Origin of the sequence: Andreprevotia sp. IGB-42 (assembly GCF_009848685.1) — a bacterium.
In the GTDB taxonomy this organism is placed as follows: domain Bacteria; phylum Pseudomonadota; class Gammaproteobacteria; order Burkholderiales; family Chitinibacteraceae; genus Andreprevotia.
This window is the reverse complement of sequence record NZ_WXTX01000011.1, coordinates 114,925-165,414: the sequence shown is the minus strand read 5'-3', so window position 1 is coordinate 165,414 and position 50,490 is coordinate 114,925. Positions and strand designations below refer to the sequence as shown.

Below are 50,490 nucleotides of genomic sequence, written 5' to 3'. Positions count from 1 at the left end.
GTTGCATCAGCATTAGCTGACGCTCGTAGAACCGGGGGGGCAACCCCCCGGTTTTTTGTTGCCTGCCATTCCAGTAAACCTCCTTCATCACGTGTGCACAGCGATGCACCAGCTCATTTTCTGGAGCCATTCATGAAAAACATCATTGCCTGCGCATTGCTTGCCACAGCCATGAACAGCCATGCCGCAACAGAGCTGGCAACCGAACCCGCTCACGCGGTAAAAATCGCCACCTATTCGCTTGAACCGGCAGCCAACCCCAAACTGGTCAACGGCATGTTCAAGTTGATCACTCCGCTGACCAATAGCAGCGCAGTCTGGCTTGATCCAAAACGCGCAGAAAGCGAACGGCAACACCTGAAATCGGGTGGATTCATGGCGGAACTGCCGGTGCTGCTGAGCACCCAGCGCGAAGGCCATTTCGTCAGTACTGCCGTGCGCATCATTTGTACCGAGCAGTCCGTGGCGTGGCTACGCGATGCAGAAGTAGTAAGCAGTAGCGAAGATGGTCTCAAACACGTGGTGGACATCAGCGCAACGCAATATCTGGGCAAGCCCCATGATGAAAATGAAATGGGCTTCAGTGAGCAGATTCCGTTTGCAGCCGGCAGCAGGCCCGACTACCTGCACAAACTGATTTGTGAGAAATAACCGGTTTAGCGGCGAGGAATCCAGCGTCTCGCTGCCACGATTAACCGGCGGAGGATGAGCAAGGTGACCACCCCACCTGGTTGTTGACCACTGCAAGTGATGCGCATGGGTAGCTGCCGGCTACAGGCGAGCGCGGCAGCGTATCGCGCCGGTGGTACAATCCGGGGGTCTTTTTGTGGAATATCGAACCGTGCCTGAGGTGCAAACACCCCGTCTGGGCGAAATACTGATCAGCCGTGGCGTGATCGATGCAACAGCCCTCGATAAAGCGTTGGCCCACCAGCGCGACAGCGCGGGGGACCGGCTGGGAGCCATCCTGATCCGGCTCGGTTTGATTTCCGAGTTCACCTTGCTGGAGGCGTTGAGCGCCCAGCTAGGCTTCCCGGTCTTTGAGAGCATGGCGCACCCGGAAGCGCCCCTCGCCATTCAGGGCTATCATCTGGCCCATCGCATCACGCGTGCATTGGCGCTGCGCTTTGCCTTCCTGATCCTGCCCCGCGAAGCCCAGATCCCACTCGTCATCAGTCGCGACCCGCTTGACTCCGGCTTGCAGGAATACCTGTTCGGCCATCTGCTGGATGGGCAGCATTGTGATTGGGCGTTAATTGCGCAGCGTGATTTTGAACGCATGCTGGGCGAAGTCTATCGTGAAGAGGCGCGCGAACGGCAGAGTGGTGATCAGGATTTGCGTCGGCTGGCAGAAGATGCGCCGGTGGTTGAGCTGGTCAATGGCGTATTGGCTCGCGCTACCGACAAGGCGGCATCCGATATCCATATCGAGCCGCTGGAATACGGCTTTGTGGTGCGTTACCGGGTGGACGGCGTGCTGCAGGCGACAGAACACTACCCGCGAGATCGTTTCGATGCCGTGGTCAGCCGCATCAAACTGGTTTCCGGCCTGGATATTGCAGAGCGCCGCCTGCCGCAGGATGGCCGTTTTTCCAGCCGCTCTGCCGGCGTGGAAACCGATATCCGTGTGTCGGTGATCCCCTCGGTACGTGGTGAATCACTGGTGATGCGTTTGCTGCCCGTATCGCAGAACAAGCGCTTCTCGCTCGATATCCTCGGCTTCGAGCCCGACCACCTGGCGATGTTCCAGCAATGGATGACCATGCCGGACGGCATCATCCTGGTGACCGGCCCGACCGGCTCGGGCAAGAGCACGACCCTGTATGCTGCGCTTTCGGCGTGTGATCGCGAGCACGAGCGCATCCTGACCGTGGAAGACCCGGTCGAATACAAGATTGATGGGGTCACCCAGTTCCAGGCCAATGCCGATATCGGCTTCAGCTTCCCCGCCGCATTGCGCTCGATTCTGCGGCATGACCCCGACACCATCATGATCGGCGAAATCCGTGATGTGGAAACCGCACGCATCGCCGTGCAATCCTCGCTCACCGGTCACCGTGTGCTGTCCACCCTGCACACCAACGACAGTGCGACGGCCTTTCTGCGGCTGACCGACCTGGGTGTCGAGCAATTCCTGGTAGGCGCCACCGTGCGCGGCGTGGTGGCGCAACGGCTGGTGCGCAAACTGTGCATCCATTGCAGCCAGCCGTATGACGTGAGCGAATTGCTACCCGAATATGCAACGCGCGCGCTGGAGCGGCTAAAGGTACCACGCAGCGAGTGGCATTTCCGCCGTCCGGTCGGTTGCACCGCATGTTCGGACAGCGGCTATCGCGGGCGCAGTGCGATTTATGAACTGCTGCCTGCTACCGAACGCATCCGCGCAGTGTTGAGCCAGCCATCGCCATCGCACTTTGACCTGCTGCGGGCGCTCGATGGCCAGTTCCGCTATCTGTATGAAGATGGCTTGCTCAAGGCCGCACGCGGCATGACCAGCCTGGAAGAAGTATTTGCCGTGGCGGGCTCTGCGCTGTCGCAGCGCGAGGCGGACTGATGCCCGACTATTCGTTCCGGGCGGCGACTGCGGATGGCCGGGTAGAAACCGGACAGTTGAGTGCGGACTCAACCGACGAAGCCATGCGCTTGCTGGAAGACCGCTTGTTGCTGGTGTTCGAGCTCAAGGAAAGCGGGACACAAACCAACAGCCGGCGCAGCCGTGGCAAGGTCGGGCATGCCGACCTGGTGATGCTGATCCGTGAGCTGGCAACGCTGGCCAATGCCGGTATCAGCCTTGCAGAGGCGCTGGAAACGCTCAAGGATGCCAGCCGCGACACGCCGCTTTCAGTGCCGCTGGGGCGCATGCTGACTGCCATTCATGCCGGTGAAGGCTTCTCTGCCGCACTGGCTAAAACCGAGCTCAAGCTCCCCGAGTATGTGTTCGCGATGGTGCGCGCTGGCGAGGCCACCAGCAACCTGGGGCTGGCGCTCAGCCGCGCGGCTGACCAGATGGAGTTCGATGCCAAAATGCGCTCGCAAACGCGCGAGGCACTGGTCTACCCCATCATCCTGATCAGCACCGGTTCGATCGCCATCCTGTTCATTTTTTCTTTCGTGGTACCGCGATTTGCCGGCCTGCTCAAAGGTAGAATCCAGAATCTGCCATGGATCTCCGAAGTGGTGCTGCGTACCGGCATGTTTTTCAATGCGCACTTCGTTGAAACGCTGGTATTGCTGGGCGCACTGGTATTTGGCGGCATCATCGCCGCACGCAATCCGGTGTTGCGCATCCGCGTGATCGAAGCCGCCGCGCGCATGCCCATCCTGGGCGAGTGGATCAACAGCGGCGAAACGGCCCGCTGGACCAATGGCCTTGCCATGCTGCTGCAAAGCCGTGTAGCCATCTTGGGTGCGCTGGAGCTGGCTGCCGGTTCGGTACGCTTGCGCCAGACGGCGGCAAAGCTGGAAGACGTGCGCACGCAGGTGAATCGCGGCCGCAAGCTGTCACAAGCAATCGAACACCAGCGGCTACTGGAACCTACGTCCCTGTCGATGATCCGAGTAGGTGAGCAATCCGGCGAGCTGGGGCCCATGCTGCAGCACGTTGCACACTACTGGAGTGACAAGAACCAGTCTCTGCAGCGCCGTGTCGTGTCGTTGATCGAACCCGCAAGTATCCTGATACTGGGTATCGTGATTGGTTTTGTCATGGTTGGCGTGGTGCTGGCGATGACGAGTTTGACTGAGGTGAAGTTTTGATTAAATCCCATAGCACCCGGGTGCTGAATGCCCGGCAATCCCGCACCAGCGGTTTTACCCTGCTTGAAATGCTGGTGGTTCTGGTGATCATCGGCATGCTGGTCAGCCTGGTCGGCCCGCGCCTTTTTTCCAAGGTCGATACCGCCAAGGTGCAAACGGCCATCACCCAGGTGAAGCAGTTGCGTGGTGCGGTGGAAACCATGCGTCTCGATATCGGTACCTACCCGAGCAAGGAACAAGGACTGGCCATGCTGGCCAGCCCGCCGGGAGAGGAAAAGCTGGCCAAGCGCTGGCATGGCCCTTACCTGGAAGATGCGCTGCCGGATGACCCATGGGGCAACCCGTACCAGTACGTAGTTCCCGGCCCCGATGGCCGCCCGTTCGGTATTTTCTCCTACGGGGCAGATGGCAAGCCGGGTGGTGAAGGCAACGATGCCGACGTGGGCATGCTGCCCAAGGACAAGTCGGCAGCGCCTGCTGCTGGCGGCGATACGCTGGACAAATAGGCAGCGTGAACGTGCGCATTGCGGCGGGCTTCACGCTGCTTGAACTTCTGGTGGTGCTGGCGTTGCTGGGCCTGCTGATGGGCCTGGTGGCGCCCAACTTCGTCGGCCAGCTGGAACGCTCCGGCCGGCGCTTTGCACTGGATCAGTTCCAGGCGCAACTGAGCCAGCTGCCACGATGGGCCCGCCTCAGTGGCGAAGTCATGGTGCTGGAAAAGCTGGATGCGCCAAAGCTCAACCAGGGCGAAGAAATCCTGTCGCTGCCGGCTGGCTGGCATGCCGCCTTCACCCCGCCATTGCGGATCTCTCCCAGCCAGATTTGCAGCAGCTCCAGCATCGCAGTGACGGATGATCACGCGCAGCTGGCCGCCAGTTACAAGATCACCGCGCCGGCCTGCACGCCGGTTGACGAAGACCAATGAAACACGTGACCGTCCGGGGCTTCGTGATGCTTGAAGTACTGGTCGCGCTGGTGCTGGTCACTTCCGTCGGCGTTGCCATCGTGCTGTGGGCAGAAAGCGGCCTGCATTCGGTGATGCGCCTGCGTACCGAATACGCGCGCATGGCGGCAGTGCGCCTGGTGCAAGATCGCATGCGCATCTTGCCGGACGGCGCCGATAACAAGGGTGAATTGAAGGTGGACACCCTGCGGGTGGTCTGGGAGCGCAAACTGCTTGCCGCCGCACCGCAGAGCGGTTATCCGCGCGGCTACGGTGCACATGACGCGCGGCTGTATGAATACCGCTACGAGGTTTACGAGCAGGGAGCGGAGCGTGCGTGGTTCGACGACAGCGCCGTGCTGGCACGCGCCTTCAAGGCACGCAGCTTCAAGGCACCTTTCTGATGCCTGCATCCAGCAAAGCGGCGCAGCACGGCTTTACGCTGATCGAAGTCATGGTCGCGCTGGTAATGACCGCGCTGGTGATGACGCTGCTGATGGGCGCCAGCTTCTACGTGTTGCAGATCCGCGAGAAATTGAGTGCAGAAGTGAATGACGGCGAAAGGGGCACGCGCCAGCGCTTGTGGTTCAGGCAGACCATTGCCGGCTTGCAGGCGGTCAAGACCGAATCCCCGGACCATTTTGATGGCGATGAAACGGGATTTCGTGCACTGGTGCTGCGCCCGCTGAGTGCCGAGTTGACCAGTGCCCCGGAGCTGATCGAGCTGCGGCTGAAAAAACGCGACGAAGGCGGTACGGCGCTGATCTATACCGCCGGGGAAACCAGTGTCGAGCTGGCCAGCTGGCCGGAAGGCAAAGCCCGCTTCGGCTACTTCAATACCGAGGGCAAGGTGTTATCCATCTGGAACAGCCGCACCCAGGCCAGCGAGCACGTGCCTAGTGCAGTGGAAATCAGCGTGCAGAACGAGAATGACACCGTTGCCATGGATTACTGGCTGGCCAGCGTCACGGTTGACCCATGGATTGATGACAAGAAACCGCCACAGTTCCTGCTGGACGCAATCAAGCAGGACAATGCACTCAATGCCCAGTAACGCCCGCCACCATAACGAGTATGCGCGCAACCGCGGCTACGTGCTGGTGATGACCATTGCTGCGCTGGCGCTGCTGGCGCTCGTGGGTGCCTATGTAGGCCAGCGGATCTCCACGGCGCTCAATCTTGCCGTGGCAGAACAGGACTTCGCCAGACAGGAGCGGCTGGCACGGGATAAAGCAGCCCGGATGATTTACCTGCTCGCCACCACCCGGCGCTCCATCATCGGCCTGGGGGGGGATGAGATCGCCATCCGCATGGACGGCCGCTGGTACGATGCAGGCGACGGCATGGCAATCTCGCTGCAGGATGGCCGCGGCCTGATCAATTTGCGCACCGCGCCACGCGCTTGGCTGGAAGGATTGCTGACCACCTACGGCGTGACCGGCGAGGCCAATGCCGTGCTGCTCGATACGCTGGAAGATTATGCAGATAACGACGACCTGCACCGCATGCAGGGTGCCGAAAAAGACGCCTATCTGAGAAAAAAGATGCTGCCCCCGCGCAACCAGCCGCTGGAATCGATCAGCGAGCTGGCGAGAGTTTACAACTGGGCAGAAACCAAAGCGCTATGGCAATCCCCTGACGCCATTTCCAGCCACGTAGTGATCGGCCAGAACATCACCGGCATCAATCCCGCCACCGCAACGTGGCGTACCCTGGTTGCAACCTTGAGCATGTCGGAGCGGGATGCGCGCAATTTCATCCAGAGCCGCGAATCACTGGATGCAAATGGCATGGAGCTGCTGGCATCTGCGTATCTGAATACCAATGGCGTGGCTTTTCTGCAGGCGCATAAAGCGGTGCTGTTTCCATCCACCAGCGTGGTCATGACCATTGCAGCACAAGGTGGCAAACGCGCATGGCGCAGTACCGTCACCATCACCCCCGAGGCGGCAGACCACGCGTGGCGGGTGAATGACAGCCAAGAACTGATGCTGGCAGAACCTGTGGCTGAGCGTGACTTGCCCAAGCTGCCCAACGTGAGCGGTTTCCAGGTCGATCTGGAAAAGGAAATGACCCAGAACCCGTTTACCAACTGATGTTGGCCTGGCCGCTGCGAGCTGCATGCACCGGCCACGCCATGGATGACATCAGTCGAAGTAATCCGCGCTGGCAAAATGCTGCGCGGCAGCATCCTTGCCGGATACCAGCAGTTCACTCACGTCCGCATCTGGCCAGTTGATGGCCAGTGTGGCGTCGTTCCAGACGATGCCGCGCTCGTATTGTGGCGCCCAGAAATCAGTGGTCTTGTAGAGGAACTCTGCATGATCACTGGTCACCAGGAAACCATGGGCAAAGCCTTCCGGCACCCACAACTGGCGCTTGTTGTCCGCACTCAGCGTCACACCGACCCAGTGGCCGAACGTCGGCGAGCTTTTGCGCAGATCCACCGCCACATCGAATACTTCGCCAGCCACAACGCGCACCAGTTTGCCTTGCGGCTGCTGGATCTGATAATGCAGGCCGCGCAGCACGCCGCATTGCGAGCGCGAATGGTTGTCCTGCACAAACGCCACGTCGCGGCCGACCGCGGCATTGAATTTGGTCTGGTTGAAACTTTCAAGGAAAAACCCGCGATCATCGCCGAACACTTGCGGCTCGATGATTTTGACGTCGGGAATCGCGGTATCGATCACATTCATCAGAAAAGTCTTTCCTGGGTAAGGTTGAGCAGATAGCGGCCATAGCCGTTCTTTTTCAAGGGTTCCGCCAGCTTTTGCAGTGCAGCGCCATCGATCCAGCCATTGCGGTAGGCAATCTCCTCCGGGCAGCTGACCTTGAGGCCCTGGCGGGCTTCGATGGTCTGGATGAACTGGCTGGCTTCCAGCAATGACTCATGCGTACCGGTATCCAGCCATGCGTAGCCGCGTCCCATGGTTTGCACGTCAAGCTTGCCGCGCTGCAGGTAAACCGCATTCAGATCGGTGATCTCCAGCTCGCCGCGTGGTGATGGCTTGATCGATCTGGCGATCTCCACCACATCGCTATCGTAGAAATACAGCCCGGTTACCGCGTAATGCGATTTGGGCTTGGCCGGTTTTTCTTCCAGGCTCAGCGCCCTGCCCTGTGCATCGAATTCGACCACGCCATAGCGCTCCGGATCATTCACGCGATAGGCAAACACGGTTGCACCGTCTTGTGCGGCTGCGGCGTCGCCCAGCAGGCCGGCAAAGTCGTGGCCGTAGAAAATGTTGTCGCCCAGCACCAGCGCGGCATTGTCGCCGGCAAGGAAATCCTCGCCGATCAGGAAGGCCTGCGCCAGGCCATCCGGGCTGGGCTGCACCGCATAGTGCAGCGACAAGCCCCACTGACTGCCATCGCCGAGCAACTGCTCGAAACGCGGCGTATCTTGCGGGGTAGAAATGATGAGAATTTCGCGGATACCCGCCAGCATCAGCGTGCTGAGCGGGTAATAGATCATCGGCTTGTCGTAGATCGGCAGCAACTGCTTGGAAACAGCCAGCGTGGCCGGGTAAAGCCGGGTGCCGGAGCCCCCGGCCAGGATGATGCCTTTACGGTTCTTCATGAATCTCTCAGCAGATCAGTTGCATCACGTGCGCGAGGCCCTGTTGCCATTCCGGCAAGGTCAGGCCGAACGTGCTGCGCAGCTTGTCGGTAGACAGGCCCGAATTGGCTGGCCGCGGTGCAGGTAGCGGGTAGGCACTAGTCGGGATCGGGAGGATGGCGCTCTGGTCCAGCTTGAGGGCTATGCCCCGTGCCAGCGCTTCGCCCACCACGGCCTGCGCGTATTCATGCCATGAGGTGCGACCTGCCGCCACCAGGTGATAGAGCCCGAACGGAAAATCTGCCGGGTTCTTCGCATGCAGGTATTGCGCCAGCACCTGCGCAGTCACATCGGCCAACAGCGCTGCGCTGGTGGGCGCGCCATGCTGGTCGGCCACCACTTTCAGCTCTTCACGTTCACGGGCCAGCCGCAACATGGTCTTGGCAAAGTTGCCGCCGTGCGCGCCGAACACCCAGCTGGTACGGAAGATCAGGTGGCGGCAACCGCTGGCCTGTATGGCCAGTTCGCCAGCCAGCTTGGTCTTGCCATACACCGATTGCGGGTTGGGGCTGTCCGTTTCGGCATACCAGCCGGGCTGGCTGCCATCGAACACGTAATCGGTAGAGTAATGCACCAGCAATGCCTGGTGTTGCGCGGCCCATTGCGCCAATACCTGTGGTGCAGCGGCGTTGATCGCCTCGGCCAGCGCGGGTTCGGATTCGGCTTTGTCCACCGCGGTATGCGCTGCGGGATTGACGATGATATCGGGGCGCACGCGATCCAGCAGTGCACCAATGGCAGTTACATCGGTCAGATCGCACTCATCGCGATCCACGGCAACTACCTGGCCAAGTACGGCGAGGCTGCGCTGCAGTTCAAAACCGACCTGCCCGAGCTTGCCGGTCACCAGTATCGTTTTCATTGCCCGGCCCCATATTGCTTGTCGACCCAGCTGCGGTACGCGCCGCTGGTGATGTTGCTCACCCAGTCCTGATTGGCCAGATACCACGCCACTGTCTTGCGGATGCCGCTCTCGAACGTTTCAGCCGGCTTCCAGCCCAGTTCCCGTTCCAGCTTGCGCGCGTCGATCGCGTAACGGCGATCGTGGCCCGGGCGATCCTGGACGAAGGTGATCTGTGCACTGTATGCGTTGCCATCGCTGCGCGGCTGCAGCTCATCCAGCAGCGTACAGATGGTGTGCACCACGTCCAGGTTGGGCTTTTCGTTCCAGCCGCCCACGTTATAGGTCTCGCCCGGCGTACCGGCCTCGAGTACGCGGCGGATGGCGCTGCAATGATCGGTCACGTACAACCAGTCGCGCACTTGCTGGCCATCGCCGTAGACAGGCAGCGGCTTGCCTGCCAGCGCGTTCAGGATGACCAGCGGAATCAGTTTTTCCGGGAAATGGTACGGCCCGTAGTTGTTCGAGCAATTGGTGGTCAGTACCGGCAACCCGTAGGTATGGTGCCACGCGCGTACCAGATGATCGCTGGCGGCCTTGCTGGCCGAATACGGGCTGTTGGGCTCGTAGGTATTGGTCTCGGTAAACGGCGGATCATCCGCTTCCAGCGTGCCATAGACCTCATCGGTCGACACATGCAGGAAGCGGAATGCGGTCTTCTGTTCCGCAGGCAGAGCAACCCAGTAGGCGCGCACCGATTCAAGCAAGTTGAACGTGCCAACCACATTGGTCTGGATGAAATCGCCGGGACCATGGATGGAGCGATCAACGTGCGACTCCGCGGCAAAGTTGATTACCGCGCGCGGCTGATGCGTGGCGAGCAACTGGCCGACCAGATCACGATCACCGATATCACCTTGCACAAACAGATGGCGCGCATCGCCATCCAGCGATTTGAGCGTATCGCGATTGCCCGCGTAGGTGAGTTTGTCGAGGGTGATGACGGGCTCATCCTGTTGCACCAGCCAATCGAGCACAAAGTTGCCGCCAATGAAACCGGCGCCCCCAGTAACCAAAATCATGCTTCATCCTTTTCAATCAGATAGGCCGGCCGACGATATACCATCCAGCGTGGCGACCGGAAACGTACGATGCTGCGGTAAAGCCAGATATAAAAACAGACAAAGCCAAGTACCGAAAACTGCAATGCAGCGGTATTTGACCAGAACAGGGTAGCGGGAATCACGCCGATGGATGACAGCAACCATAGATAAGGCGATGTCATCGAATTACGCATTTTGCGATGGCGGGGTTCACTGCTGCCCACGGCCCAGCGCATCATGCGCTTGTAAATCAACTGATGCAGGTGGGCAGCATCCGGCAGGCCGGGGTGGTGCCGACGCCACAGGCGGCGGTGGATGGAGAACAGCGTTTCCATCACCGGATAGATCAGCAGCACAGCGGCATACCATGCCGAAATATGTGCATGCCGCTGGATCAGCATGATCACCAGGGCCGCGATGGAAAAACCGAACAGATAGGCGCCGCCATCACCCAGGAAAATCAATCCGCGCGGCCAGTTCCACAACAGGAAGCCCAGCCCTGCGCCGATCAGTGTCATGGCGAGGATCACCACGGTGCGATCTCCCACCTGTACCGCCACGTAGCTGAGCGAACCGAGCATGATCAGCGATACGGCAACAGCCAGACCGTTATAGCCATCTATGAAATTGACCGCGTTGATCAGCCCCACGACCGCAAACAGCGTCAGCGCAAAAGAAAACCAGCCCAGCGATTGCAGCACCTGATCCAGCAGCGGCAGATCAAGGCGGGTGATGGCCACGTGGCAACCGTAGAACAACAGCGCTGCCGAGCCGGCCATGCAAAGCAGCCGGGTTTTGATCAGGCCACGCTTGAGCAAGTCTTCTGCAAACCCGCCGGCGAAGCAGGGCAAAGCCGCCCCCCAGATGATGGCGGCAGATCGCCATTGCCCCGGTTCGGGCTCCAGCCAGACCATCAGTGGCAATACCAGCAACACCGCCCCGAGAATCGCCAGCCCGCCAATACGGGGCACGGTACCAACGTGAAATTTCTGTACGCGATCCGCGTCGTTATCGCCGCTCAGGTGGCCGTGCAGACTGGCGGAACGCAATAACAACAGGCAAAAGACAAAGGAGATCAGAAAGCTGCAGAAGAAATAGGCAATTGCCATCGGTGATCAGCCTTGGCCCAATGCGCTGCATGCCAGTTGCGCAGAAGATTCAGTCTTTGCCCGGAAGCGGTTCGACCCCGGCGCTGCGGGTGGCATCCTGCCACCAGCCCCAACGCGAGAAATAGCGGAACGCCGAGCAAATGTGCCAATACAGCGGTTTGCCCCAACGGTAAGAGCTGCGGGCATGCCCGTGTACGATACGGGCGGCGGGATCAATGGCGACGCGCCAGCCTTTGATCCGCCAGCGCCGGCACAAGTCATAGTCCTCAAGATAGAGGAAGTAGCCTTCGTCAAACCCGTCAACCTGTTGTAATGCTGTACCGCGACACAGCATACAGCAACCTGAAATAATGGGCACGACTGCCGGACAGGCGAAAGAGAACTCGCGTAATTCATAAGCAGCCATGACACGTTGACTGCCACGGGCAAAAACACCGAAACGCCGCCCGAATAGCACCTGGGGGCTGGGCATGCGCTTGGCCAGATATTGACGCTGGCCATTGCTGGCGAATACGTCGGGCATCACGGCCGCAAGCTTGTCATGCTGCTGTAGCAAAGCCAGTAAAACCGGGACTGGCGAGGTATGCCAGCTCACATCCGGATTGACGATCAGATGGTAATGTCCGGCTTCACCGATCGCGGCAAAGATGCGGTTATGCCCTGCGCCAAAACCGACATTTTGCCCGGCCTGCAGGTAGTGCCAGCCGCGCCGCATGACTTCATCACGCAGCATCGCATCGTTGCCATTGTCAAAAATACCAACGGCGCTGAAATGACCTTCTGACTGCAACAGATCGAACAGCGGCAGCAGCTCTGCTACCGGCGTACGGTAGACCACCAGTCCGGCGGTCACGGATACCGCCGGGTTCACTGTTGCCGTGGTCACCGACCCGCTCAAAAGACGAACGCGTCCTTGTCGGCTGCGGAACGCAGGCGCGGCAGATTGAATTCGAACAGTTTGTTCTGCGCATAACTGTTGCCGCTGCGCTTGAGCAGCACCGCCGACATGATGGGCAGCTCGCCCACCACAGCGATCAGCCGGCCGCCTTCGGCCAATTGCTCACGCAGCACCGCCGGCACTTCTGCCAGGCTGCCGGTGACGATGATGGCATCGAAAGGACAGGCGACATTGGCAGCGGAGAGGCCATTGCCCTCTTCGACACGGGCATTCTTCACGCCGGCGCGCAGCAGGTTGGCTTCGGCAACGTGCTTGAGCGCTACATCGATTTCAACGCCGATCACTTCCCTGGCAAGGCCGGCGGCCAGCGCCACCACGTAACCGGTGCCGGCGCCGATCACCAGCACCTTGTCGGTGGGCTTGAGCTCGACATCCTGTACCAGCCGGGCTTCCAGCTTGGGTTCGAGCATGAAGTTGCCGTTGCCCAGCGGCAGCGCCACATCGACGAACGCCAGCTCTTTCTTGTCGGCCGGGACGAAATCCTCGCGCTTGACCAGCATCAGGCGCTCCAGCACCTTGCCGTCCAGCACGTCCCACGGGCGGATTTGTTGTTCAACCATCAGGTAGCGGGCGTGTTCCCAATCCATGTCTTTGATCCTAGGTAGCAACCGGTAGCAACCGGCATATCAACTGAATAGCTTGCGATTATCCCATAACTTCAAGTAACGTCGGTGCACTGTGTTTTCGCTAGGGGTTCCGCGCCTGCCTGTACGGGCAACGCGGATGAGAGAGTCCCTCAGCACCTGATCCGGTTCATACCGGCGTAGGGAAGCGAATTCGCCCGGCGCGCTCGTGCCGGGCGTCCGTCCGTTTTCTCCTGCGCCTTCTTCTTTTTCAGCAGGAGGCACCATCTTGAACAAATCCGTTGAATTCCTGGCCAGCGACGCCCATGTCGATGCCGCCGCCATCCAGCCCTTGCCCAATTCGCGCAAGGTATATGTGACCGGCAGCCGCGCCGACCTGCGCGTGCCGATGCGCGAGATCACCCAGACCGATACGCCGACGTCATTCGGTGGCGAGGTCAATCCGCCCATCTATGTATACGACTGTTCCGGGCCGTACACCGATCCGCAGGCGCAGATCGATGTACGCAAGGGCCTGCCCGCGATCCGCGCCGCGTGGATCGCGGAACGCGGCGATACCACCTTGCTCGGTGGCCTGACCAGCGATTACGGCCGCATGCGCGAAGCCGATGCCAGCCTGGACCCGTTGCGCTTCGAATTGACGCGACAGCCGCGCAAGGCAGTGGCCGGTGCCAATGTCAGCCAGATGCATTACGCGCGCCGCGGCATCATCACCCCGGAAATGGAATACATCGCCATCCGCGAGAACCTGCAGCGCGAAGCGTACATTGCCTCGCTGCAGGCCATCGGCGCCAAGGGCGAGAAAATGGCCGCAATGATGTTGCGCCAGCACCCGGGCCAATCATTCGGCGCCAGCATTCCGCAACTGATCACGCCTGAGTTCGTGCGCGATGAAGTGGCACGGGGCCGCGCCATCATCCCCGCGAATATCAACCACCCGGAAGTGGAGCCGATGATCATCGGCCGCAATTTCCTGGTGAAGATCAACGGCAATATCGGCAACAGCGCGGTCACCTCGTCGATCAACGAGGAAGTCGACAAGATGACCTGGGGCATACGCTGGGGCGCCGATACCATCATGGATCTCTCTACCGGCAAGAACATCCACGAAACGCGCGAATGGATCCTGCGCAATTCGCCGGTGCCGATTGGTACCGTGCCGATCTACCAGGCACTGGAAAAAGTGAACGGCAAGGCCGAAGACCTGACGTGGGAACTGTTCCGCGACACCTTGATCGAGCAGGCGGAACAGGGCGTGGATTACTTCACCATCCACGCCGGCGTGCTGCTGCGCTACGTACCGATGACCGCCAACCGCATGACCGGCATCGTTTCGCGTGGTGGCTCGATCATGGCCAAGTGGTGCCTGGCGCATCACAAGGAAAACTTCCTCTATACGCATTTCGAGGACATCTGCGAAATCATGAAGGCGTACGACGTCTCATTCAGCCTTGGCGACGGCCTGCGCCCCGGCAGCGTGTGGGACGCCAACGATGAAGCCCAGCTGGGTGAACTCAAAACGCTGGGCGAACTCACGCAGATTGCCTGGAAGCACGACGTGCAAACCATGATCGAAGGCCCCGGCCACGTGCCGATGCAACTGATCAAGGAGAACATGGACTTGCAACTGGCGTGGTGTGATGAGGCACCGTTCTACACTTTGGGCCCGCTAACCACCGACATCGCCCCCGGTTACGACCACATCACCAGCGCCATCGGCGCCGCGCAGATCGGCTGGTATGGCACCGCGATGCTTTGCTATGTGACGCCCAAGGAGCACCTGGGCCTGCCCGACAAGGACGATGTGAAGGAAGGCATCATCACCTACAAGCTGGCCGCGCATGCCGCCGACCTGGCCAAGGGCCACCCCGGCGCACAGATCCGCGACAACGCACTATCGAAAGCGCGCTTCGAATTCCGCTGGGAAGACCAGTTCAACCTGGGCCTGGACCCGGACCGCGCGCGGGAATTCCACGATGAAACGCTGCCGCAGCAAGGCGCCAAGGTCGCACACTTCTGCTCGATGTGCGGCCCGCACTTCTGCTCGATGAAAATCACCCAGGACGTACGGGATTACGCCGAGAAACAGGGCATCGCTGAAGCGGAGGCGCTGCAGAAAGGTATGGAAACCAAGTCGATCGAGTTTGTGAAACGCGGGGCGGAGGTTTATCACAAGGCTTGAGCACTGACAGGACTACCGCTCCAAGGCTGGATTGCTCCAGCCTTTTTTTTGTTTGCCCAGGTTGTACATGTGGCCAGCCAGCCGTGAACACGCACACGCGTGCACATGGCAACCGCTGATACCAACAGGCCCGACAGGACCCGACTGTTGCTCGCATGCGTAATGGCGTGCTGCAAATCAGCGCGCCAGCGCAAATCATGATTGATGGGGAATCCTTTGATACAGAAGATCAAGTGCACCCACTTTGCAGCCGTGCCTGCCCTTACCTTCAGGCATCCCCCATAGAAGCCACCAGCATGTGGTATTCGAATGAGGAATGGCCACGTTGAAGCGTGGTGCTGAACGCCATCTCCAAGGCAGACACGAGCCCAGTCACCCCAGGATAAAGGCGCGCTGCCATGCTGCGATCAGTGAAACATCAGCCAGCTAAACCACAACCGTGGCGTGCTGATGGAAGTAGCGGCCAGCAGACTGCATTTTTTGCAACTGGCCACGGCAAAATCATGAGAAGTCACGGCATAATCTGCGGCCCATCCGCAACTTTGTTGGCTCAAGGTGCGGATTTTCCACGAACTACACGAGTTTGCAGACATGTTCATTTCCAGCCGCATTCAAAACTATGCTCGCCTCCCCCTGAGCGCGCTTGCGCTGCTAGCGATCACGCTCTTGTCAGGGTGTTCCAGTGTTTACGTTGATACCGCCACGAAAGAAATCCCGGTGGCTGAGTTTACCAAGCCCGCAACACCCAAACCTGTACAGGTTGTATTCGAGTTCCAGACCAAGGGGGTACCTAACCCGGCCGCAACCGACTACCTGAAAGGCCAGGTACTGGACCAGGCAATTGCCAGCGGTTTGTTCGAAGTCAAAGCGACATCCGCCGATAAGGGAACCGGCCTGCTCAACATCACGCTCAACAACATTCCTTTGACCGATGATGCCGCGGCTAAAGGCTTTGCAACAGGGTTGACCTTCGGGCTGGCCGGCACTGCGGTAACCGATGGGTATGTTTGCACGGTTTCCTATCTGCCTGCCGCGCAAAGTGATGCGGTTCAAGGTACATCGCGCCATGCAATCCATACCGTGATCGGCAACGCCAAAGCGCCGGAAAATGCGGTCAAATCTGCAAGCATTGATATCGCGATACGCACCATGACGCGCGAAATCCTGAGCAATGCATTCAATGCGTTGTCAAAAGACGATAAATTCAAGCAGGCAGCGCCTCAATGACACGCGTTGCCGTTCGCCTCGCCAGCCTGTGTGCGCTTGCATTGGCGTGCTTGCAGCTGACAGGTTGTGCCCAATTGTCGATGAGCGCCCCTTCACCCTCTGCCGCCAATATTCAGAAGGCGCGCAAATCCGGCATGACGCCGGTGGCCATCGCCGAGTTTGTCGCTGACCCGGGCAAGGCCGGTGACCTGGAAAAGCCACTGGATATTCGATCCAATGCATTGCACTCGCCTGTCAAAGGTTCTTACGCGGCATACCTTGCAGAAACACTGCGCACAGAACTGCATGCGGCCGGCCTCAATGATCCGGCATCGAGTACCGTGGTGCGGGGCACCTTGACCAGAAGTTCGGTCAGCGCTCCGGTGGGGACTGGCAAAGCGGAGCTGGCGGCACGCTTCTTCGTCATCCGGAAAGATGGGATGGCTTACGAACGGGAGCTGTCCGTCAGCGATTCATGGGATTCGGACTTTATCGGGGTTTCGGCCATACCCGCAGCCATTGGGCATTATCAGGCGCTTTATCGCACGCTGGTTGGTGCATTGCTCGATGATCCGGATTTTCAGAAGGTTTTCGCCAGCAAGTAAACAGGCGCTCATGTTTACAAAGTTTGACAAAAAATCCCCGTCCGCGCGCGGGGATTTTTTTGGCGTGGCAATCCCCGCGGCGCTAGGGGGCGGCGCGGCCAAAGAGCACTAATCCTTTGATTCCGTTATAATTCCCACCCCTTCGCCTTAGCCGAACCGCCATGAGCCTGCCCCTGCATCACCTCGAACTGCTCTCCCCCGCCAAAACGGTCGAAATCGGCCGCGAGGCGATTCTGCATGGGGCGGATGCGGTGTATATCGGCGGGCCGAGCTTTGGCGCGCGGCATAATGCCTGTAACGAGGTGAGCGAGATTGCCGGACTGGTCCGTTTCGCTCACCGTTACCACAGCCGCATTTTCGTCACGCTCAATACCATCCTGCACGATGCGGAGCTGGAGCCGGCGCGCAAGCTGATCCACCAGTTGTACGATGCCGGTGTGGATGCGCTGATCGTGCAGGACATGGGGGTGCTGGAGCTGGATATCCCGCCCATCCAGCTGCATGCCAGCACGCAGTGCGATATCCGCACGCCGGAGAAAGCGCGCTTTCTGGCCGATGCCGGCTTTTCTCAAGTCGTGCTGGCGCGCGAGCTGACGCTGGAGAAGATTGCCCGCGTGCGCGAGACGCTGCCGCTCGATACCACCATCGAGTTCTTCATCCACGGCGCGCTGTGCGTAGCATATTCCGGGCAGTGCAACATCAGCCATGCCGACAATGGCCGCAGCGCCAACCGGGGCGATTGCTCGCAGGCCTGCCGGCTGCCGTACACGCTGACCGATGCCAAGGGTGGCGTGGTGGCGTTCGACAAGCATCTGCTGTCGATGAAGGACAACGACCAGAGCGCCAACCTGGAAGCGCTGATCGACGTGGGGGTGCGCAGCTTCAAGATCGAGGGACGCTACAAGGACATGGGTTATGTGAAGAACATCACCGCCCATTACCGCGTGCTGCTGGACGAAATACTGGAGCGCCGCCCGGAGCTGGCGCGGGCTTCCAGTGGCGTGACCGATATCTATTTCACGCCGGACGTGGACAAGAACTTCCACCGGGGCCACACCGATTACTTTGTGAACGGCCGCGAGCATGGCGATATCGGTGCGTTCGACTCGCCCAAATACGTGGGGGTGGAGCTGGGCTGGGTGAGCAAGATCGGCCCCAAGTGGTTCGAGCTGGAATGCACCGAGCCGCTCTCCAACGGTGATGGCCTCAACTACATGAAGAAGCGCGAGGTCATCGGCCTGCAGGCCAATACGGTGGAGAAAGTGGGCAAGGGCGAAAACGGCACGCTGTGGCGCGTGTTTCCCAACGAGGCGATGAGCAGCCTGGAAGGGCTGAAAGTGGGATTGCGCATCAACCGCAACCGGGATCACGCATGGGAAAAGGCGCTGACGCAAAAATCATCCGACCGCCGTGTGGGTGTGTGGCTGAACCTGGCGGAAAACGCCGGGGGCCTGGCGCTGACGGTGACCGATGAGGACGGCTGCAGCGCCACCGCGCAGTTGCCGATGACATTGGAAGCGGCCAAGGATACCGGCAAGGCGGAAGCCGGCCTGAAAGACAGCCTGGCCAAGCTGGGCAACACCATGTTCACTGCGCATGACGTGAGCCTGAAGCTGTCGCAGCCGTGGTTCGTGCCATCCTCCGCGATCAATGCGCTGCGCCGCGATGCCATCGAGCAACTGGAAGCCGCGCGCATTGCCGCGTGGGCGCGCCCAGAGCGCAAGGCGCCGATTGCACCGCCTGTTGCCTACCCGGAAACATCGCTCAGCTACCTGGCCAATGTATACAACGATGCGGCGCGTGCGTTCTACACCAGGCATGGCGTGCAACTGATCGCCGCCGCGTACGAGGCGCACGAAGAGCCGGGCGAGGTAAGCGTGATGATCACCAAGCATTGCCTGCGCTTCTCGTACAACCTGTGTCCCAAGCAGGCCAAGGGGGTGATCGGCGTGAAGGGCCAGGTGCGTGCCGAGCCGATGACGCTCAAATCCGGCTCGGAGACCTATACGCTCAAGTTCGATTGCAAGCCGTGCGAGATGCATGTGATCGGCAAGATGAAGCCGCACATTTTCAAATCCGCCCCACCATCGAACGTGCCGGTGCAGGCAATCAGCTTTTACAAGGCGCGCCCGCAGTAAACGCGCCCCTGAGCCCGCCAGCGGCTGGTGCGCCCATGCAGGCTCCCGGCGCGCAGCCGGTGGACTCGGCACACCGGTGTGATTTTTGCACTGCAGCCCCCGCAGCGCGCCGGCTTATAGTGACGTATCCATTCCGGATGGAGCCAGCCATGCCCGTATTGCCCGACGAATTCGCCACCCTGATCGCCCAGGTGCAGGAAAGCGGCAGCCTGCGCTCTTATCAAGCGGCGCAACGGCTGGAAATCCTCAAGCCCGAGATGACCGACGCACAGCGCACCAGCTACAGCAATGCACTCGGCCAGGCCGCCCAGGTGCGCCAGAAGATTCTGGACGAAGAGGCGGAGCGGGAAAAAGCCGAGCGCGAATAGGCGCCAGCACTGCAATCGTTCAGCTCCGTTCGAGCACGCACTCGAAACGGAGACGCATGCCGGGCCTGGCGTGTTTCGGCCCCGGCCTGGTGTGACCGCTTAGATGTGGATCAAGCCCCGGCGTTGCTGATGCGGGTGGGCCTGTTGTGCCATCGTATAATCGGCGCGCAACAGCATCCTCCCGCAAGGCCCCACCCCATGACCATCGCCCCAGCCTGTCCGCAATGCAGGCTGCAAAACACCTATCCGGACGGCAGCAACTACCTATGCGCCGATTGCGGCCATGAATGGGCGCAGCAAGCTGGCGCAGAAGCCGACGACAGTGATGATGCCGTGGTGAAGGATGCCAACGGCAATGTACTGGCCGATGGCGATGCCGTGGTGCTGATCAAGGATTTGAAAGTGAAGGGCTCGTCGACGGTGCTGAAAATGGGCACCAAGGTGAAGCGCATCCGGCTGGTGGGCAGCGGTGATCATGAAGTCGATTGCAGGATGGATGCCGGCAACTTCATGCTGAAGGCGTGCTTCCTGCGCAAGGCCTGAGGCGTTACCAGGCCACCGGAAAGAACGGCCCACGCGGGCCGTTTTCCATTTCATGGCAGCCGCTTGATGGGCGCTTACTTGTCGCCCATCAACGCGCGGCGCAGGTCATCGGGAATTTCGGTCAGCACCAGCGTACCGTTCTCGCGGTTGTAGATCACCTGGCCGCTGCGCAGGCTGCTGCGATCGAACTCGATCTTCCAGTGCTCGGCGCTGGCCTTGAAGTGCGTGAGCGGGCGGATGGCGCGGCGGTCCGGCACGAAGCCGCCTGACAATTCGCGTTCTTCCTCGCCCAGCGTGTTGCGCAATTCGGCCGGTGCATCGGGCCACGCGCGCTGCACCAGCACATCCAGGCTGACCGGCTCGCCCTCGCTGCCAGCCTCTTCCAGATAGCCATGCGCGCGCTCGAACAGCGCATCGCGGGTGTCGTTGGGCAGTTGCTGGCGCTCGGCAAACTGCGTGAGGCCCTGCACCAGCTTCTGCGTTTCCTTCAGCGCCAGAATCACGTCATTGCAGCCCAGGAACAGCTTGAAGTAGTGCGCGACATCGCCGCGCCCCTTCAGGAAACTGATATAGCGCTCGGCACCCCGCTGCCAGCCTTCCAGATCGATACGGCCGGCCACGCGTACATTGGTCATGTCGAGGTGGATGCTGTCGATGATATCCAGCCCTTCGGTAATGGCGGTGCCGACGGTTTCGGTCACCAGCGCCACGATGAGTACATCGCGGCCCATGGCCTCGACGCGGGCGATCAGCACGTAGCCGCCGCTGGCCAGTTGCTCTTCGCCGGCACGCATCTGCAAGTGCTGCATCATCAGTTGCGCGAGCGTGATGAAATCGATGGATGCCTCGACCACATGCTGGCGGATGAAGCGCGGCATGGGGAAGTTGTCTTCGTCGTCCTCGAAGCGGCCATAGCCTTTGCCGGTGCGTTCGGCGTAGCGCATGCACAGGTGATCGATCAGCCGTTGCGCGGCGGCGGTCACGCGCATTTCGCCCGGGCGCAGTGCGATCGACGCCGGGCCGTGCGGCTCCTTGATCAGTTGGTGAACGATAAGGTTGCGTACCGTGTGTTGCTGCGCATCCATGAAACGGAATCCGGGCTGGGGCTGAGGGTTGCCATTGTCCCACCGACTGCACACTGGTGCATGCGGGCATTCCGGCAATTGCCGGATCCGGGCTGGCCGTTGCAAGCCGCAAGCGAGCGCGGGCCTGCAAAGCGGCCATGAAAAAAGGGCCCATGCAAGGGCCCCTTGGTGGCAAGACTGCGCTCAGGCGGTCTCGTCGACCACCTTGGCATCCGGCGCATTGTTCTGCACCGACTTGATGCCATTTTCGGCGGCGGCCTTGCTGCTGTAATACTCGCTGCGGCCGATTTCCTGATGGTTGGCGGCTTTCAGGATGAAGTATGGCTCGCCCTTGCTGTTTTCGCGGATTTCGAAGCGGTTGATATCCGGGGCGTTCTTGCGCACCGATTCGATGCCGTTCTCGGCGGAATCCTTGCTGCGGTACAGCTCGCTGGTAAGAATCACCTCGCCATTTCCGGCTTTCAGGTTAAACATGAACTGGCCGTCCTTGGCCGTTTTGAGTACGAACTTGCCTGCCATATCAACAATCCTTTTGAGAGCACTGCAACCTGACGAAATGCAATCTGGATATTACCCGCCCACGGTAACGCACGCTACGAGAGCCCGCCATCATGCCTATCCTGTACTTCCTGTTTGCGCTGGCCATTGGCCTGGTGATGCCATTGCAAGCCGCCATCAACAGCCAGCTGCAGAACCAGCTGGGTGGCAGCACGCTGCTGGCGGCGCTGGTGTCGTTCGTAGTGGGCAGCGTTGCGCTGGCAGCAGCATTGTTGCTGAGCGGCCAGCGCTGGCCGGAGCGCGCGCAGTGGCTGCAGGCAGATGGCTGGATGTATGCCGGCGGCGCGATGGGGGCGTTGATCGTGTTCGGCACCACCTTGCTGGCGCCGCGTATCGGCGTGGCAGCGATGATGTTGCTGCTGATCGCCGGGCAGGTGCTGGTTTCGCTGTTGTTTGATCGCTATGGCTGGCTGGGCATGCCGGTGCGCGAGATCGGTGTTGCGCGGCTACTGGGTGCAGCGCTGGTGGTGGGTGGCGTGGTACTGGTGAACTTTGGCGACAAGCTGGGGCGCTAGGTTTACGGCGGTGCCTCAGTGCCCGCCCAAGCGGCCACGCACATAGCGTTCCACATCTGCGGTATCGATCACGCCTGAGGCACCCGGCGCAACGACCCCCAGATCCACGCCCAGCCGGGCCGCCAGCGAAGCTGCCGCATAGCTGACCTGCAACACATCACCCGCCGGCAGTGCTGGCCGGGATGCCTGCGGGGAGGCGCTTGCGGGGGCTGGCGCGGGCGGTGCCGCCAGCGTAGGGATGGCGCAGGCAGGGCCCAGATCATCCGGCAGCCAGCCGCTGTCTTTTTCCTCGATTTCCATCATCAGCAGCAATTCACCGCTGCCGAGTTCATCGCCCACTGCCACCAGCAGCGACGACACACTGCCTTCATCCGGTGCGTGCACGACAGCAACGCCATCTTCCCACGCGATGGTGGCCAGCTTGCCATCGTGCGGCACCCAGTCGCCATTGGCCACGTGCAGTTCGGTGACGCGGGCTGCGCCGTCGAATTCGGGCGCGCAGATCATGTGGGAAATGATTTCAGGCATCGGTTCTACGCCAGCGGGTTGGAGAAGCGGGTTGGCCGGCATGTCGCGCGGTTGCGGACAGGCCCGGCTGTTACACAGAGGCTACCGCAAGCGGCGCGCGAAGCATATCGATATGCGGGATTCCGTCTTCATCGTAGATCGCCCCCACCTGCACGAAGCCATGCTTGCCGTAAAACGACGCCAGATGTGCCTGGGCGCCGATCTGGTGGGCAAGGCCCGGATAGCGGGCGTCCGCTTCACGCAGGCCCTCGGCAATCAGCGCGTGGCCGGCACCGCTGCCGCGCTGCGCCGGGGCGATGGCCACGCGGCCAAGCGAAGGCTCCGGGTATTTGAGGCCGGGCGGCACCAGCCGCAGGCAGGCCTGGGTTTCCCCCGCTGCATTGCGGCCCAGCAGGTGCCGGGCCAGCAGATCGAGGTTATCCAGCTCTGCATACGCGCAGTTTTGCTCGACCACGAAAATGTCGGTACGCAGTTTGATATAGGCATACAGCGTGCGGGCATCGAAATCATCGAAGCCGTACCACTGCCAGACGAGGGGCTGGGCGGCGGTCATTTGTTTCCTGGAACGGTATTGAAAAAGAGGGCAAATCCAAACGATGGGCCTTCCCAAAAGAATAACCCCCTGTGGCACAGGGGGTTATCGGGGATGACACCAACCGCGAGGCTTAGCCAGCCAGCAGCGCGCGCCAGCGGGCAATCTGCGTACGCACCTGCTTGGGCGCAGTGCCGCCCACGTGATCACGTGCGGCGAGGCTGCCTTCTGGTGTGAGTACCTCGACCACATCCGCTTCGATCAGCGACGAGAAGCTGCGCAGTTCAACCAGTTGCAGCTCGGACAGGTCCTTGCGCTTTTCTTCGGCGTAACGCACCGCGAGTGCCACGGCTTCGTGCGCATCGCGGAACGGCAGGCCCTTCTTCACGAGATAGTCGGCCAGATCGGTAGCGGTGGCGAAGCCTTGCTTCACCGCGCGCTCCATGGCTTCCGGCTTGACGGTGATGCCGCGCATCATGTCGGCGTAGATGCGCAGCGTATCCGTCAGCGTATCGACGGTATCGAACAGCGGTTCCTTGTCTTCCTGGTTGTCCTTGTTGTACGCCAGCGGCTGCGATTTCATCAACGTGAGCAGTGCCACCAGGTGACCATTCACGCGGCCGGTCTTGCCGCGTACCAGCTCGGGCACATCCGGGTTTTTCTTCTGCGGCATGATGGACGAACCGGTGCAGAAGCGATCAGCGATGTCGATGAAGCCGAAGCGCGGGCTCATCCACAGCACCAGCTCTTCAGAGAGGCGGCTGAGGTGCGTCATGGTCAGCGCGGCGGCGGCGGTGAATTCGATGGCAAAATCGCGGTCGCTGACAGCATCCAGCGAGTTCTGACAGACCGCATCGAAACCCAGCAGCTGCGCGGTGTATTCGCGATCGATCGGGTAGGTGGTGCCGGCCAGCGCGGCCGAGCCCAGCGGCAGGCGGTTGATGCGCTTACGCGCATCGATGAAGCGCTCTGCATCGCGGCCGAGCATTTCCACGTAGGCCAGCATGTGGTGGCCGAAGGTAACCGGCTGCGCTACCTGCAGGTGGGTAAAGCCGGGCATCACGGTGGCGGCGTGCTGGTCTGCCAGATCGACCAGCGATTTCTGCAGTTCGTGCACCAGCGCCACGATCACGTCGGTGGCGCCACGCAGGTACAGGCGGATGTCCGTGGCCACCTGGTCATTGCGCGAGCGGCCGGTGTGCAGGCGCTTGCCGGCATCGCCGATCTTGTCGGTGAGGCGGCGCTCGATATTCATGTGCACGTCTTCGAGATCCAGGCTCCACTCGAGGCGGCCGGCGCGGATGTCTTCCAGGATGTCGGCCATGCCCTGGCGGATGGCTGCGAGATCGTCATCGCTGAGCACGCCGGACTTGTTCAGCATGGCGGCGTGCGCCAGCGAGCCTTCGATGTCCACTTCAGCCATGCGCTTGTCGAAGTGCACCGAAGCGGTATAGCGTTTCACCAGCTCGGAGACCGGCTCGTTGAAACGGCCTGACCAGGTTTTGTTGGCTGCGTCGGACATCGCGAATCCTGTAAGGAAAAAAGCAAAACGGGAGATTATACGGGTCTCGTGCTTACGTGGCAGCCCCAAAAGACCACACTGTACGCATCACCGCATCACCGCATTGCTCATTGTGCACGCTGCAGTGCAACAAAGGGAATCTGGTTTTTACCAGATGACGAAGAAGAACAGCCAGGCGGCGACAAACGGCGCAAGTCCGAGCCCGACAATGGACAGCGCCGCGGTACGCCGCAGGATGCTGCCGCTACGCAGGCCGGAGAGCCGCCAGAACAGCCGCAGCGACCATGCCAGCGCCAGTGCCAGCAGCGCAAAGCGCACATCGTTCACCCAGTAGGTGCTCATGCCTTCGTGCTTGAGCAGGGTGATGGTGGTGGCGGTAAGGCCGAGGAATACGCCGCAACCGGCAGCGGGAATCAGGCTTTGCGCGAGCTTGTGCAGGCTGAACGGGCCGCGTTGCGGCAACACACGATCGGCCAGCAGCAATGCCAGATACAGCGTGCCGCCAACCACGGCGGCGCCTGCGGCGATGAAGGCAAGGATCAGTGCGCCATCAAGCCAGCTGAAGCTGTCGGCCACGTCCGGATAGTGGGTGAGCAGCCACCACGGCGCATTGTCGTTGAGCGGCCACAAGATATCGTGATCGATCAACCAGGTGGCAATCCACTGCTTGGCGGCCACCAGCCACGGGCTGGCACTCCACAGGAAAGCGCCGGTGGCGAGGCCCATCAACCCGAAAACGATCAGCGCGGTCTGCCAGGCATCGCCTTTTTCCACCTGCACCACTTCTTCTTCCGGTGAGCGGGCAACCAGCTGTATGGCATCGCGGTGACCGCTACAGCGGCCGCACATGTGGCAGTCGCCCGCGCCCTGCATATGGCGCAACGGTACCAGCGGCGCACAATTGACCGGGATGACCTTCTTGCCATGCGATGCACGCCACGCATCTTCGTCCACCTTGTAGCGCCACGGCGCCAGCTTGGCCAGCAGGTTGAATACGCCGTTCACCGGGCACAGGTAGCGGCACCACACGCGCTTGTCGCGCCCGTACAGGTAGCCGACCAGCATGGCGCCAGCGGTGGAGCCGCCCAGCACCAGCAACACGGCCAGCGGGTATTGATACACGCTGACGAGCTGGCCGTAGATGGTGGTGAGCGCAAACGCCACGAATGGCCAGCCACCCCAGCGCATCCACTTGGGGATGGGTTTGTTGCGGCCATGTTCGCTCGCCCACTCGGTGAGCATGCCTTCCGGGCAGAGCCAGCCGCACCAGGCACGCCCCAGTAGCGGCATGGACACCAGCACGAATGGCCACCAGATGCCCCAGAACGCAAACTGCGCGACCACGGTGAGGTTATTGAAGAGGTGGGCTTTTTCATCCGGCAGCGGCAGGAATACCGGCACCACCAGCAGCAACGCGTAAACCAGCACCACGACCCATTGCAGGTTGCGCAGTGCCACCTTGTGCTGGCGCAGGAAATCACCCGCGCGCGCCACGCGTGCGGCAAACGCCACTGGCGTGGCACTGGCGGGCGGCGTGGACGGCTGCAATGCCATCAGCGTGCGCTGCTGGCACGGCGCAACAGCAACGCCGAGCCCGCCCAGAACAGCAGCCATGCAAGCAGCACCGACAGTGCTGGCAGCGCCCGGTAGCCGGCAAAATCCGCCAGCAGCTTGCCGACGCCATGGCTGTCTTCGAGCAGCGCCGAGCTATCCCACAGCGGATCGATCACGCCGGGCAAGAGGCCAACCGACACCAGTTTTTCCAGCCCGCTGACCAGTAGCGAGCCCGCCAGCAGCAGCAGCAGGATTTCCGTCACGCGGAAGAACAACCGCCAGGTGATCAACTTGCCGCCCAGTTGCAGCAGCCAGAAGGTGACGAATGCTGCCAGCAGCCCCAGCGCGCCGGCGGCGGCGTATTGCCACAGTTGGCCGGCTTCGGCCGTGGCGAGGGTGCCGTACAGGAACACCACCGTCTCGCTGCCTTCGCGCGCAACGGCGATCATCACCAGGATCAGCAAGCCCCACCAGTTGTTGCGCTGCACGTTTTGCGCCAGACCGGATTCCAGCTCGCGCTTGAGCGTGCGGCCGTGGCGGCGCATCCAGTACACCATCTGCACCACCAGTGCGGCCGCCACCAGTGCCATGCCGGCCTGGAAATACTGCTGGCCGTCGTCCGACAGCAACGTGGAGACGCCAAGGATCAGCAGCGCCAGGAAGCCGGACAGTACGAGGCCGGCGGCCACGCCACCCCACAGGTAACGCAGGCCACGCTGGCCCGATACCGGATTGGCTTTCAACCATGCATACAGGATGCCGACAACGAGCAGCGCCTCGACACTCTCGCGCCAGACGATGAACAGGACCTGATCCATACGGGGTACCGCCTTGATTACTTGATGACCAGCACGCCCTTGGCCTGCGGGTGGAAATCATCGAAAAACACGTGCTCGGCCGGGCTGGTGGGGTTGACCACCACGAACGAGGTCACGCCGGGGCCCAGCACCTTTTCCTTGCGCAGAGAAATGCTTTCGAACTCCACCGGCGATTTGCCGGCATTGGTAATCTCCAGCTTGAAACGCTTGCCTGCCGGCGCCTCGATACGCGCGGGCGACAGCGTGCCGTCCTTGATGGTGATCTTGAACGTGGGCAGGTCTTCGGCCCGGGCCAGCGCGGCCAGACCCAGCATTGCAATGGCCATCCAGTAACGCATTTCGCTTCCGCTTATCAAATGGTTCGAGGCTGCCGTGGCAGCCTCCAGTGCAAACCGGTCCTGCCGGGGCACAGTTCCGGTCCCGGGGCCGGATCAGTAGCCGCCCTTCTTGCCGACGCCGGCATAGGTGAATTCGTAATCGAGCTCGAACGGCTTGAACCATGGGCCCACGCCGGTTTCCTTGTCCACGTGGCGGCCGAAATGCGCCATCGGGTTCTCGGACGGTGGCAGGATGGTGTACTTGAGCTTGTACTTGCCCGGGCCTTCCAGCTTCACGTTGTCACCGTAATGCGGGCCGTCGCTGGCAACCATGGGCATGAAATCACCCTTGATCACGTTCTTGCTGCCGACCTTCTGGATTTCGTATTTCACCAGCAGGTAGGGCATCCATTCACCCTCGGCAAAGCCGTTGGGGTTGTTCTTCACTGCGTGGATATCGGCTTCCAGATGCACATCCGACTTGGCGACCGATGCCATCATCCCTTCCGGGTCCATCTTGATCGGCTGCAGGTATACCGCGCCGATTTCCATGCCGCCCTTGATGGCCGGCTTGCCGATGGGATATTCAGCAGCGTGGGCAACGGTTTGCATCAGGCCGGCAACGGCCATGAATGTGACTACAGCAGTCTTTTTCATCTCTATTCCTGAAAGAAGGACAGCGGGCCTGGCCGCTGCACAACGGGATCAATGCCGAATCTTACGCCTGAGAAACGCACCAAGAAGCATTCTCGTTGACGCAATTTGTTACGGTTTACACATGCGGCCTCCTCGCATCCGCCCCACCGCACGTATAATCCGCCGACGAGCCATCATGGCATGCTGGCGCGCGGCATTTCAAAGCGGGGCAGGCGAGCCTTGCAATTGAAGCAACGCAGCGCCGGCAAGCTGATGATGGCAATCAAACCTGACGGCATACGCCGGCACAGCGAGGCGTTTGCGCCCGGAGAATATGTAAATGGCCCGCGACATGAAGAAATCGCGCAGCAACGGCAGCCGTTCCGACGGCGGCGGCAGCTCGCTGTTTACCGGCCTCTTGATCGGCCTGGTGGGCGGCGTGGCCGTGGCCGTAGGCCTGGCGTTTTTCCTGAACCGTGGCAGCAACCCGTTCCAGAACAAGCCCACTGCCGATACGCCACCGGATGCCGTGGGTTCGGCCCCGGCTGCCGGAGGTGAAAAGGGCCCGGAAATCCTGCGCCCCAATGGCGCCGGCAAGGATGACGTGACGGCACCACCGGTGCGCGGCAGCAATGCAGGCAACACCAGCACGGCAGCCAGCGCGGCGAGCGGCGTGGCGCTGGATTTCTACAAAGTGTTGCCGCAGCTCAATGACGGCAACGACAAGACCGACAAGCCGGAAGTCAAGAAAGCCGATGTGGCGCCGACTGCACCCGTGAAAGTGGAAGCGCCCAAGGGCGCTTACCTGCAGGTGGGTGCTTTCCAGAGCGAGCAGGATGCAGATAATCTGAAGGCCAAGCTGGCGCTGCTGGGCATCGAGGCCAACATCCAGAGCACCGACCTTGCCGACAAGGGCATCTGGCACCGCGTGCGCATCGGCCCGTTCACCAGTCTGACCGAACTGGAAAAAACCCGCGGCCAGTTGAAGAGCAACGGGGTGGACAGTACCGTGGTGAAAGGGAACTGATTCGTTTTTTGCTGATCTAGTCAGCACATTTATAAACTGCATCCATCGAGGAGCACCCATGTTCAAACGCTGGTTGGCCGCTGTTGGCCTGTTTGCTGCTTTTGTCTCCGCCACTGCCGGCGCTGCCGAGCTGCGCGAAGGCACCGATTACAAGAAAATGGCCACGCCGCAACCGGTTGCGCAGGCTGGCAAGCTCGAAGTGGTGGAGTTCTTCTGGTATGGCTGCCCGCATTGTTTCAAGGTGGAGCCTTTCGTTGAAGAATGGGCGGCCAAGCTGCCCAAGGACGTGAACTTCCGCCGTGTACACGTGTACTGGCCGGGCCGTACCGATATCGAAGGTCATGCCAAGATTTTCCTGGCGCTGCAATCGATGGGCGTGGAAGCCAAGTATCAGCAGGCCGTGTTCAATGCCATCCAGAAAGATGGCCTGGAATTGCGCCGCGAAGAAGTGCTGTTCGACTGGGTGAAGAAGCAGGGCATCGACCTGAACAAGTTCAAGGCCAACTACAACGGCTTCTCCACCACGCAACAGCTGAACAAACTCGATCAGATGGGCCGTGACTACGGGGTGGATGGCGTGCCGATGTTCTTCGTGAATGGCAAGTACATCACTTCACCGTCGATGACTGGCCGCGAAGATGATTCCGCGCTGAAGGTGGTGGATGAATTGCTGGCCCGCGAACGCGCTGCCAGCGGCAAGAAGCCGGCGCCAGCCAAGAAGAAGTAAGGCGGTAAAACAGAAAACGGGGCTGAATGCCCCGTTTTTTATTGCCGCTGCCACAGGATCAGCAACATCCTCCTGCCAGCAGCCAGCAAGCTCAGTCTTCGCGGTTGAGGATAGCCAGTTGTGCATCGTCCAGATAGCACCATTCGCCTTCGGCGAGATCGAGCGACGCCAGCGACAGCCCGCCGATCTGCGCGCGCGCCAGCGCAGCACAATGGTTGCCGGCAGCCGCCAGCATGCGCTTCACCTGGTGATACTTGCCCTGGTCGATGACGATTTCCAGGTGCGTGGCATCGATCAGGTGGGCAATCTGCGCGGCAATCGGTGCAGGCTCATCATGCAGTTGCACCCCCGCCAGCAGTTCATCCACCAGCGCCTGATCGCCCGGCTCGGCCAGCGTGGCCACGTAGACCTTGGGCTGGTGATGCTTGGGATGGCTTTGCGCGTGGATGAACGCGCCGTGATCGGACAACAGCAGCAGGCCGGTGGTGTCGTGATCGAGCCGTCCCACCGGCTGCACATCACGCCAGGTGAATTGCTCTGGCAGCAGCGTATGCACGCCGGGGTGGTGCGATGGCTTGCGCGAGCACTCGAAGTTGGCCGGTTTGTTCAGCGCGATATACACGTGCTCGCGATACAGCCACGGCTCGTCGAACACGCTGAACTCGAGCCCGACCGGATCGAATTCGGTCTTCGGCTTGGTGACGACTTCTCCGGCAACGCTGACATCGCCGTCTTCGATCAGCAACTGGCAGCCCTTGCGGGTGCCGAAGCCCTGATTCTGCAAAATGCGGTAAAGAGGTAGTTTTTTGCTCATGGGCAAGACTTTACCGTGCCTGCGGCGCGATATACAGCGGGCGCGCCATGTCATGCGTGCCGCGCCGGCCCGCTGCTGCCAGCCGGACCATCAACCGCTGAACCGGCGCGCCCGGCTCACAAGGGGCTGGCAGGCTGCAGCCAGTGTTCCAGCGCATCCATGAACACGCGCGTTTTGGCCGGCATCAGCCGGCGCGCCGGAATGAATGCGTACACGCGCAGCGGATCGGGCTGCCAGTCTGGCAGCACGCGGTTGAGCTGGCCGTTCCGGACTTCGCTGTCGTAGTAGCTGTTGGCGATCATGCTGGCACCCAGGCCTGCCAGCGTGGCCTGCAGGCGCAGGCCGGCATTGGGGGTGCGCAGCCGTGGTGCCAGCGCCACCGCGCTACGAGCGCCGCCGGTGCCGCCGAAATGCCATTCGGTTTCATGCAGGTTGGCAACGGTGGGCCAGTGCGCCAGCGCGGCCACCGTGGCGGGCGGCCCCAGCCGCTGCAACAACGCGGGTGCCGCATACAGGCCGCGCCCCACGCTGAACACGCGCCGGGCCACCCGGCTGGAATCGGGCAAGGGCTGCGCGGTGACGGCAAAGGTGATGTCGTAGCCGGCAGACAGCGGATCGACCGGGCCGTTGATCACGTCCACGTCGATATCGAGGCCGGCGTGTTGCGCCATCAGTGCGCACACCACCTCGCCCAGCTGCAACATGCCGAACTCGTACGGTGCGGCAATGCGCAGCAGGCCGCGCGGTGTATCGCCCTGCGCGGCCACGCCGTCCGCCACATCGTCGAGCTGGGCGAACAGCGGGGCGATCTGTTCGAGCAGTGTCTGGCCGTGCTCGGTCAACCGCAGCTGGCGGGTGCTGCGTTCCAGCAACCGGTGGCCCAGCTTCTTTTCCAGCCGTGCCACCGCCAGGCTGACCGATGACTTGGGCTGCTCCAGCCGCTCTGCGGCACGCGTGAAGCTACCCAGCTGCGCCACTGTGGCAAACAGGTACCAGTCGTTCCAGTCTTTTGTTCTCATGGATGGACAATCATTTCATAAAACGCCATTTATCCAGCACAGCACACAATATAAGGTGCTGCGATGGATACTGCACGCATTACACCCGCCACCCCCGTTATCACCCCCGTGCCGCCTGCGCGCCCGCCGCTGCTGGCCAGTCACCCGGAAATGAGCGGTGCGCATGTCTACCTGTTCGGCCTGCTGGCCGGGCTGGTGACCGGCGTCGATTTCATTGCCGGTGCGATGATCGGCATTGCCGGCAGCCACATCCGTGGCGGCGTGCACGCATCGCCGGAGGAATATCTGTGGGCGATCAGCGGCTATGCGGCAGCGGCGGTGATCGCCAACCTGATCATCGGCCGGATTGCCCACCGCATCAGCTACCGCAGCTATACGCTGGCATCGCTGGCGCTGTTTGCACTGGGCGCGGTGGCGTGTGCGATGTCCGGCAATATCGACCAGTTGGTGGCGGCACGCATCGTGCAGGGCCTGGGCGGTGGCGGGCTATTCACCGCCGCGCGCGTGATCGTGCAACTGGTCAGCCAGCCGCGTGAACGGCTGGCGCTGTTCTGGGGCTTCGGCATCGGCGCCAACGGGCTGATGGCGCTGGCACCCTGGGTATCGGCCGAACTGGTGATGCGTGATGGCTGGAACAGCGTATTCCTGTTGCAGGCGGCCATCGCCGCCGCGCTGTTGCCGCTGGTGTACTTCATTTACCCGCGCCGCGCCAACCCGCCCCCGGACCGCACGATGGGACACCTGGATTGGCCGGCAATGCTGGCATTCGGCTTTGGCACACTGCTGTTGCTGCACGGCCTGCAGGATTTGCGCTACCTGCGCCCGGGCGGTGTGGCCGGCCTGCTGCCGTGGATGCTGGCTGGCGCGGCCGTAGTGTTGTTCATTGCCGTGCGGCTGCATCGCCACCCTGACCCATGGCTGGACGTGCGCCGGCTGGGCAGCCGCCGCTACCTGGTGGGGCTGGCTTTTTACGGTTTGTTCTACCTGATCAATGGTGGCTGGAGCTTCCTGATGGCGTCCTTCCTGCAGGAGGGGATGGGCTTTGATTTTTCCACCACCGGCCTGTTGATGACGCTGGGCGGCGGCATCACGCTGGCGGCCACCGTCGTGCATACCTGGCAGTTTCCGCGTGTGTTCGGCAAGCGGCGGGTGATTGCCTGTGGCTTCGCCGTGCTGGCCATTGCCGCGCTGTGGCTATCGCACATGGCGATGCCGGGCGCATCGGTAACGGTGCTGCTGCCCGCCATCCTGCTGCAGGGCAGTACCTTCGTGCTGATCATGGTGCAGGTGGCCAGCATGACGTATTCAGATTTCGACGGCGCCGACTTTGCGCATGCCTACCAGTTGAAGAACATCCTGCGCGAGCTGGCCGGCGCATTGGGGCTGGGCATCACCAGCCTGCTGCTGCAGGACGTGAAGGCCGAAGCACGCACTGACCTCATCGGCCGCTTCGATCATGCCACGGTGGCCGGGATGCTGCCCGACCCGCCGTCCCCTGCCATGTTGGCGCAGTGGTCAGCAGAGATCGACCGGCAGGCAGCGCTGATTGCCAGTGATCACCTGTTTGTCGGCATTGCCTTGCTGGCCATGGCGGCCGGCGCAGTGGCACTGACGCAACGCGCAATGCGTTAGTTCCATGATCCGGTTGTATACCGATGAACGGCAGTAAAAAGCAGTTGCAAATTAATAGTTAATTTATGTACTATTTTGTTATGAATCAAAAAGACACTATTCCCGCCAGCTTTCGCGCCGTCGAGGACAAGATCAATCTGGTATGCCGCCGCATCCCGGAAAACAGCGTCCAGAACGTGGTGCTGATCCACCTGGTGAAGCACCTGCAAGCGGCATTGCATAGCCGCATGAGCGATGTATTGCGTGAACACGAGCTGAACCCGGTGAGCTTCACCGCGCTGATGATGCTGTTCAGCAAACCGAACGAAGCACTGAACCCATCCGAACTGGCGGAAGCCAGCGGCGAATCCCGCGCCAATGTCACACGCATTTGCGATGAACTGGTGGCCAAGGGCCTGCTGGAACGCGCCCCCAACCCGGATGACCGCCGCCGCGTGGATTTGCGCCTTGCCGCTGCCGGCGATGACGAAGTGATGAAGCTGTTGCCGGTGCTGCGCCAGCGTGTGCACAACGTGTTCAACGTGCTGGAGCAGGATGAAAAAGACCAGCTGGAACGCCTGCTGAAACGCGTTCTGACCGAATCAGCCAATTGAAAAGACTGCAGCAGCCCGGCGGCAACGCCGGCCTGCCAAGCCCGACCTTCCCCTTTTTTACCCATACGGTTAAAAAATGAATTATTTGAACCTCAATAAACTTACGCCTGTTGCACTGGCCTTGCTGCTGGCCGCATGTGCGGCAATCCCGCCGGAATCGGATACCCTGCCCCAGCGCGACATCGCCGGCGCGCAGCTGGCTGCCGGCATCAAGCTGGCGCGCGAAGGCTGGCCGGAAGCCCGCTGGTGGACGCGTTACAACGATGCGCAACTCGATGCCCTGATCGATGCAGCGCTGAAGGACGGTACCAGCATGGCCGTCGCCGCTGCCCGCCTGAATACCGCCCGCGCCACACTGGCGACGCAGCATGCTGCCGAAGGCATCAACGTGACCGGCGACGCCAGCGTGAACCGGCTGCGCTACTCGCCCAATGGCCTGTTTCCGCCACCGATCGGCGGCACCTGGTTTACCGACAACGCGGTAACGCTGCGCGCTTCGTACGACTTCGACCTGTGGGGCAAGCACCGCGCGGCAATCGCTGCCGCCGTGGGCGAAATCAATGCCGCACGTGCCGATACCGCACAGGCAGAACAAGGCCTCTCCGCCGCCGTGGCGCAAACCTATTTCAGGCTGCAGGCCGACTGGGCACGCCTTGCGGTGCTGCGTGAAGAACGCAGCCAGCAAGTGGCGCTGAACGAGCTGCGCAAGAAGCGTCTCGATCGCGGGCTGGACCCGATCACCGCGCGCCAGACCTCGCAAGGCGATATCGCGCTGACCGACCGGCAGATTGCCGCGCTGGAATCGCAGGCTGGCCAGGACAAGGAAGCGTTGCGTGCGTTGATCGGTGGCGATGCCAATGCGCTGATCGCACTCAAGCCGCAAGCGCTGCCCAAGACCGATTCTGCAGCGCCCACCACGCTGGGTTACCAGTTGCTGGCGCGCCGTGCTGACTTGCAGGCCGCGCGCTGGCGCGTGGAAGCCAACCTGTCGAAGATCGAATCGGCCAAGGCGGCGTTCTACCCGACCGTGGAAATCAACGCATCGTTCGGGCTGGACTCCATCGAGCCGGGCAACCTGCTGCTGTGGCAAAGCCGCGCCGCCACCTTCATGCCATCGATCAGCCTGCCGATCTTCGACAGCGGCCGTCTGGCTGCTCAGCTGGGCACGCAGCGCGCCAAGCGCGATGAAGTGATTGCCGATTACAACCAGGCAGTGGTGAACGCAGTGCGCGATGTGGCGCAGAACATCATTGCCACGCAAGGGCTGCAAGCACAGAGCCGCGCGCAGAGTGACGGCCAGCGCGCAGCCGATGCCCAGCTGAAGACGGCAACTGCCCGCCTCAAGACCGGCCTTGTCGACCGCAGCGCGCAAATCCAGGCGCAACTGGCGGTGCTGGGCCAGCGCGAGCTGGCACTGCAGCTGCAGCAGGCACGCCTCGATGCCGATGTTGCGCTGATCAAGACATTGGGTGGTGGTTACCAGGCACCGGCCGATCCGGTCGCCAGCGCCGAATAAACCATACCGAACACGAATAACGAGCGAATCAACCGAGATCCGGAGCCCGCATGACGACCGAAACAAGCACCCCAAGCCCGAAGAACAGCCGCCGCAAGCCCCTGCTGCTGGCATCCACTGCGCTGTTCATTGCCGCCGGCATCGGCTATGCCATCTACTACACCACCGTGCTGAGCCAGCGCGAGGAAACCGACAACGCCTACGTGGGCGGCAATACCGTCAACCTGACTTCACAAGTGACCGGCACCGTGACGGAAATCCGCGCCGACGAAACGCAATACGTGAAAGCGGGCCAGGACGTGATCAAGCTGGACCCGGCCGATGCCACCGTGGCGCTGCGCCAGGCCGAAGCCAAGCTGGGCGAAACCGTGCGCACCTTGCGCCAGCAATACGCGAATGCCGATCAGGTGGACGCCACGCTGGCGCAGAAGAAAATCGACGTTGCCAAGGCCAGGGACGATCTGGCACGCCGCGCGCCGTTGCTGGCCGATCAGGCGGTATCGGGCGAGGACGTGGAGCACGCAAAGCAGGCAGTAGCCACCGCGCAGGCCGCGCTGGAAGTGGCGCAGAAGCAGTTTGAATCGGCCAATGCCGGTATCGACGGCGTGAAGCTGACCGAGCACCCGAGTGTATTGGCCGCCAAGGCCAACTATGTGCAGGCGTGGCTGACCTCGCGCCGCAACGCCATCGTGGCGCCGGTATCGGGCCAGATTGCCAAGCGCAGCGTACAGGTCGGTGCCCGTGTGAGCCCGGGTGCATCGCTGCTGACCATCGTGCCGCTGAACCAGCTGTGGGTGGACGCCAACTTCAAGGAATCCGAGCTGAAGAACATCCGCATCGGCCAGCCGGCGAAGATCGAGGCTGACCTGTACGGCGGCAAGGTGGAATACACCGGCAAGGTGCTGGGTTTGTCGGCAGGGACCGGTAGCGCGTTCTCGCTATTGCCGGCGCAGAATGCCACCGGCAACTGGATCAAGGTGGTGCAGCGCGTGCCAGTACGCATCCTGCTGGACCCGAAGCAACTGGCGGAACACCCGCTGCGCATCGGCCTGTCCACCGTGGTGACCGTGGATACGCATGACCGCGACGGTGCGGTACTGGCATCCAATCCGAACAATGATTCGGTACTGGAAACCAAGGCATTCGACCAACCGCTGACCGAAGCCGAAGCCATTGCCGACGCCATCGTGGCCAAGAACGCCGGCAACCGCCGCTAAGCCCCACTCCGGAGCACCGAGTTTATGTCTGAAGTTGCAAAAGGCGCGCCAGCGGCCGCCCCGCCGGAGGCACTGCCGCCGCTGCATGGCGCCAAATTGGCGCTGATGACGGTGGCGCTGGCGGTGTCGACCTTCATGGAAGTGCTCGATACCACCATCGTCAACGTCTCGGTACCGCATATCGCCGGTGACCTGGGCGCTTCGGCCAGCCAGGGCACATGGACGATCAGCTCGTACGGCCTGGCTGCCGCCATCGTGGTGCCGCTGACCGGCTGGCTGGCGCGCCGCTTTGGCGAAGTACGCTGTTTCGTGATCTCGGTGTGGCTGTTCACGCTGATGTCCGCGCTGTGCGGCATGGCCGACAGCCTGCACTCGCTGGTGTTTTTCCGCTTCATGCAGGGGCTGGTGTCCGGCCCGATGGTGCCGCTGTCGCAGGCGCTGATGCTGAAGAACTACCCGCCGGAGAAAAAAGGCCTGGCACTGGCGCTGTGGGCAATGACGGTGATCGTGGCGCCGATTTTCGGCCCCATGCTGGGTGGCTGGATTACCGACAACTATCACTGGCCGTGGATTTTCTACATCAACGTGCCGGTGGGCATCCTGGCCGGCTGGCTGGTGATGAGCGGGCTGAAAGGGCGCGAATCGAAGATCACCAAGCAACCGATCGATACCATCGGCCTGATCCTGCTGTTTGTCGGCGTGGGCAGCCTGCAGCTGGTGCTGGACAACGGCAACGACATGGACTGGTTCTCCAGCCCGACCATCCTGACGCTGGCCGTGGTAGCCGCGGTGGCGCTGACGTTCCTGATCATCTGGGAGCTGACGGACGAGCACCCGGCGGTGGATCTGTCGCTGCTGAAAGAGCACAACTTCCGCTACGGCGTGATCGTGCTCAGCCTGGGGATGTTCTGCTTCTTCGGCAGCACGGTGTTGTTCCCGCTGTGGCTGCAGACGGTGCTGGGCTTCACCGCGACGTGGTCCGGCCTTGCCACCGCGCCGGTGGGGGTGCTGGCGTTCTTCCTGTCGCCCATCATCGGCAAGAACATCCAGAAGCTGAACCTGCGCTGGATAGCCACCATCTCGTTCGCGGTGTTTGGCGCCACCATGTTCTGGTATGCCAGCTTCAACCTCGATACCGCGTTCGATCAGGTGATCATCCCGCGGCTGATCCAGGGTATCGGCGTGGCGTGTTTCTTCATTCCGGTGAACCAGATCATCCTGTCCGGCATCCCGCCGGAAAAGCTGGCGGCGGCATCGGGTTTGTCCAACTTCTTCCGTACGATTTCGGGCAGCTTTGCCACTGCCATCATCGTGTTCATGTGGGACCACCGCGCCAGCTTCCATCATGCGCGGCTGGTGGAACATGTGAATGCGGCCAACCCGGCCAGCGCGGATTACGTGAGCAAGCTGCAGGGGCTGGGGCTGTCCGAGGCTGCGTCGTACAGCCGTATCGAGGCGGTGATCAACCAGCAGGCGTTTCAGCTGGCCACCAGCGAGATGTTCTGGGCCACCGGCATCATCTTCTTCATGCTGATCTTCTTTGTATGGCGCACGCGGCCACCATTTGGTGCTGCGGCAGGTGCGGGCGGCGGCCACTAGGCCAGCAGCCCGGTTGCAACACCGGAAACGGCGCCCGAGGGCGCCGTTTTTCACGTGCCTGCCATCATTACTTACCAATGCTTTTAATTTGTACGGGTATAAACCGATATAAATTCTTCTTCATTCCTTGCACGATCATTTCGGCAGCACTGGAATACATTGCTGCATGGCCCGTTTTTATCGTGAAGTTAAAGATTGGAGCTGAAGAATGCATACCGCACTTCCCCGCAAAATCGCAGTTATGGTCTTTTCTACCCTGATGTGCGTGGGCACGGCACAAGCTGCCCCGAATGATGCAACGGCGGCAACCCGCGAAGCCAACGACGCATTGGCCAACTATCTGCCATTTTCAAACAAGCAGGATTTTGAAGACGCCCGCAAAGGCTTCATTGCCGACCTGCCAAGCCCTGTCATCAAGGGGGAAAGCGGCAACACGGTGATTGACCTGTCCCAATACGATTTTCTCAAGCAGGAAGGCGCAACGCCGGCTACGGTCAATCCCAGCCTGTGGCGCCAATCGCAATTGCTGGCCATCCGCGGTTTGTTCAAGGTGGTGGACGGCATCTACCAGGTTCGCAATATCGATCTTGCCAACATCACCTTCATCCGCGGCAAAACCGGCTGGGTGGTCATCGATCCGCTGACTTCGACGGAAACAGCCAAGGCGGCGCTTGACCTGATCAACAGCAAGGTTGAAAAGCTGCCGGTCTCCGCAGTGATTTTCACCCATTCGCACGTTGACCATTTCGCCGGTATCCGCGCGATGGTCGACGAGAAAGATGCCAAGTCGGGCAAGGTGCCGGTGATCGCACCGGAAGGCTTCATGGAAGAAGCGCTGAGCGAGAACGTATTTGCCGGCAATGTGATGAGCCGCCGCGCATCGTATATGTATGGCAACCTGCTGCCCAAGAATGCACGGGGCAGCGTGGGTGGCGGCCTGGGTTTGACCACCGCAGCAGGCAACATCACTTTGTTCGAGCCCAACAAACTGATCAGCAAAACCGGTGAGAAGCTCACCGTGGACGGCATCGACGTGGAGTTCCAGATGGCGCCCGGTACCGAAGCGCCGGCAGAAATGCTGTTTTATTTCCCGCAGTTCAAAGCACTGGATCTGGCCGAAGACAGCAATCACACGCTGCATAACATCCTGACCTTGCGCGGCGCCAAGGTGCGTAGTGCCCAGAAATGGGCCGGTACCCTTGATCAGACCATCGATATGTGGGGCAAGGATACCGTGGTGTCTTTCGGCAGCCATCACTGGCCGCAATGGGGCAATGAACGCGTGGTTCAACACCTGGAAAAACAACGCGACCTGTACAAGTACATCAATGACCAGACTTTGCGCATGGCCAATCAGGGCCTGACCATGCATGAAATCGCCGAGCAGTTTGTGCTGCCGGACAGCCTGGCCAAAGAGTTTTACAGCCGGGGCTACTATGGCAATCTCAAACATAACGTCCGTGCAACCTACCAGCTCTACCTGGGCTTCTGGGATGGCAATCCGGCAAACTTCGATCCGCTTCCTCCTATCGATGAAGCCAGAAAATATGTGGAAATGGTTGGCGCGGACAAGATGGTCGCCACCGCCAAGGCAGCATACGACAAGGGAGAGTATCGCTGGGCAGCTACCGTAGCCAACAAGGTGGTCTTTGCCGATCCTAAAAACCAGGCCGCACGCGATGTGGAAGCCGATGCGCTGGAGCAGCTGGGGTACCAGGCCGAATCGGGCCCGGCACGCAATTTCTACCTGTCCGGTGCACAGGAGCTGCGTGGTGGCGTGAAGAAGATGGCAACGCCCAATACCAGCTCACCCGATATCATCCGCGGCATGACCACACCGATGTTCCTCGACTTCCTGGCCATCCACCTGAATGGGCCAAAAGCCGGGACCAAGGCATATGCGTACAACCTGCGCTTCCCGGATATCAAGGAAGAGTATGTGCTGACGGTGAAAAATGGCGTGATGAACTACAGCAAAGGCAAGCAACTGGATAAGGCCGATGGCACCGTTACCCTTGACCGCAGCACGCTGAATGATATTGCGCTGGGCAAGCTCAAGCTGGGCAACCTGGCGGATAGCGGCGAAGTGAAGATCGAAGGCGACAAAGCCAAGTTCCGGGAAATGCTGGGGAACTTCGACAAATTCGACTTCTGGTTCACGATTGCCGAGCCTTGATTCCTGCTTGCCATGCCAACAAACGCCCCCTTTGCAGGGGGCGTTTTTCTTGGTGGCGCTTGCGCAGGCTCAAGCAGAATGACCAGCGCATTTGATATAGATCAATAGTTTTTATTTACCAAGAACCTTGCGACAATCAATTAGACCAATCGATATGGAGTCCGGATACTCCGTCTTGTCGCTGCAATGCAGCTGGAAACCAAACCGCAAGGAGCTACATATGCTGAAGAATCAAGAAGGCCAACGCGTACCGAACGTGACTTTCCGCATCCGCGAAAACAACGAATGGAAGAACGTCACCACCGACGATCTCTTCGCTGGCAAGACCGTGGTGTTGTTCTCGCTGCCGGGCGCATTCACCCCGACGTGTTCGTCCACCCACCTGCCGCGCTACAACGAGCTGGCACCGGTGTTCAAGGCCAACGGTGTGGACGCCATCTTGTGTGTATCGGTGAACGATACCTTCGTGATGAACGAATGGGCGAAAGACCAGGAAGCACAAAATATCGTGATGATCCCGGACGGCAATGGCGAATTCACCGACGGCATGGGCATGCTGGTGGACAAGGCTGACCTGGGCTTTGGCAAGCGTAGCTGGCGCTATTCGATGCTGGTCAAAGACGGCGTGGTGAGCAAGATGTTCATCGAGCCGGAAAAGGAAGGCGACCCGTTCGAAGTATCGGACGCCGACACCATGCTCAACCATATTGCCCCGGCCGCGAAGACCCCGGATCAGGTGGTGGTGTTCAGCAAGGTGGGTTGCTCGTTCTGCGCCAAGGCCAAGAATCTGCTCAGCCAGCAGGGCATCGATTACATCGACGTGCCGCTGGACAACAAGATCCGCGGCAAGGTGCTGGGCGCCATCTCCGGTGAAATGACTGCGCCGCAGATCTTCATCAACGGCAAGCTGATCGGCGGCGCCGAAGCGCTGGAAAAGTACCTGGTGAAGTAAGCACACGCAGGGGGCTGTACCGGCCCCCTGCAGTTGCCAGACGGGATCGTGCCGGATATCGGCCCCCTGTAGTTGCCAGACGCGATTGAGCCGGATATCGGCCCCCCGTAGTTGCCAGACGAGATCGTGCCGGATGTCGGCACGATGCAGCCTGACCATTGCATCACGCTTATACCGATAACAAGGAGCAGCATATGAACATCATCCATACCGACGTTGCCGTGATCGGCGCCGGCACTGCCGGCCTTGCCGCCTACCGGGCCGCCAAGGCGGCTGGCAAAACCGCCGTGGTGATCGAAGGCGGTGCCTATGGCACCACCTGCGCCCGCGTGGGCTGCATGCCTTCCAAGTTGCTGATTGCCGCGGCCGATGCCGCGCACGAGCTGCGCCATACGGCGCCGTTTGGCGTGCATGTGCAGGGCGAAATCGTCATCGATGGCCGCGAGGTAATGGCGCGCGTGCGCAGCGAACGTGACCGCTTCGTGGGCTTCGTGGTGCGCGGCGTGGATAGCATCCCGCAGGATGACAAGCTGGTGGGCTATGCGCGCTTCATCGACAACACCACGCTGCAGGTGGACGAGCACACCCGCGTGCACGCCAGCCGCATCGTGATTGCCACCGGCTCCAGCCCGGCCGTGCTGGATGCCTTCAAGGTGTTCGGTGATCGCCTCGTCGTGAACGACGACGTGTTTGCCTGGCAGACCCTGCCGCGCAGCGTGGCGGTGTTCGGCCCTGGCGTGATCGGGCTGGAACTCGGGCAGGCCTTGTCGCGGCTGGGGGTGACGGTGCGGGTATTCGGCGCGCGTGGCGGTGTCGGCCATTTGTCCGACCCTGCGATCCGCGACTATGCGCTGCGTGCATTCCAGCAGGAGTTCTACCTGGATACGCAGGCGAAGATCGAGGACATGGCGCGCGATGGCGACGAAGCGGTGATCCGCTACGTGAACCTGGCTGGCGAAACCGTGACCGAGCGCTTTGAATACGTGCTGGCCGCCACCGGCCGCACACCCAACGTCAAGCACTTGGGGCTGGAAAACACCGGGCTGGCGCTGGATGCGCGCGGTGTGCCGCTGTTCGATCCGGATACGCTGCAGTGTGGCAACAGCGCGATCTTCATCGCCGGCGATGCCAACAACTTCTTGCCGCTGCTGCACGAAGCGGCGGACGAGGGCAAAACCGCCGGCGTCAATGCCGCCAGCTATCCTCATGTGCTGCCGGGCCTGCGCCGGGCAACGATTGCGGTGGTGTTCAGCGACCCGCAGCTGGCGCTGGTGGGCAAGCGCTTCGTGGAACTGAAACCCGATAGCTTCGTGGTTGGCGAGGTGAGCTTCGAGGATCAGGGCCGTTCACGCGTGATGCTGAAAAACCGCGGGCTGATGCACGTGTATGCGGACAAGGCCACCGGCGCCTTCCTGGGGGCCGAATGGATGGGCCCGCGTGCAGAGAACATCGCGCACACCTTGGCCTGGTCATTGCAAATGGGGCTGACCATCCACGAGATGCTGGATATGCCGTTCTATCATCCCGTGATCGAGGAAGGCTTGCGTACTGCACTGCGGGATGCTGCTGCGAAGTTGGCGGCAAGCCAGTAAACAGCCGAGGCACTAAACAGCAGCCATCAACAGCAAGCAGGGCCGGCCATACCATGGCTGGCCCTGCTTCATTCATTACAGATTAGACCGACTTGCCTTTGAAGATGTTCTGGCACAGATCCATCGAGTAATTGCTTGCCCATGCACTGGGAACAACCTCGGTGCCGATCTGCAGCTGCAACTTGAGGAAAGTCGCTTTGTCCCCGGCCCGGCAGGCAAACGAAGCGAATGCATTCAGGTTGCGTTTACTTTTAGGGTAGCGCTGCATCAAGTCCTCAAAACCCTTTTTCATTTTTGGCCACTTGATCAGGGTTTCCTTGAAAATATCCAGGCTGGTACCGTATTGCTGATCTACCGCCCAATAGAGGCGTGCATACATCGACTCTCCTTCGACCTGTCGCGTGCCGGCGGTAGAAGCGACAGCAAACTGATCAAGGCTTTCCCAGCTTCCGCCCCATTTTGGCGTCAGGGAGCGCGCGATCACGATATAAGTCTGGTAATAATACTTGTGCCGCTCAAGTGCTTCTTTTTCCAGTGCGGCAAGATACGCAACGTCTGCATTGGATTCGGACGCATTCTGGATCTGCAGCGTATACCAGAGCGGGTATGCTGCCGCGAATGATTTTGTCTCGTTCAACGAGGCTTCAGCGCGCTTCAAGCGCTCCTTGAAAAGCTTCCAGCCTGGCCCGGTAACAGAGCTGGAATAGCCACTCCCTCTGGCATCCCAAGCATAGCAACGCCAGTACGAGGCTTCCGCCAAAGCAACGCTGGGCGACTTGGGTTTCGCTTTTTTCAGTTCATCAAGATAGTCGGCATAGACCTTCCATGCCTTCTCGCTGCAGAAATAGTATTCGAGGCCTGTTGCATAAGCATTCATCTTCCAGCGGCCGTCATCGTTCTTTCCTTCGCTGCCCGATACGTTCAATTGCTCAAGAAACTGATCAAGTTCAACGATCTGCTCATTTCCCAGCATTTGAAGGACACTGTCGGTGACATCATTGTCACTCGAAGGCAGCGGAGGAGCCGTTGCGGCAAAACAAGGCAGGCAGAACAACACCAGGCAAAGGCTGGCAACGTGTTTCGCAAATCGATACATACCCTAAAACCCCTGAATACTGCTTGCATAAGCTAAAATTATCCCCGCATATTTTTGCACAAAAATTTCTACATCAGTAAATTTACAGGCTAGGTGCTGTCATCAAGGCCTGAATGAGGCATGTAGCCACGCTTTCTGCCGTCATCGCTCCCATGCCTTCCGGGTGATAGCGGGCATGACCCATCTGCACTCAAGGAGACCGATTTGAAATTGGCATGCCTGGTGAACTGCAGCAGTTGATCGCTAGGCGTCGTGATATGTTCTTGCATCGCCCTGCGTATCGCTCGTCTGCCGGGGTGTCGTTGCAAGAGCCAAGCTGAATCGGGGGCCAAACGCCATGCCATACTGTATTTTCTGTGATCGCGCGAACCTCGACTTGTTGGCGGAAAATGATCTTGTCTTTGCCGTGCGGGACAAATTCCCGGTAAGACGGCTGCACACGCTGATCCTCCCCAAGCGGCATGTCCCGGATACATTCGATCTGAGCCCGCAAGAACTGCACGCGCTATTCGAACTGGCGCGACAGATGAGAGACGGTGTGTTGAAAGAGGATCCGACTGTCACCGGCTTCAACTTCGGATCAAATAACGGCGCCGCAGCAGGACAAAAGATCTCGCATGTTCATTTCCACCTGATTCCGCGCCGGCCGGATGAAGCAGCGCCCCCTCCGGCCAACGGCCTGACATAGCTGGGGGCTTTCTGCGATAGGTGCGCAACGGCGCATTGCTTGGCTCGCTGATAGCGAGAGACAAGCCACAATCACATTTGGCATCACCGCTTCGCGCCCAGCCATCCCTAGCCTGGCCTCTTCCATGCAGCGCCAGTCGTTTTCTGCCATCATCCCGCCGATGCTCGATTCCGCCCTGCTTTTCATTGTTTCGCTGATCGCCAATACCCTGTCTGCGCTGGCTGGTGGCGGGGCCGGCTTGTTGCAATTGCCCATCCTGCTGTTCCTCGGCCTGCCTTTCGGCGTGGCGCTGGCCACGCACAAGCTGGCATCGGTGGCGCTGGGCGTGGGGGCGACGGCGCGGCATTTGCGCGCGGGCACGCTGGACTGGCGTTTTTCGGGCTTCATCCTGGCCTGCGGGCTACCGGGCGTGCTGCTTGGCTCAGTGCTGATCTTGCAGGTGCCGCAGCATGCCGCGCTGTGGGCGCTGGCGCTGCTGACCATCGGGCTATCGATCCAGTCCATGTTGTCGCCACTGCTGGGCCAGACCGCGCAGGTACGCAACCGCAGCGGTCACCGGCTGTGGCTGGGCGGCGGCATGCTGTTCCTGGTGGGGGCACTGAATGGCTCGCTCACCAGCGGCACCGGGCTATTCGTCACTGTGCTGCTGGTGCGCTGGTACGGGCTGGAATACAAATCCGCCGTAGCCTACACGCTGGTGCTGGTGGGGCTGTTCTGGAACGGCACCGGCGCGCTGGCGCTGGCCTTCCAGGCCGGGATTTACTGGCCGTGGGTGCCTGTGCTACTGGTGGCATCGCTGCTGGGGGGTTACCTGGGCGCGCACTGGGCGCTGGTGAAGGGTAACCGGCTGATCAAGCGCATGTTCGAGGTGGTGACCTTGCTCACCGGGCTGTCGCTGCTGTTCAAGGCTTTGAATTAAACAGCGCTTTCGGGCATATTCTGGCGGCGCTTCATAACCAGAAGATTGCCATGTCCCCGCTCAGCAAACTGTTTGAACACGCGCGCCAGTACCGGCGCAGCGCCATTCTTGCCAGTATCTATTCCGCACTGAACAAGCTTTTCGATGTGTTGCCCGAGGTATTGATCGGCGTGGCGGTCGATGTGGTGGTCAGCAAGCAGGATTCCTTTCTGGCGCGGTTGGGCGTGGTGGATACCCAGCAGCAACTGATCTGGCTGGGCATCCTTACCGTACTGATCTGGGGCGGTGAATCGCTGTTCCAGTACCTGTATTCGGTGGAGTGGCGCGAGCTGGCGCAGAACCTGCAGCACCAGCTGCGCCAGGAAGCGTACGCGCATGTGCAGAAGCTGGAGCTGGGCTGGTTCGAGAACCGCTCCAGCGGCAACCTGCTGGCGGTGATGAACGACGACATCAACCAGATGGAGCGCTTTCTCAATACCGGCGCCAACGCCATTTTGCAGATCGTGTGCTCGTCGGTGCTGATCGGCATCGTGTTCGTGGTGCTGGCGCCGAAACTGGCGCTGATCTCGCTGCTGCCGGTGCCCATCATCCTGTGGGGCACGTTCTGGTTCCAGAAACGGCTGGCGCCGCGCTATGCCGAGGTGCGTGAATCGGCAGGCCGCATCAATGGCCGGCTCAACAACAACCTGTACGGCATTGCCACCATCAAGAGCTATGCGGCGGAAGATTTCGAGGCCGCGCATGTCGAAGCAGCCAGCAGCGAATATGTGAACACCAACGCCGCAGCCATCCGCCTGTCGAGCGCGATCACGCCGGTGATCCGCATGGCGATCCTGGCGGGCTTTGTGGTGACCCTTGTGTACGGCGGCTGGATGGCGCTGCACGGCGAGATTGCCGTGGGCAGCTACAGCGTACTGGTTTACCTCACGCAGCGGCTGCTGTGGCCGTTTACCGGCCTGGCAGAAATTGCCGACCTGTACCAGCGCTCGATGGCATCCATCGACCGGGTGCTGGCGCTGATCAACACCCCCATCGGCATCCCGTATGCGGGCGCCGCGCTGCCACGTCCGCAAGTGCAGGGTGAACTGGTGTTCGACGGGATCGGCTTCAGCTACGACGGCACGCAGCCCACCTTGCGCGAGGTGTCGCTGACCCTGCCCGCCGGCAAGACCGTCGGCTTCGTGGGCAGTACCGGCTCCGGCAAGAGCACGCTGATCAAGTTGCTGCTGCGCTTCTACCTGCCGCAACAGGGCCGCATCCTGATCGATGGCAAGGATATTGCCGGGTTCGACCTGCAGGATTTGCGCCGCGCCATCGGCTACGTGGCGCAAGAGCCTTTCCTTACCGATGGCAGCGTGGCAGAGAACATTGCCTACGGCATGCCGCACGCCAGCCGCCAACAGATCGAAGCGGCCGGACGTGCTGCGGAAGCGGATGAATTCATTGCGCGGCTGCCGCAAGGCTACGACACACCGGTGGGCGAGCGCGGGCAGAAGTTGTCCGGCGGGCAGCGGCAGCGCATTGCGCTGGCGCGCGCCATCCTCAAGGACCCGGCCATCCTCATTCTTGACGAGGCCACCAGCGCGGTCGACAACGAAACCGAAGCCGCCATCCAGCGCTCGCTCACCCAGGTGGCACGCGGCCGTACCACGCTGGTGATTGCGCACCGCCTTTCCACCGTGCGCCATGCCGACATCATCCACGTGATGGAGCATGGCCGTATCGTCGAATCCGGCACGCACGATGCGCTGGTCGAGGCCAATGGCAGCTATGCGGCGCTGTGGCGGCTGCAGACCGGTGAAACGCAGGGCGACAACCCATTGCCGGCTTGATGCCGCCACAGCCCTGACCGTAGTGCGATGGCGATGCCGTCGCGCTGCACCGCACTGAGCCGGTGGCTTCCCCCGCCTTCACCGATCTATCCGGCGTTTAGCGCTACCCCATCACCACAATCTTTTATTTCCGTACAAACAGAAATTACAGAATAATAATAAGCACAGGACAGCCGCATCGTGCGGCGCCCGGGATTGGCGGGAGCGCACCATGGAAATCGTTCTATCGTTGTTGATGCTGCAGGGCGTGCTGGGCGCGCTCGATACCGTTTACCACCATGAGCTCACCGTGGCACTGCCGCGCCAGGCCAGCGCACGCAAGGAGCTGGCCATCCATTCGGTACGCGCGCTGCTGTATGGCGTGGTGTTTGCCGGCATTGCCTGGCTGGAATGGCGCGGTGGCTGGCTGCTGGTGCTGGCCGGGCTGGTAGGCATCGAAGTACTGCTGACGCTGTGGGATTTCGTGATTGAAGACAATAGCCGCAAGCTGCCGGCCACTGAACGGATACTGCACACGATACTGGCCATCAACGGGGGTGCGGTGTTCGGGCTGCTGGCCGTGCATGCGCTCATGCACTGGTGGCCGCAAGCCAGCGCGCTGGTGGTGCACGACTACGGCTGGCCGAGTTGGGTACTGAGCGTGTTTGCTGCGGGCGTTGCGCTATCGGGCGTGCGCGATGGCTGGGCGGCATTCCGGCTGGGCCACCCCGCCCCGGCAGCGCCCAACCCCTTCATCGGTGCGCACCGCCGCGTACTGGTGACGGGTGGCACCGGCTTCATCGGTACCGAACTGGTGCGCCAACTGCTGGTGGCCGGCCATGAGGTGACGTTGCTGGCGCGTGATCCGGTACGGGTGGCCTACCTGTTTGATGGCCAGGTACGTAGCGTGCGGCGCTTTGATGAGCTGGCACGCGATTGCGCGTTCGACGCCGTGATCAATCTGGCTGGTGCACCGGTGGCAGGCGGGCGCTGGACCGCAGCACGCAAGGCAGTACTGATGCGCAGCCGCGTGGACCTGACCGATGCGCTGGTGGCGTGGATACGTACTGCCACCCACCGGCCGGCGGTATTGATCAATGGCTCTGCCATCGGCTTTTATGGCGACCAGCCCGACGGTGCGCCGCTGGATGAAAACGCCCCGCCGGCCGATGAATTCATGAGCGCGCTGTGCCAGCGCTGGGAAGCGAGCGCCGCACAGGTGGACATCATGGACGTGCGCCGCGTGGTGCTGCGTCTGGGCTAGGTATTCGGCCCCGGCGGCCCGCTGCCGATGCTGCTGCTGCCGTTCCGGCTGGGGCTGGGTGGACGCATGGGCAGCGGCACGCAGTTGATGGGCTGGATCCACCGTGACGATGTGCTGGCGCTGATCGCGCGTGCACTGAGGGATGCCAGCATGCAGGGCGTCTACAACGCGGTGGCGCCGGATGCGCAACCGCAGGCCGAATTTGCCCGTACTGCCGCCCGGGTATTGCACCGCCCGGCACTGTTGCCGCTGCCGGCTACACCGGTACGCCTGCTGGCTGGCGAAATGGCGTTGTTGTTCTTCGGCGGCCAGCACGTACTGCCACGCCGGCTGCAGGAAAGTGGCTTTGCCTTCCGGTATCCCTCGCTCGAAGCGGCGCTGTGCGCGGAGGCGTGACATGAGCACCCTCTATCAACACGTACTGGGCGCTGACTACGCCAGGCTGGCGCCACTGCTGCAAACCCTGCACAGCCACCATGATCTCTGCTGGCAGGGGCTGGCCGATGTGCGCTGGGCCAGCCAGCGCTGGTTGCGGGCATTGCTGTGGCTCGGCCGCTTGCCGGCGGAAGGGCGGGACCAGCCTTGCAGCATCACGCTGCGCGAGCAGGCCGGAGGAGAGCTCTGGCAACGCCGCTTCGGCCAGCGCCGCATGGCATCGGCCCAGCATGCCGATGGCGCACAGCTGTACGAATCATTTGGTCCGTTCCGCTTGCAGTTAGCCAGTACGCGCCACCGCAATACGCTGGCGCAGCACAGTACGGCCACCCATTTTCTTGGCATCCGCGTGCCAGCGCGCTGGGCGCTGCGCGTGCATGCGATCGAGCGTGAATACGATGGCCGGCTGCATTTCGATGTCCGCATCGGCATCGGGCAGGAACTCGACCTGCTGCACTATCAGGGCTGGCTGCTGCCGGCGGGCGGTGCACCATGTCGATAATCGATGCCCGCTGCCGGATCGCTGCACCGGCAGCCAGCGCCTATGCAGCCTCGCAGAGCCATCGGCTCCGCCGCGCATGGGATCCATTCACCCGCCGCACCGATTATCTGGATGGCGCACGGCACGAGGCTGCCGGTGTACGGCTGCGGATCACTGCCTGGCACGGCATGCAGATGGAAGTGACCTATGTAGCGGTCCGGCCGGGTGAGCGTGCCGCCATCTGCATGACGCGAGGGCCGTTCTTTCTGCAAAGCTTCGCCGGCAGCTGGGTGTTCACGCCTGTGGGTGAGCAAGGCTGCAAAGTGCGGTTCCGCTACCATCTCAGCGCCAAGCCGTGGCTGCGCTGGCTGGAACCGATCATGCAGCGCTATTTCCATTTTGAAACGAGCCGGCGTTTGCAGGCACTGCGCCACCATTGCGAATCTGCATGACGCAAATCACCCTTTACCTGTTGGGCGGTAACGGTAGCTGCGCACGCTGGTGGCAACAGGCGTTGCCGTATTTCCAGCAACACCGGGCACAGGCGATCGAGCTACCCGGCTTTGGCGACAGGCAACATGAGCATCGGCGCTACCCGCTTGCGCGAGCTGGGCAGACCATCGGCCATCGTGCCCGACATCGAAGCCGGCTGGCTGGGCAAGCAGGCGCGTTACCACGATGGCCAGTTGGTGGCGATAGCCGGTGCCGGCAGCAAAACGGAGCTGCTAGACTCGGCGCATGACTGATACCGCTTTCCTGCCGCTGTTTGCACTGCCCGCCCCCGATCAGCCTGCGCTGGTGTTTGCCTTTGCCGGCGGCGACCTGCTGCTGGGGGGTAATGCCACCTTGCCGGCACTGCCTGAACTGACCGGGCTGGGTACGCCAGAGCTCGACGTGATCATCGGCGCG

At 61.2% G+C, this 50,490-nt stretch carries 53 protein-coding genes and 1 riboswitch (1 of these 54 only partly in view); of the genes, 34 read left to right on the top strand and 19 right to left on the bottom strand.

What is annotated here, in order from left to right; genetic code table 11:
* The 8 genes from IGB42_RS16780 to IGB42_RS16745 form a co-directional block, all read left to right on the top strand.
* Positions 1–651 (top strand): hypothetical protein (locus IGB42_RS16780; protein ID WP_159673767.1); only part of this gene is annotated, 651 nt, incomplete at its 5' end.
* Between the two features lie 199 nt (positions 652–850).
* Entirely contained in the window at positions 851–2,554 is a 1,704-nt protein-coding gene (locus tag IGB42_RS16775) for a GspE/PulE family protein (RefSeq protein ID WP_201799980.1), read from the top strand.
* Positions 2,554–3,756: a type II secretion system F family protein gene (locus IGB42_RS16770; RefSeq protein ID WP_159673765.1), complete on the top strand. Its 1,203-nt coding sequence runs from the start codon at positions 2,554–2,556 to the stop codon at positions 3,754–3,756. The genes IGB42_RS16775 and IGB42_RS16770 overlap by 1 nt, the downstream gene beginning before the upstream one ends.
* A complete protein-coding gene (gene gspG, locus IGB42_RS16765) occupies positions 3,753–4,262 on the top strand; it encodes a type II secretion system major pseudopilin GspG (RefSeq protein WP_236822621.1) in 510 nt (169 codons plus the stop codon). Before IGB42_RS16770 ends, gspG begins: the two co-directional genes overlap by 4 nt.
* 5 nt (positions 4,263–4,267) lie before the next feature.
* The gene (locus IGB42_RS16760) at positions 4,268–4,681 is read left to right on the top strand and encodes a prepilin-type N-terminal cleavage/methylation domain-containing protein (RefSeq protein WP_159673763.1); all 414 of its coding nucleotides are present in this window, start codon (positions 4,268–4,270) and stop codon (positions 4,679–4,681) included.
* Positions 4,678–5,103: a hypothetical protein gene (locus IGB42_RS16755; RefSeq protein WP_159673761.1), complete on the top strand. Its 426-nt coding sequence runs from the start codon at positions 4,678–4,680 to the stop codon at positions 5,101–5,103. The genes IGB42_RS16760 and IGB42_RS16755 overlap by 4 nt, the downstream gene beginning before the upstream one ends.
* Positions 5,103–5,753 carry a type II secretion system protein J gene (locus IGB42_RS16750; protein ID WP_159673759.1) on the top strand — a complete coding sequence of 217 codons (651 nt, stop codon included), beginning with the start codon at positions 5,103–5,105 and terminating at the stop codon, positions 5,751–5,753. Before IGB42_RS16755 ends, IGB42_RS16750 begins: the two co-directional genes overlap by 1 nt.
* On the top strand, positions 5,743–6,795 hold the full coding sequence (locus tag IGB42_RS16745) for a type II secretion system protein GspK (RefSeq protein ID WP_159673757.1): 1,053 nt from the start codon (positions 5,743–5,745) through the stop codon (positions 6,793–6,795). The genes IGB42_RS16750 and IGB42_RS16745 overlap by 11 nt, the downstream gene beginning before the upstream one ends.
* Positions 6,796–6,846: 51 nt before the next feature.
* Here IGB42_RS16745 and rfbC read toward each other — a convergent pair whose 3' ends face one another.
* From rfbC to IGB42_RS16710, 7 genes are read right to left on the bottom strand one after another with little or no spacing between them, the layout of a single operon-like run.
* Positions 6,847–7,398, bottom strand: a complete 552-nt coding sequence (gene rfbC / locus IGB42_RS16740) for a dTDP-4-dehydrorhamnose 3,5-epimerase (RefSeq protein WP_159673755.1) — start codon at positions 7,396–7,398, stop codon at positions 6,847–6,849.
* Positions 7,398–8,282: a glucose-1-phosphate thymidylyltransferase RfbA gene (gene rfbA, locus IGB42_RS16735; RefSeq protein ID WP_159673753.1), complete on the bottom strand. Its 885-nt coding sequence runs from the start codon at positions 8,280–8,282 to the stop codon at positions 7,398–7,400. Before rfbA ends, rfbC begins: the two co-directional genes overlap by 1 nt.
* Positions 8,283–8,289: 7 nt before the next feature.
* A complete protein-coding gene (gene rfbD / locus IGB42_RS16730; protein WP_159673751.1) occupies positions 8,290–9,183 on the bottom strand; it encodes a dTDP-4-dehydrorhamnose reductase in 894 nt (297 codons plus the stop codon).
* Entirely contained in the window at positions 9,180–10,244 is a 1,065-nt protein-coding gene (rfbB, locus tag IGB42_RS16725) for a dTDP-glucose 4,6-dehydratase (RefSeq protein WP_159673749.1), read from the bottom strand. Before rfbB ends, rfbD begins: the two co-directional genes overlap by 4 nt.
* Positions 10,241–11,374: a glycosyltransferase family 4 protein gene (locus IGB42_RS16720; RefSeq protein ID WP_159673747.1), complete on the bottom strand. Its 1,134-nt coding sequence runs from the start codon at positions 11,372–11,374 to the stop codon at positions 10,241–10,243. Before IGB42_RS16720 ends, rfbB begins: the two co-directional genes overlap by 4 nt.
* A 49-nt stretch (positions 11,375–11,423) precedes the next feature.
* Positions 11,424–12,227 (bottom strand): glycosyltransferase, encoded by an 804-nt coding sequence (locus IGB42_RS16715; RefSeq protein ID WP_159673745.1) that lies wholly within the window; start codon positions 12,225–12,227, stop codon positions 11,424–11,426.
* A 41-nt stretch (positions 12,228–12,268) separates the two neighbouring features.
* Positions 12,269–12,919, bottom strand: a complete 651-nt coding sequence (locus IGB42_RS16710; RefSeq protein ID WP_159673743.1) for a protein-L-isoaspartate O-methyltransferase — start codon at positions 12,917–12,919, stop codon at positions 12,269–12,271.
* A gap of 92 nt (positions 12,920–13,011) precedes the next feature.
* A riboswitch (TPP riboswitch) is annotated at positions 13,012–13,119 on the top strand.
* A gap of 86 nt (positions 13,120–13,205) precedes the next feature.
* Between IGB42_RS16710 and thiC the strand changes: the two genes are divergently transcribed.
* The 6 genes from thiC to IGB42_RS16680 all read left to right on the top strand — a co-directional run bounded on the left by thiC (position 13,206) and on the right by IGB42_RS16680 (position 19,958).
* Entirely contained in the window at positions 13,206–15,098 is a 1,893-nt protein-coding gene (gene thiC / locus IGB42_RS16705) for a phosphomethylpyrimidine synthase ThiC (protein WP_236822627.1), read from the top strand.
* Between the two features lie 591 nt (positions 15,099–15,689).
* Positions 15,690–16,325 (top strand): hypothetical protein, encoded by a 636-nt coding sequence (locus IGB42_RS16700; RefSeq protein WP_201799979.1) that lies wholly within the window; start codon positions 15,690–15,692, stop codon positions 16,323–16,325.
* Positions 16,322–16,909: a hypothetical protein gene (locus IGB42_RS16695; protein ID WP_159673739.1), complete on the top strand. Its 588-nt coding sequence runs from the start codon at positions 16,322–16,324 to the stop codon at positions 16,907–16,909. The genes IGB42_RS16700 and IGB42_RS16695 overlap by 4 nt, the downstream gene beginning before the upstream one ends.
* Positions 16,910–17,070: 161 nt before the next feature.
* Complete coding sequence (locus tag IGB42_RS16690) at positions 17,071–19,047, top strand: U32 family peptidase (RefSeq protein ID WP_159673737.1); 1,977 nt, start codon at positions 17,071–17,073, stop codon at positions 19,045–19,047.
* Between the two features lie 149 nt (positions 19,048–19,196).
* Entirely contained in the window at positions 19,197–19,415 is a 219-nt protein-coding gene (locus IGB42_RS16685) for a hypothetical protein (RefSeq protein WP_159673735.1), read from the top strand.
* A 198-nt stretch (positions 19,416–19,613) separates the two neighbouring features.
* Positions 19,614–19,958 (top strand): zinc ribbon domain-containing protein YjdM, encoded by a 345-nt coding sequence (locus tag IGB42_RS16680; RefSeq protein ID WP_159673733.1) that lies wholly within the window; start codon positions 19,614–19,616, stop codon positions 19,956–19,958.
* Positions 19,959–20,032: 74 nt separating this feature from the next.
* Here the strand turns inward: IGB42_RS16680 and IGB42_RS16675 are convergent, their stop codons facing one another.
* Positions 20,033–21,043 (bottom strand): nucleoid-associated protein, encoded by a 1,011-nt coding sequence (locus IGB42_RS16675; RefSeq protein ID WP_159673731.1) that lies wholly within the window; start codon positions 21,041–21,043, stop codon positions 20,033–20,035.
* A gap of 183 nt (positions 21,044–21,226) precedes the next feature.
* Complete coding sequence (locus IGB42_RS16670) at positions 21,227–21,562, bottom strand: YegP family protein (RefSeq protein WP_159673729.1); 336 nt, start codon at positions 21,560–21,562, stop codon at positions 21,227–21,229.
* A gap of 92 nt (positions 21,563–21,654) precedes the next feature.
* On the opposite strand from IGB42_RS16670, the gene IGB42_RS16665 reads away from it, so the two are divergent.
* Entirely contained in the window at positions 21,655–22,116 is a 462-nt protein-coding gene (locus IGB42_RS16665) for a DMT family transporter (protein WP_159673727.1), read from the top strand.
* Positions 22,117–22,131: 15 nt separating this feature from the next.
* On the opposite strand, the gene IGB42_RS16660 is transcribed toward IGB42_RS16665, so the two are convergent.
* From IGB42_RS16660 to IGB42_RS16630, 7 genes are all read right to left on the bottom strand, one after another.
* Positions 22,132–22,644 carry a biotin/lipoyl-containing protein gene (locus tag IGB42_RS16660; RefSeq protein WP_159673725.1) on the bottom strand — a complete coding sequence of 171 codons (513 nt, stop codon included), beginning with the start codon at positions 22,642–22,644 and terminating at the stop codon, positions 22,132–22,134.
* Positions 22,645–22,714: 70 nt separating this feature from the next.
* The gene (locus IGB42_RS16655) at positions 22,715–23,197 is read right to left on the bottom strand and encodes a GNAT family N-acetyltransferase (protein ID WP_159673723.1); all 483 of its coding nucleotides are present in this window, start codon (positions 23,195–23,197) and stop codon (positions 22,715–22,717) included.
* 112 nt (positions 23,198–23,309) lie between these two features.
* Positions 23,310–24,698 carry an argininosuccinate lyase gene (argH, locus tag IGB42_RS16650; RefSeq protein WP_159673721.1) on the bottom strand — a complete coding sequence of 463 codons (1,389 nt, stop codon included), beginning with the start codon at positions 24,696–24,698 and terminating at the stop codon, positions 23,310–23,312.
* Between the two features lie 147 nt (positions 24,699–24,845).
* Complete coding sequence (locus tag IGB42_RS16645) at positions 24,846–26,312, bottom strand: 4Fe-4S binding protein (RefSeq protein ID WP_236822620.1); 1,467 nt, start codon at positions 26,310–26,312, stop codon at positions 24,846–24,848.
* Positions 26,252–27,070, bottom strand: coding sequence for an FTR1 family protein (locus tag IGB42_RS16640; RefSeq protein ID WP_159673719.1), 819 nt, complete (start codon positions 27,068–27,070; stop codon positions 26,252–26,254). The genes IGB42_RS16645 and IGB42_RS16640 overlap by 61 nt, the downstream gene beginning before the upstream one ends.
* A 17-nt stretch (positions 27,071–27,087) precedes the next feature.
* Positions 27,088–27,408: a cupredoxin domain-containing protein gene (locus tag IGB42_RS16635; RefSeq protein ID WP_159673717.1), complete on the bottom strand. Its 321-nt coding sequence runs from the start codon at positions 27,406–27,408 to the stop codon at positions 27,088–27,090.
* A 93-nt stretch (positions 27,409–27,501) separates the two neighbouring features.
* Positions 27,502–28,044: an iron transporter gene (locus IGB42_RS16630; protein WP_159673715.1), complete on the bottom strand. Its 543-nt coding sequence runs from the start codon at positions 28,042–28,044 to the stop codon at positions 27,502–27,504.
* A 319-nt stretch (positions 28,045–28,363) separates the two neighbouring features.
* Between IGB42_RS16630 and IGB42_RS16625 the strand changes: the two genes are divergently transcribed.
* Both IGB42_RS16625 and IGB42_RS16620 read left to right on the top strand, forming a co-directional pair.
* Positions 28,364–29,050: an SPOR domain-containing protein gene (locus tag IGB42_RS16625; protein ID WP_159673713.1), complete on the top strand. Its 687-nt coding sequence runs from the start codon at positions 28,364–28,366 to the stop codon at positions 29,048–29,050.
* 58 nt (positions 29,051–29,108) lie between these two features.
* On the top strand, positions 29,109–29,777 hold the full coding sequence (locus IGB42_RS16620; protein ID WP_159673711.1) for a thiol:disulfide interchange protein DsbA/DsbL: 669 nt from the start codon (positions 29,109–29,111) through the stop codon (positions 29,775–29,777).
* A gap of 91 nt (positions 29,778–29,868) precedes the next feature.
* On the opposite strand, the gene IGB42_RS16615 is transcribed toward IGB42_RS16620, so the two are convergent.
* Positions 29,869–30,591, bottom strand: coding sequence for a pseudouridine synthase (locus tag IGB42_RS16615; RefSeq protein WP_159673709.1), 723 nt, complete (start codon positions 30,589–30,591; stop codon positions 29,869–29,871).
* 116 nt (positions 30,592–30,707) lie between these two features.
* Entirely contained in the window at positions 30,708–31,610 is a 903-nt protein-coding gene (locus tag IGB42_RS16610; protein ID WP_159673707.1) for a LysR substrate-binding domain-containing protein, read from the bottom strand.
* A gap of 63 nt (positions 31,611–31,673) precedes the next feature.
* Between IGB42_RS16610 and IGB42_RS16605 the strand changes: the two genes are divergently transcribed.
* The 8 genes from IGB42_RS16605 to IGB42_RS16570 all read left to right on the top strand — a co-directional run bounded on the left by IGB42_RS16605 (position 31,674) and on the right by IGB42_RS16570 (position 42,887).
* Complete coding sequence (locus IGB42_RS16605; RefSeq protein ID WP_159673705.1) at positions 31,674–33,242, top strand: MFS transporter; 1,569 nt, start codon at positions 31,674–31,676, stop codon at positions 33,240–33,242.
* Between the two features lie 80 nt (positions 33,243–33,322).
* Positions 33,323–33,835: a MarR family transcriptional regulator gene (locus IGB42_RS16600; RefSeq protein ID WP_159673703.1), complete on the top strand. Its 513-nt coding sequence runs from the start codon at positions 33,323–33,325 to the stop codon at positions 33,833–33,835.
* 76 nt (positions 33,836–33,911) lie between these two features.
* Positions 33,912–35,351 carry an efflux transporter outer membrane subunit gene (locus tag IGB42_RS16595; protein WP_159673701.1) on the top strand — a complete coding sequence of 480 codons (1,440 nt, stop codon included), beginning with the start codon at positions 33,912–33,914 and terminating at the stop codon, positions 35,349–35,351.
* Between the two features lie 50 nt (positions 35,352–35,401).
* On the top strand, positions 35,402–36,568 hold the full coding sequence (locus IGB42_RS16590; RefSeq protein ID WP_159673699.1) for an HlyD family efflux transporter periplasmic adaptor subunit: 1,167 nt from the start codon (positions 35,402–35,404) through the stop codon (positions 36,566–36,568).
* Positions 36,569–36,592: 24 nt separating this feature from the next.
* The gene (locus IGB42_RS16585; RefSeq protein ID WP_159673697.1) at positions 36,593–38,167 is read left to right on the top strand and encodes a DHA2 family efflux MFS transporter permease subunit; all 1,575 of its coding nucleotides are present in this window, start codon (positions 36,593–36,595) and stop codon (positions 38,165–38,167) included.
* A gap of 241 nt (positions 38,168–38,408) precedes the next feature.
* On the top strand, positions 38,409–40,343 hold the full coding sequence (locus IGB42_RS16580; RefSeq protein WP_201799978.1) for an alkyl/aryl-sulfatase: 1,935 nt from the start codon (positions 38,409–38,411) through the stop codon (positions 40,341–40,343).
* 220 nt (positions 40,344–40,563) lie between these two features.
* The gene (locus IGB42_RS16575; RefSeq protein WP_159673694.1) at positions 40,564–41,295 is read left to right on the top strand and encodes a glutathione peroxidase; all 732 of its coding nucleotides are present in this window, start codon (positions 40,564–40,566) and stop codon (positions 41,293–41,295) included.
* Between the two features lie 194 nt (positions 41,296–41,489).
* Positions 41,490–42,887 (top strand): dihydrolipoyl dehydrogenase, encoded by a 1,398-nt coding sequence (locus tag IGB42_RS16570; protein WP_159673692.1) that lies wholly within the window; start codon positions 41,490–41,492, stop codon positions 42,885–42,887.
* A gap of 82 nt (positions 42,888–42,969) precedes the next feature.
* Here IGB42_RS16570 and IGB42_RS16565 read toward each other — a convergent pair whose 3' ends face one another.
* The gene (locus tag IGB42_RS16565; RefSeq protein WP_159673689.1) at positions 42,970–43,983 is read right to left on the bottom strand and encodes a hypothetical protein; all 1,014 of its coding nucleotides are present in this window, start codon (positions 43,981–43,983) and stop codon (positions 42,970–42,972) included.
* A 337-nt stretch (positions 43,984–44,320) separates the two neighbouring features.
* On the opposite strand from IGB42_RS16565, the gene IGB42_RS16560 reads away from it, so the two are divergent.
* From IGB42_RS16560 to nudC, 9 genes are all read left to right on the top strand, one after another.
* Positions 44,321–44,671 carry an HIT family protein gene (locus IGB42_RS16560; RefSeq protein ID WP_159673685.1) on the top strand — a complete coding sequence of 117 codons (351 nt, stop codon included), beginning with the start codon at positions 44,321–44,323 and terminating at the stop codon, positions 44,669–44,671.
* A gap of 124 nt (positions 44,672–44,795) precedes the next feature.
* Positions 44,796–45,590 carry a sulfite exporter TauE/SafE family protein gene (locus IGB42_RS16555; protein ID WP_236822619.1) on the top strand — a complete coding sequence of 265 codons (795 nt, stop codon included), beginning with the start codon at positions 44,796–44,798 and terminating at the stop codon, positions 45,588–45,590.
* 50 nt (positions 45,591–45,640) lie between these two features.
* The gene (locus tag IGB42_RS16550; RefSeq protein ID WP_159673683.1) at positions 45,641–47,422 is read left to right on the top strand and encodes an ABC transporter ATP-binding protein; all 1,782 of its coding nucleotides are present in this window, start codon (positions 45,641–45,643) and stop codon (positions 47,420–47,422) included.
* A 211-nt stretch (positions 47,423–47,633) separates the two neighbouring features.
* The gene (locus IGB42_RS16545) at positions 47,634–48,665 is read left to right on the top strand and encodes an NAD-dependent epimerase/dehydratase family protein (protein ID WP_201799977.1); all 1,032 of its coding nucleotides are present in this window, start codon (positions 47,634–47,636) and stop codon (positions 48,663–48,665) included.
* Positions 48,666–48,692: 27 nt separating this feature from the next.
* Positions 48,693–49,061: a DUF1731 domain-containing protein gene (locus IGB42_RS22015; protein ID WP_201799976.1), complete on the top strand. Its 369-nt coding sequence runs from the start codon at positions 48,693–48,695 to the stop codon at positions 49,059–49,061.
* A gap of 1 nt (position 49,062) precedes the next feature.
* A complete protein-coding gene (locus tag IGB42_RS16540; protein WP_159673681.1) occupies positions 49,063–49,602 on the top strand; it encodes a DUF4166 domain-containing protein in 540 nt (179 codons plus the stop codon).
* Complete coding sequence (locus tag IGB42_RS16535) at positions 49,593–50,033, top strand: SRPBCC family protein (protein WP_159673679.1); 441 nt, start codon at positions 49,593–49,595, stop codon at positions 50,031–50,033. The genes IGB42_RS16540 and IGB42_RS16535 overlap by 10 nt, the downstream gene beginning before the upstream one ends.
* 126 nt (positions 50,034–50,159) lie before the next feature.
* Positions 50,160–50,327 (top strand): hypothetical protein, encoded by a 168-nt coding sequence (locus IGB42_RS16530; RefSeq protein ID WP_159673677.1) that lies wholly within the window; start codon positions 50,160–50,162, stop codon positions 50,325–50,327.
* Positions 50,320–50,490, top strand: the 5' portion of a protein-coding gene (gene nudC / locus IGB42_RS16525; protein WP_159673675.1) for an NAD(+) diphosphatase. 654 nt of this gene lie beyond the right edge of the window; 171 of the gene's 825 nt are visible here — the first part of the coding sequence; the start codon lies at positions 50,320–50,322; its stop codon lies off the right edge, out of view. The genes IGB42_RS16530 and nudC overlap by 8 nt, the downstream gene beginning before the upstream one ends.

What these genes read in the sequence shown, in the direction of transcription:
- IGB42_RS16655 (WP_159673723.1), bottom strand. Translation starts at nt 23,197, where the DNA reads ATGACCGCCGCCCAGCCCCTCGTCTGGCAGTGGTACGGCTTCGATGAT.
- IGB42_RS16550 (WP_159673683.1), top strand. Translation starts at nt 45,641, where the DNA reads ATGTCCCCGCTCAGCAAACTGTTTGAACACGCGCGCCAGTACCGGCGC.
- IGB42_RS16590 (WP_159673699.1), top strand. Translation starts at nt 35,402, where the DNA reads ATGACGACCGAAACAAGCACCCCAAGCCCGAAGAACAGCCGCCGCAAG.
- IGB42_RS16600 (WP_159673703.1), top strand. Translation starts at nt 33,323, where the DNA reads ATGAATCAAAAAGACACTATTCCCGCCAGCTTTCGCGCCGTCGAGGAC.
- IGB42_RS16615 (WP_159673709.1), bottom strand. Translation starts at nt 30,591, where the DNA reads ATGAGCAAAAAACTACCTCTTTACCGCATTTTGCAGAATCAGGGCTTC.
- IGB42_RS16620 (WP_159673711.1), top strand. Translation starts at nt 29,109, where the DNA reads ATGTTCAAACGCTGGTTGGCCGCTGTTGGCCTGTTTGCTGCTTTTGTC.
- IGB42_RS16540 (WP_159673681.1), top strand. Translation starts at nt 49,063, where the DNA reads ATGAGCACCCTCTATCAACACGTACTGGGCGCTGACTACGCCAGGCTG.
- IGB42_RS16565 (WP_159673689.1), bottom strand. Translation starts at nt 43,983, where the DNA reads ATGTATCGATTTGCGAAACACGTTGCCAGCCTTTGCCTGGTGTTGTTC.
- IGB42_RS16645 (WP_236822620.1), bottom strand. Translation starts at nt 26,312, where the DNA reads ATGGCTGCTGTTCTGGGCGGGCTCGGCGTTGCTGTTGCGCCGTGCCAG.
- rfbB (WP_159673749.1), bottom strand. Translation starts at nt 10,244, where the DNA reads ATGATTTTGGTTACTGGGGGCGCCGGTTTCATTGGCGGCAACTTTGTG.
- IGB42_RS16750 (WP_159673759.1), top strand. Translation starts at nt 5,103, where the DNA reads ATGCCTGCATCCAGCAAAGCGGCGCAGCACGGCTTTACGCTGATCGAA.
- IGB42_RS16610 (WP_159673707.1), bottom strand. Translation starts at nt 31,610, where the DNA reads ATGAGAACAAAAGACTGGAACGACTGGTACCTGTTTGCCACAGTGGCG.
- IGB42_RS16660 (WP_159673725.1), bottom strand. Translation starts at nt 22,644, where the DNA reads ATGCCTGAAATCATTTCCCACATGATCTGCGCGCCCGAATTCGACGGC.
- IGB42_RS16530 (WP_159673677.1), top strand. Translation starts at nt 50,160, where the DNA reads ATGAGCATCGGCGCTACCCGCTTGCGCGAGCTGGGCAGACCATCGGCC.
- IGB42_RS16670 (WP_159673729.1), bottom strand. Translation starts at nt 21,562, where the DNA reads ATGGCAGGCAAGTTCGTACTCAAAACGGCCAAGGACGGCCAGTTCATG.
- IGB42_RS16625 (WP_159673713.1), top strand. Translation starts at nt 28,364, where the DNA reads ATGGCCCGCGACATGAAGAAATCGCGCAGCAACGGCAGCCGTTCCGAC.
- IGB42_RS16745 (WP_159673757.1), top strand. Translation starts at nt 5,743, where the DNA reads ATGCCCAGTAACGCCCGCCACCATAACGAGTATGCGCGCAACCGCGGC.
- rfbC (WP_159673755.1), bottom strand. Translation starts at nt 7,398, where the DNA reads ATGAATGTGATCGATACCGCGATTCCCGACGTCAAAATCATCGAGCCG.
- rfbA (WP_159673753.1), bottom strand. Translation starts at nt 8,282, where the DNA reads ATGAAGAACCGTAAAGGCATCATCCTGGCCGGGGGCTCCGGCACCCGG.
- IGB42_RS16595 (WP_159673701.1), top strand. Translation starts at nt 33,912, where the DNA reads ATGAATTATTTGAACCTCAATAAACTTACGCCTGTTGCACTGGCCTTG.
- IGB42_RS16575 (WP_159673694.1), top strand. Translation starts at nt 40,564, where the DNA reads ATGCTGAAGAATCAAGAAGGCCAACGCGTACCGAACGTGACTTTCCGC.
- IGB42_RS16635 (WP_159673717.1), bottom strand. Translation starts at nt 27,408, where the DNA reads ATGCGTTACTGGATGGCCATTGCAATGCTGGGTCTGGCCGCGCTGGCC.
- IGB42_RS16770 (WP_159673765.1), top strand. Translation starts at nt 2,554, where the DNA reads ATGCCCGACTATTCGTTCCGGGCGGCGACTGCGGATGGCCGGGTAGAA.
- IGB42_RS16755 (WP_159673761.1), top strand. Translation starts at nt 4,678, where the DNA reads ATGAAACACGTGACCGTCCGGGGCTTCGTGATGCTTGAAGTACTGGTC.
- IGB42_RS16685 (WP_159673735.1), top strand. Translation starts at nt 19,197, where the DNA reads ATGCCCGTATTGCCCGACGAATTCGCCACCCTGATCGCCCAGGTGCAG.
- IGB42_RS16560 (WP_159673685.1), top strand. Translation starts at nt 44,321, where the DNA reads ATGCCATACTGTATTTTCTGTGATCGCGCGAACCTCGACTTGTTGGCG.
- argH (WP_159673721.1), bottom strand. Translation starts at nt 24,698, where the DNA reads ATGTCCGACGCAGCCAACAAAACCTGGTCAGGCCGTTTCAACGAGCCG.
- IGB42_RS16585 (WP_159673697.1), top strand. Translation starts at nt 36,593, where the DNA reads ATGTCTGAAGTTGCAAAAGGCGCGCCAGCGGCCGCCCCGCCGGAGGCA.
- IGB42_RS22015 (WP_201799976.1), top strand. Translation starts at nt 48,693, where the DNA reads ATGCTGCTGCTGCCGTTCCGGCTGGGGCTGGGTGGACGCATGGGCAGC.
- IGB42_RS16690 (WP_159673737.1), top strand. Translation starts at nt 17,071, where the DNA reads ATGAGCCTGCCCCTGCATCACCTCGAACTGCTCTCCCCCGCCAAAACG.
- IGB42_RS16675 (WP_159673731.1), bottom strand. Translation starts at nt 21,043, where the DNA reads ATGGATGCGCAGCAACACACGGTACGCAACCTTATCGTTCACCAACTG.
- IGB42_RS16680 (WP_159673733.1), top strand. Translation starts at nt 19,614, where the DNA reads ATGACCATCGCCCCAGCCTGTCCGCAATGCAGGCTGCAAAACACCTAT.
- IGB42_RS16710 (WP_159673743.1), bottom strand. Translation starts at nt 12,919, where the DNA reads ATGGATTGGGAACACGCCCGCTACCTGATGGTTGAACAACAAATCCGC.
- IGB42_RS16580 (WP_201799978.1), top strand. Translation starts at nt 38,409, where the DNA reads ATGGTCTTTTCTACCCTGATGTGCGTGGGCACGGCACAAGCTGCCCCG.
- IGB42_RS16640 (WP_159673719.1), bottom strand. Translation starts at nt 27,070, where the DNA reads ATGGATCAGGTCCTGTTCATCGTCTGGCGCGAGAGTGTCGAGGCGCTG.
- IGB42_RS16535 (WP_159673679.1), top strand. Translation starts at nt 49,593, where the DNA reads ATGTCGATAATCGATGCCCGCTGCCGGATCGCTGCACCGGCAGCCAGC.
- IGB42_RS16720 (WP_159673747.1), bottom strand. Translation starts at nt 11,374, where the DNA reads ATGGCAATTGCCTATTTCTTCTGCAGCTTTCTGATCTCCTTTGTCTTT.
- rfbD (WP_159673751.1), bottom strand. Translation starts at nt 9,183, where the DNA reads ATGAAAACGATACTGGTGACCGGCAAGCTCGGGCAGGTCGGTTTTGAA.
- IGB42_RS16695 (WP_159673739.1), top strand. Translation starts at nt 16,322, where the DNA reads ATGACACGCGTTGCCGTTCGCCTCGCCAGCCTGTGTGCGCTTGCATTG.
- IGB42_RS16545 (WP_201799977.1), top strand. Translation starts at nt 47,634, where the DNA reads ATGGAAATCGTTCTATCGTTGTTGATGCTGCAGGGCGTGCTGGGCGCG.
- IGB42_RS16665 (WP_159673727.1), top strand. Translation starts at nt 21,655, where the DNA reads ATGCCTATCCTGTACTTCCTGTTTGCGCTGGCCATTGGCCTGGTGATG.
- IGB42_RS16605 (WP_159673705.1), top strand. Translation starts at nt 31,674, where the DNA reads ATGGATACTGCACGCATTACACCCGCCACCCCCGTTATCACCCCCGTG.
- IGB42_RS16630 (WP_159673715.1), bottom strand. Translation starts at nt 28,044, where the DNA reads ATGAAAAAGACTGCTGTAGTCACATTCATGGCCGTTGCCGGCCTGATG.
- IGB42_RS16555 (WP_236822619.1), top strand. Translation starts at nt 44,796, where the DNA reads ATGCAGCGCCAGTCGTTTTCTGCCATCATCCCGCCGATGCTCGATTCC.
- IGB42_RS16570 (WP_159673692.1), top strand. Translation starts at nt 41,490, where the DNA reads ATGAACATCATCCATACCGACGTTGCCGTGATCGGCGCCGGCACTGCC.
- IGB42_RS16700 (WP_201799979.1), top strand. Translation starts at nt 15,690, where the DNA reads ATGTTCATTTCCAGCCGCATTCAAAACTATGCTCGCCTCCCCCTGAGC.